Annotated in this window: 53 protein-coding genes and 1 pseudogene (2 of these 54 cut by a window edge); 31 read left to right on the top strand and 23 right to left on the bottom strand. The window is 70.7% G+C overall.

Annotation, left to right across the window (positions count from 1 at the left end):
* Together ACIBVL_RS24420 and ACIBVL_RS24425 are read right to left on the bottom strand one after the other, a co-directional pair.
* Nucleotides 1–926: the start of an N-acetylmuramoyl-L-alanine amidase gene (locus ACIBVL_RS24420; protein ID WP_399099712.1), read on the bottom strand. Its footprint begins 1,027 nt before the window's first position; 926 of the gene's 1,953 nt are visible here — the first part of the coding sequence; its start codon is at nt 924–926; the stop codon falls past the left edge of the window.
* 178 nt (nt 927–1,104) lie between these two features.
* The gene (locus ACIBVL_RS24425; RefSeq protein ID WP_399099714.1) at nt 1,105–2,244 is read right to left on the bottom strand and encodes an aminoglycoside phosphotransferase family protein; all 1,140 of its coding nucleotides are present in this window, start codon (nt 2,242–2,244) and stop codon (nt 1,105–1,107) included.
* A 230-nt stretch (nt 2,245–2,474) separates the two neighbouring features.
* Between ACIBVL_RS24425 and ACIBVL_RS24430 the strand changes: the two genes are divergently transcribed.
* Nucleotides 2,475–3,977: a hypothetical protein gene (locus ACIBVL_RS24430; RefSeq protein WP_399099716.1), complete on the top strand. Its 1,503-nt coding sequence runs from the start codon at nt 2,475–2,477 to the stop codon at nt 3,975–3,977.
* 39 nt (nt 3,978–4,016) lie between these two features.
* Here ACIBVL_RS24430 and ACIBVL_RS24435 read toward each other — a convergent pair whose 3' ends face one another.
* Nucleotides 4,017–5,417 carry a PP2C family protein-serine/threonine phosphatase gene (locus ACIBVL_RS24435; RefSeq protein WP_399099718.1) on the bottom strand — a complete coding sequence of 467 codons (1,401 nt, stop codon included), beginning with the start codon at nt 5,415–5,417 and terminating at the stop codon, nt 4,017–4,019.
* Nucleotides 5,418–5,767: 350 nt separating this feature from the next.
* Between ACIBVL_RS24435 and ACIBVL_RS24440 the strand changes: the two genes are divergently transcribed.
* Nucleotides 5,768–6,181, top strand: a complete 414-nt coding sequence (locus ACIBVL_RS24440) for an SsgA family sporulation/cell division regulator (RefSeq protein WP_399099720.1) — start codon at nt 5,768–5,770, stop codon at nt 6,179–6,181.
* Nucleotides 6,182–6,271: 90 nt separating this feature from the next.
* Here the strand turns inward: ACIBVL_RS24440 and ACIBVL_RS24445 are convergent, their stop codons facing one another.
* Both ACIBVL_RS24445 and ACIBVL_RS24450 read right to left on the bottom strand, forming a co-directional pair.
* Nucleotides 6,272–7,294: a Gfo/Idh/MocA family protein gene (locus ACIBVL_RS24445; RefSeq protein ID WP_399099722.1), complete on the bottom strand. Its 1,023-nt coding sequence runs from the start codon at nt 7,292–7,294 to the stop codon at nt 6,272–6,274.
* 69 nt (nt 7,295–7,363) lie between these two features.
* Nucleotides 7,364–8,458, bottom strand: coding sequence for a chemotaxis protein (locus ACIBVL_RS24450; protein ID WP_399099724.1), 1,095 nt, complete (start codon nt 8,456–8,458; stop codon nt 7,364–7,366).
* Between the two features lie 188 nt (nt 8,459–8,646).
* On the opposite strand from ACIBVL_RS24450, the gene ACIBVL_RS24455 reads away from it, so the two are divergent.
* A complete protein-coding gene (locus ACIBVL_RS24455) occupies nt 8,647–9,417 on the top strand; it encodes an alpha/beta fold hydrolase (protein ID WP_399099726.1) in 771 nt (256 codons plus the stop codon).
* 3 nt (nt 9,418–9,420) lie between these two features.
* On the opposite strand, the gene ACIBVL_RS24460 is transcribed toward ACIBVL_RS24455, so the two are convergent.
* Both ACIBVL_RS24460 and ACIBVL_RS24465 read right to left on the bottom strand, forming a co-directional pair.
* The gene (locus ACIBVL_RS24460) at nt 9,421–10,884 is read right to left on the bottom strand and encodes a glutamate synthase-related protein (RefSeq protein WP_399099728.1); all 1,464 of its coding nucleotides are present in this window, start codon (nt 10,882–10,884) and stop codon (nt 9,421–9,423) included.
* On the bottom strand, nt 10,885–12,483 hold the full coding sequence (locus ACIBVL_RS24465; RefSeq protein WP_399099731.1) for an alpha/beta hydrolase: 1,599 nt from the start codon (nt 12,481–12,483) through the stop codon (nt 10,885–10,887).
* Nucleotides 12,484–12,730: 247 nt separating this feature from the next.
* Between ACIBVL_RS24465 and ACIBVL_RS24470 the strand changes: the two genes are divergently transcribed.
* Both ACIBVL_RS24470 and ACIBVL_RS24475 read left to right on the top strand, forming a co-directional pair.
* Nucleotides 12,731–13,456: a chaplin gene (locus tag ACIBVL_RS24470; RefSeq protein ID WP_399099733.1), complete on the top strand. Its 726-nt coding sequence runs from the start codon at nt 12,731–12,733 to the stop codon at nt 13,454–13,456.
* Between the two features lie 163 nt (nt 13,457–13,619).
* Nucleotides 13,620–14,396 (top strand): GNAT family N-acetyltransferase, encoded by a 777-nt coding sequence (locus tag ACIBVL_RS24475; RefSeq protein WP_399099735.1) that lies wholly within the window; start codon nt 13,620–13,622, stop codon nt 14,394–14,396.
* Between the two features lie 149 nt (nt 14,397–14,545).
* Here ACIBVL_RS24475 and ACIBVL_RS24480 read toward each other — a convergent pair whose 3' ends face one another.
* Entirely contained in the window at nt 14,546–14,809 is a 264-nt protein-coding gene (locus ACIBVL_RS24480; protein WP_399099737.1) for a GlsB/YeaQ/YmgE family stress response membrane protein, read from the bottom strand.
* Nucleotides 14,810–15,075: 266 nt separating this feature from the next.
* Here ACIBVL_RS24480 and ACIBVL_RS24485 point away from each other — a divergent pair, with 266 nt between their 5' ends.
* Nucleotides 15,076–16,524 carry a hydrolase gene (locus tag ACIBVL_RS24485; RefSeq protein WP_399100390.1) on the top strand — a complete coding sequence of 483 codons (1,449 nt, stop codon included), beginning with the start codon at nt 15,076–15,078 and terminating at the stop codon, nt 16,522–16,524.
* 21 nt (nt 16,525–16,545) lie between these two features.
* Here the strand turns inward: ACIBVL_RS24485 and ACIBVL_RS24490 are convergent, their stop codons facing one another.
* From ACIBVL_RS24490 to ACIBVL_RS24505, 4 genes are all read right to left on the bottom strand, one after another.
* Nucleotides 16,546–17,082: a hypothetical protein gene (locus ACIBVL_RS24490; RefSeq protein WP_399099739.1), complete on the bottom strand. Its 537-nt coding sequence runs from the start codon at nt 17,080–17,082 to the stop codon at nt 16,546–16,548.
* A 120-nt stretch (nt 17,083–17,202) separates the two neighbouring features.
* Nucleotides 17,203–17,646, bottom strand: coding sequence for an SPW repeat protein (locus tag ACIBVL_RS24495; RefSeq protein WP_399099741.1), 444 nt, complete (start codon nt 17,644–17,646; stop codon nt 17,203–17,205).
* A 382-nt stretch (nt 17,647–18,028) separates the two neighbouring features.
* Complete coding sequence (locus tag ACIBVL_RS24500) at nt 18,029–19,402, bottom strand: cryptochrome/photolyase family protein (protein ID WP_399099743.1); 1,374 nt, start codon at nt 19,400–19,402, stop codon at nt 18,029–18,031.
* Nucleotides 19,403–19,487: 85 nt separating this feature from the next.
* Complete coding sequence (locus ACIBVL_RS24505) at nt 19,488–21,026, bottom strand: SDR family oxidoreductase (RefSeq protein WP_399099745.1); 1,539 nt, start codon at nt 21,024–21,026, stop codon at nt 19,488–19,490.
* Between the two features lie 192 nt (nt 21,027–21,218).
* On the opposite strand from ACIBVL_RS24505, the gene ACIBVL_RS24510 reads away from it, so the two are divergent.
* The 4 genes from ACIBVL_RS24510 (at nt 21,219) to ACIBVL_RS24525 (ending at nt 23,467) form a co-directional block, all read left to right on the top strand.
* Nucleotides 21,219–21,386: a hypothetical protein gene (locus ACIBVL_RS24510; protein ID WP_399099747.1), complete on the top strand. Its 168-nt coding sequence runs from the start codon at nt 21,219–21,221 to the stop codon at nt 21,384–21,386.
* 82 nt (nt 21,387–21,468) lie between these two features.
* Entirely contained in the window at nt 21,469–21,546 is a 78-nt protein-coding gene (locus ACIBVL_RS24515) for a putative leader peptide (protein WP_350786652.1), read from the top strand.
* Nucleotides 21,547–21,705: 159 nt separating this feature from the next.
* Nucleotides 21,706–22,260, top strand: coding sequence for an NADPH-dependent FMN reductase (ssuE, locus tag ACIBVL_RS24520; protein WP_399099749.1), 555 nt, complete (start codon nt 21,706–21,708; stop codon nt 22,258–22,260).
* A 67-nt stretch (nt 22,261–22,327) separates the two neighbouring features.
* Nucleotides 22,328–23,467 carry an LLM class flavin-dependent oxidoreductase gene (locus ACIBVL_RS24525; RefSeq protein WP_399099751.1) on the top strand — a complete coding sequence of 380 codons (1,140 nt, stop codon included), beginning with the start codon at nt 22,328–22,330 and terminating at the stop codon, nt 23,465–23,467.
* Nucleotides 23,468–23,551: 84 nt separating this feature from the next.
* Here the strand turns inward: ACIBVL_RS24525 and ACIBVL_RS24530 are convergent, their stop codons facing one another.
* The gene (locus ACIBVL_RS24530; protein WP_399099753.1) at nt 23,552–24,577 is read right to left on the bottom strand and encodes an acyl-CoA dehydrogenase family protein; all 1,026 of its coding nucleotides are present in this window, start codon (nt 24,575–24,577) and stop codon (nt 23,552–23,554) included.
* A gap of 99 nt (nt 24,578–24,676) precedes the next feature.
* Here ACIBVL_RS24530 and ACIBVL_RS24535 point away from each other — a divergent pair, with 99 nt between their 5' ends.
* Together ACIBVL_RS24535 and ACIBVL_RS24540 are read left to right on the top strand one after the other, a co-directional pair.
* Nucleotides 24,677–25,027 carry a YciI family protein gene (locus ACIBVL_RS24535; protein WP_399099756.1) on the top strand — a complete coding sequence of 117 codons (351 nt, stop codon included), beginning with the start codon at nt 24,677–24,679 and terminating at the stop codon, nt 25,025–25,027.
* A gap of 3 nt (nt 25,028–25,030) precedes the next feature.
* Nucleotides 25,031–26,224 carry an RNA polymerase sigma factor gene (locus ACIBVL_RS24540; RefSeq protein WP_399099759.1) on the top strand — a complete coding sequence of 398 codons (1,194 nt, stop codon included), beginning with the start codon at nt 25,031–25,033 and terminating at the stop codon, nt 26,222–26,224.
* Here the strand turns inward: ACIBVL_RS24540 and urtE are convergent.
* The 6 genes from urtE to ACIBVL_RS24570 all read right to left on the bottom strand — a co-directional run bounded on the left by urtE (nt 26,214) and on the right by ACIBVL_RS24570 (nt 32,325).
* Nucleotides 26,214–26,906 (bottom strand): urea ABC transporter ATP-binding subunit UrtE, encoded by a 693-nt coding sequence (gene urtE / locus ACIBVL_RS24545; RefSeq protein ID WP_399099761.1) that lies wholly within the window; start codon nt 26,904–26,906, stop codon nt 26,214–26,216. The two genes, ACIBVL_RS24540 and urtE, sit on opposite strands and share 11 nt — an antisense overlap.
* The gene (gene urtD, locus ACIBVL_RS24550) at nt 26,906–27,676 is read right to left on the bottom strand and encodes an urea ABC transporter ATP-binding protein UrtD (protein WP_399099763.1); all 771 of its coding nucleotides are present in this window, start codon (nt 27,674–27,676) and stop codon (nt 26,906–26,908) included. The genes urtE and urtD overlap by 1 nt, the downstream gene beginning before the upstream one ends.
* A complete protein-coding gene (urtC, locus tag ACIBVL_RS24555; RefSeq protein ID WP_399099766.1) occupies nt 27,673–28,761 on the bottom strand; it encodes an urea ABC transporter permease subunit UrtC in 1,089 nt (362 codons plus the stop codon). Before urtC ends, urtD begins: the two co-directional genes overlap by 4 nt.
* Nucleotides 28,758–29,654: an urea ABC transporter permease subunit UrtB gene (gene urtB, locus ACIBVL_RS24560; RefSeq protein WP_399099768.1), complete on the bottom strand. Its 897-nt coding sequence runs from the start codon at nt 29,652–29,654 to the stop codon at nt 28,758–28,760. Before urtB ends, urtC begins: the two co-directional genes overlap by 4 nt.
* 64 nt (nt 29,655–29,718) lie before the next feature.
* Nucleotides 29,719–30,978 (bottom strand): urea ABC transporter substrate-binding protein, encoded by a 1,260-nt coding sequence (urtA, locus tag ACIBVL_RS24565; RefSeq protein WP_399099770.1) that lies wholly within the window; start codon nt 30,976–30,978, stop codon nt 29,719–29,721.
* A gap of 234 nt (nt 30,979–31,212) precedes the next feature.
* Nucleotides 31,213–32,325 (bottom strand): substrate-binding domain-containing protein, encoded by a 1,113-nt coding sequence (locus tag ACIBVL_RS24570; protein ID WP_399100392.1) that lies wholly within the window; start codon nt 32,323–32,325, stop codon nt 31,213–31,215.
* Nucleotides 32,326–32,411: 86 nt separating this feature from the next.
* Here ACIBVL_RS24570 and ACIBVL_RS24575 point away from each other — a divergent pair, with 86 nt between their 5' ends.
* A complete protein-coding gene (locus tag ACIBVL_RS24575; RefSeq protein ID WP_399099772.1) occupies nt 32,412–32,849 on the top strand; it encodes a MarR family winged helix-turn-helix transcriptional regulator in 438 nt (145 codons plus the stop codon).
* 347 nt (nt 32,850–33,196) lie between these two features.
* On the top strand, nt 33,197–34,423 hold the full coding sequence (locus tag ACIBVL_RS24580) for a PP2C family protein-serine/threonine phosphatase (protein ID WP_399099774.1): 1,227 nt from the start codon (nt 33,197–33,199) through the stop codon (nt 34,421–34,423).
* On the opposite strand, the gene ACIBVL_RS24585 is transcribed toward ACIBVL_RS24580, so the two are convergent.
* Entirely contained in the window at nt 34,393–34,977 is a 585-nt protein-coding gene (locus ACIBVL_RS24585; protein WP_399099776.1) for a DUF488 family protein, read from the bottom strand. The two genes, ACIBVL_RS24580 and ACIBVL_RS24585, sit on opposite strands and share 31 nt — an antisense overlap.
* A gap of 137 nt (nt 34,978–35,114) precedes the next feature.
* Here ACIBVL_RS24585 and ACIBVL_RS24590 point away from each other — a divergent pair, with 137 nt between their 5' ends.
* From ACIBVL_RS24590 to ACIBVL_RS24650, 13 genes are all read left to right on the top strand, one after another.
* Nucleotides 35,115–37,031 (top strand): glycoside hydrolase family 5 protein, encoded by a 1,917-nt coding sequence (locus tag ACIBVL_RS24590; protein ID WP_399100394.1) that lies wholly within the window; start codon nt 35,115–35,117, stop codon nt 37,029–37,031.
* 193 nt (nt 37,032–37,224) lie between these two features.
* Nucleotides 37,225–37,935: a cysteine hydrolase family protein gene (locus ACIBVL_RS24595; RefSeq protein ID WP_399099778.1), complete on the top strand. Its 711-nt coding sequence runs from the start codon at nt 37,225–37,227 to the stop codon at nt 37,933–37,935.
* A 32-nt stretch (nt 37,936–37,967) separates the two neighbouring features.
* Complete coding sequence (locus tag ACIBVL_RS24600) at nt 37,968–38,672, top strand: cysteine hydrolase family protein (RefSeq protein ID WP_399099780.1); 705 nt, start codon at nt 37,968–37,970, stop codon at nt 38,670–38,672.
* 55 nt (nt 38,673–38,727) lie between these two features.
* Entirely contained in the window at nt 38,728–40,422 is a 1,695-nt protein-coding gene (locus tag ACIBVL_RS24605) for a regulator (protein ID WP_399099782.1), read from the top strand.
* Nucleotides 40,423–40,427: 5 nt separating this feature from the next.
* A complete protein-coding gene (locus tag ACIBVL_RS24610) occupies nt 40,428–40,835 on the top strand; it encodes an AtzH-like domain-containing protein (RefSeq protein WP_399099784.1) in 408 nt (135 codons plus the stop codon).
* A gap of 511 nt (nt 40,836–41,346) precedes the next feature.
* Nucleotides 41,347–42,315, top strand: a complete 969-nt coding sequence (locus ACIBVL_RS24615; protein ID WP_399099786.1) for a cytochrome c oxidase subunit II — start codon at nt 41,347–41,349, stop codon at nt 42,313–42,315.
* Between the two features lie 130 nt (nt 42,316–42,445).
* Complete coding sequence (locus tag ACIBVL_RS24620; protein WP_399099788.1) at nt 42,446–42,736, top strand: hypothetical protein; 291 nt, start codon at nt 42,446–42,448, stop codon at nt 42,734–42,736.
* Between the two features lie 455 nt (nt 42,737–43,191).
* Nucleotides 43,192–43,692, top strand: a complete 501-nt coding sequence (locus tag ACIBVL_RS24625; RefSeq protein ID WP_399099790.1) for a lamin tail domain-containing protein — start codon at nt 43,192–43,194, stop codon at nt 43,690–43,692.
* 331 nt (nt 43,693–44,023) lie between these two features.
* Complete coding sequence (locus tag ACIBVL_RS24630) at nt 44,024–45,718, top strand: IPT/TIG domain-containing protein (protein WP_399099792.1); 1,695 nt, start codon at nt 44,024–44,026, stop codon at nt 45,716–45,718.
* Between the two features lie 104 nt (nt 45,719–45,822).
* Nucleotides 45,823–46,416, top strand: a complete 594-nt coding sequence (locus ACIBVL_RS24635; RefSeq protein ID WP_399099794.1) for a TetR/AcrR family transcriptional regulator — start codon at nt 45,823–45,825, stop codon at nt 46,414–46,416.
* Nucleotides 46,413–47,267 carry an alpha/beta fold hydrolase gene (locus ACIBVL_RS24640; RefSeq protein ID WP_399099796.1) on the top strand — a complete coding sequence of 285 codons (855 nt, stop codon included), beginning with the start codon at nt 46,413–46,415 and terminating at the stop codon, nt 47,265–47,267. The genes ACIBVL_RS24635 and ACIBVL_RS24640 overlap by 4 nt, the downstream gene beginning before the upstream one ends.
* Before the next feature lie 143 nt (nt 47,268–47,410).
* Complete coding sequence (locus ACIBVL_RS24645; RefSeq protein WP_399099799.1) at nt 47,411–48,361, top strand: SDR family NAD(P)-dependent oxidoreductase; 951 nt, start codon at nt 47,411–47,413, stop codon at nt 48,359–48,361.
* A 481-nt stretch (nt 48,362–48,842) separates the two neighbouring features.
* Nucleotides 48,843–49,253, top strand: a complete 411-nt coding sequence (locus ACIBVL_RS24650; RefSeq protein WP_399099801.1) for a hypothetical protein — start codon at nt 48,843–48,845, stop codon at nt 49,251–49,253.
* A gap of 323 nt (nt 49,254–49,576) precedes the next feature.
* Here the strand turns inward: ACIBVL_RS24650 and ACIBVL_RS24655 are convergent, their stop codons facing one another.
* Complete coding sequence (locus ACIBVL_RS24655) at nt 49,577–50,458, bottom strand: helix-turn-helix transcriptional regulator (RefSeq protein ID WP_399099803.1); 882 nt, start codon at nt 50,456–50,458, stop codon at nt 49,577–49,579.
* Between the two features lie 184 nt (nt 50,459–50,642).
* Here ACIBVL_RS24655 and ACIBVL_RS24660 point away from each other — a divergent pair, with 184 nt between their 5' ends.
* Together ACIBVL_RS24660 and ACIBVL_RS24665 are read left to right on the top strand one after the other, a co-directional pair.
* Complete coding sequence (locus tag ACIBVL_RS24660) at nt 50,643–51,077, top strand: nuclear transport factor 2 family protein (protein ID WP_399099805.1); 435 nt, start codon at nt 50,643–50,645, stop codon at nt 51,075–51,077.
* Nucleotides 51,078–51,562: 485 nt separating this feature from the next.
* Complete coding sequence (locus tag ACIBVL_RS24665; protein WP_399099807.1) at nt 51,563–52,156, top strand: TMEM175 family protein; 594 nt, start codon at nt 51,563–51,565, stop codon at nt 52,154–52,156.
* A 67-nt stretch (nt 52,157–52,223) separates the two neighbouring features.
* Here the strand turns inward: ACIBVL_RS24665 and ACIBVL_RS24670 are convergent.
* Nucleotides 52,224–52,571, bottom strand: a pseudogene (locus ACIBVL_RS24670) (acyl-CoA thioesterase).
* Here ACIBVL_RS24670 and ACIBVL_RS24675 point away from each other — a divergent pair.
* Nucleotides 52,548–53,015 (top strand): hypothetical protein, encoded by a 468-nt coding sequence (locus ACIBVL_RS24675; protein ID WP_399099809.1) that lies wholly within the window; start codon nt 52,548–52,550, stop codon nt 53,013–53,015. The pseudogene ACIBVL_RS24670 and the gene ACIBVL_RS24675 overlap by 24 nt on opposite strands.
* 129 nt (nt 53,016–53,144) lie before the next feature.
* Here ACIBVL_RS24675 and ACIBVL_RS24680 read toward each other — a convergent pair whose 3' ends face one another.
* A complete protein-coding gene (locus ACIBVL_RS24680; RefSeq protein ID WP_399099811.1) occupies nt 53,145–53,750 on the bottom strand; it encodes a TetR/AcrR family transcriptional regulator in 606 nt (201 codons plus the stop codon).
* Nucleotides 53,751–53,907: 157 nt separating this feature from the next.
* Between ACIBVL_RS24680 and ACIBVL_RS24685 the strand changes: the two genes are divergently transcribed.
* Nucleotides 53,908–54,808 carry the 5' portion of an MFS transporter gene (locus ACIBVL_RS24685; protein WP_399099813.1) on the top strand. It continues 533 nt past the right edge of the window, so the window shows 901 of its 1,434 coding nt (coding positions 1–901); it begins with the start codon at nt 53,908–53,910; the stop codon falls past the right edge of the window.

Below are 54,808 nucleotides of genomic sequence, written 5' to 3' on the forward strand. Positions count from 1 at the left end.
TTGATGGCCCCCTCCCAGCCGCCCTCGGTGTCATGGACGACGATGTACCGGACGGTCGACGACACGGGCCGGTCTGCCTCGTCGTGGTTGCCGTAGTCACCTTGGCCGAACTGCTCGTACGGTGCCGGGATCCGCTCGCAGGACACCGTCGAGGGGCACTCGGTGCCCTCGGCGGACGCCTGCCGCAGGCCGGCCCGGTCCAGTTGGGCGATGCGGGGTGCCAGCTTCGGCTGCCCGGCCAGCGCGACCAGTTCCCCGGTGTCCGTGACCCGCCGCTCGCCGGTACGCAGCACGTCGAACACGTCGTTCGCGTACGCGCCGGCGGTCGCACTGTCGTCCGCGCCCGAGAACCGGGCCACCGCGCCGTACCAGTCCGCCGGATCCTCGCTCGGCGGCTCGCCCAGGTCCTTCTGGGCGGCGGCGAGCAGGGCCGCGCCGCCCAGCACATTGGCCGCGGGGTCCGTGCGCAGTTTCCCGGCGCTCAGTCCGGTCAGTTTCGCCGCTCTGGGGAGCGTCCTCAGACGGGCCGGGATCTCGTCGGGGGACGGCGGCCGCGCCACCGGGTGCCGGGCCGGGCGGGAGGTGTCGCCGCGGGGGTCCTCCGTGCCCTCGCTGTGGTGCGGGGCCTTGGCCAGGGCGGCCTGGGCATCCGTGAGGTGCATCGGACCGTAGCCGCCCGTCACGCTCGGCGCCCAGCCGTGCGCGTCCCAGCGGGACTGGAGGTAGGAGACGCCGAGCAGCACGCTCTGCGGCACGTGGTACTTGGCGGCCGCGGCGGCGAAGGCCTGCTGAAGGCCGCTCGACTCGGCCTCCGCGGCGGAGGGCGCGGCGCCGAGCAGCGGCAGCAGCAGAGCCGCCGAGGCGACGGCGCCGGCGGCTCTGCGGGTATGGCTGTGCGGTCCGGGGTGCGTGACAGGTCCTCGCAATGCGGCCTCCTCGGTGTGCCGATAACCCGTCAATAATGCCCACATAAGCGGCATTTGCCGTGGTAGGGCGGGTTCCGGCGAGTCCCTGGAAGTGCGAAGGTCCGTGACGTACGAGGTCCGTGACGTACGAAGGTCCGCGGTGCGCCGCCGTTCGGGCGCACCGCGGACCTTCGTCCCCTCAGCGAGTGCCGACCGCCGCGCGCACGGCCCGACGGGCCAGCTGGCAGTCGTCGTGCAGCCGCCGCAGCAGCAGCCGCTGCTCCTCGCCGGACGGCGCGGTACCCGGCTGGGCCGCCGCCGGGGCCGTCGGGGCGGAGTCGTGCATCGAACGCTGCACGGCCGTCTCGTAGGTCCGGATCTCCCGGGTCAGGACCAGCATCAGGTTCACCAGGAACGCGTCCCGGGACGCCGGTCCCGCCGACTGGGCGATCTGGCTGATCTGGCGGCGTGCCACCGGCGCGTCGCCCAGGACCGACCACAGGGTCGCCAGGTCGTAGCCCGGCAGGTACCAGCCCGCGTGCTCCCAGTCCACCAGCACTGGACCGGCCGGTGACAGAAGGATGTTCGACAGGAGGGCGTCGCCGTGGCAGAACTGGCCCATGCCCTGTCGGCCCGCGGTGGCCGCGATGCCGTGCAGCAGCTTCTGGAGGTCGCCCATGTCCCGGTCGGTGAGCAGACCCAGCTCGTGGTAGCGGGCGATCCGGGCGGCGTAGTCCAGCGGCGCGTCGAAGGTGCCCGCCGGCGGCCGCCAGGCGTTCAGCCGGCAGACCGCGCCGAGCGCCGCCCTGATGTCCGCGCGTGGCGGGGCCTCGGCCGGATGCCGCTGCAGGGCCGCCACCCGGCCCGGCATCCGCTCGATCACCAGCGTGCAGTTGTCCGGGTCCGCCGCGATCAGTCTCGGCACCCGCACCGGAGGGCGCTGCCGGACGAACGTGCGGTACGCCGCTATTTCGTGCCGGATCCGTTCGGACCACACGGGTGAGTGGTCCAGTAAGCACTTCGCGACGGCCGTGCTGCGCCCCGTCGTACCGACCAGGAGGACGGAGCGTCCGCTGCGGCGCAGCACCTGCACCGGGGCGAACTCGGGGCAGATCCGGTGCACCGAGGCGATCACCGTGCGCAGCTGGGCGCCCTGGGGGCCGGACAAGTCGAGTCTCCCGCTGAGCGGTTGGGTGCCGAGCCCCGCGGGACGGCGGACACCGCCCGCGCCGAGCACGGGGGCCGCCGTTCGCGCGGGGGCGAGGTAGGGGCCGCCACCGCCCGGGCGGAGGTGCGGCGACCGGGGCGGGGCGGACACGGAGGACGATGCTGCGTACATGGGCGAAACAGATCCCTTCGTGTGCCTGACGTCAAAACGCTGCCCCGACCGGACCACCCGGGTGCACCCTGGGGAATGTCCTCGGCGACCGGGTCGGGGTGGCGCGTTCCTACCTGACACCCATGTCCCAGTGGCACACCATCTGGCGGACCCTGGCGAACCCTGGCGAATAGTCGCCCGGCAACTTTCACCGGGCTACTGTCAACTCAGCCGAGAACCTGGGGGCTTACGTGAGCGGACGACCCAACACCCGCCTGGCGGACCTGTTCGGCCTGGCCGGCTGGTCCAAGGGTGAACTCGCGAGGCTGGTCAACCGGCAGGCGGCGGCCATGGGCCACCCCCAGCTGTCGACCGACACCTCGCGGGTGCGGCGGTGGATCGACATGGGAGAGATCCCGCGCGATCCGGTGCCGCGGGTGCTGGCGGCTCTGTTCACCGAGCGTCTCGGCCGTGTCGTGACCATCGAGGACCTCGGTCTGGTCCGGCACGGGCGTACAGGGAAACGGCCGGGCGGCGGGAGCGTGGAGCATCCCGACGGTGTGCCGTGGGCGCCCGAACGGACTGCCGCGGTCCTCACCGAATTCACGGGAATGGACCTCATGCTCAACCGACGCGGCTTGGTGGGCGCGGGTGTCGCGCTCACGGCGGGATCCGCACTCAGCAGCGCCATGTACGACTGGCTGCACACCGATCCTACTCTCTCCGCCGACGCTCCCGTCATCGACAACCCCCTCCTTCACCATGCCGACCCCGCTGGGTTCGACCGCTACGAGGCCGCCCCCATCGGGACGGAGGAGATCGAGGAACTGGAGCGCTCGGTCGAGGTGTTCCGTGCCTGGGACGCGGCCCGCGGGGGCGGGCTGCAACGCAAGGCCGTCGTGGGACAGCTCAACGAGGTGGGCGGCATGCTCGCCTACCACCACCCTGCCCATCTCCAGCGGCGCCTGTGGGGCGTCGCCGCCAACCTCGCCGTCCTCGCCGGCTGGATGTCGCACGACGTCGGCCTCGAGCCCACCGCCCAGAAGTACTTCATCATCGCGGCCCATGCCGCCAGAGAGGGCGGTGACCGCCCGCGGGCCGGTGAGGCGCTGTCCCGGGCGGCCCGTCAGATGGTCCACCTCGGCCGGCCCGACGAGGCCCTGGACCTGATGAAACTCGCCCAGGCAGGAGCCGGTGACAACGTTCTGCCCCGTACCCGGGCGATGTTCCACACCATCGAGGCCTGGGCACAGGCGTCGATGGGCAAGGGCCAGGCCATGCGCCGCACCCTCGGTCAGGCGGAGGACCTCTTCGTCTCCGACAAGGCCGACGAGAAGCCCCCGCCGTGGATGCAGACCTTCAAGGACGAGGATCTGTACGGCATGCAGGCCCTGGCCTACCGCACCCTGGCCGAGTTCGAGCCGCAGGCGGCCGTGCACGCCCAGTACTACGCCGAGAAGGCCCTGGCGCTGCGGGTCGACGGACGGGAGCGCTCGAAGATCTTCGACCATCTGTCCATGGCCTCCGCCTGCTTCATCGCGGACGACCCCGAACAGGCGGACCGGTACGCCCGGCTGGCCCTGGTGTCGATGGGCTCGAACTCCTCCCGCCGCACCTGGGACCGGCTGCGCGAGATGTACCGGCTCACCGCGGAGTACGCGAGTTACCCGAGCATCAGCGAGCTGCGCGAGCAGATCAGGCTGGCGCTGCCGAAGCCGAAGGGGGGACGGGGCGGCAACGCCGCGCAGGCGTGACTGAGTTGGCGGTCGAAGTCAGCTAACCAACCTGGTTGATCACGGGGTGACCCGGGCGACCAGCACACAGGCGTCGTCGTCACGCTCGGTCCCGCCGAACTCCTCCACGAGTGTCCGTACGCAGCCCTGTGCGGTGCGCGCCTCGTGGAAGCGGGGGGCGAGGTCGAGGAGTCGGTGCGCGCTGTCGCCGGGCACCAGCCCGTTCGTGTGCAGCAGGAGCAGGTCGCCTTCTGCGAGGGTCTCCTCGGCCTGTCCGTAGCCGGCGCCGGAGGTGGCGCCCAGGAGCACACCGCCGGGCGTGTCGAGCCGGCGCCCCGTCCCGTCGCGGAACAGCAGCGGGGCGGGGTGTCCGGCCTGTGCCCAGGTGAGGGTGCGGGTGTCGGGCCGGTAGTGACAGCACAGGGCGCTGGCCAGGGCCGGCTGGACGGTGGCCTCGAGTAACTGGTTGAGCCAGGACATGAGTTGAGCCGGCCGGGTGCCGGCCATCCCCATGCCACGCAGGGCACCCAGGATCATCGCCGTGTTCGAGCTGACGGCCGCTCCGTGTCCGGTGAGGTCGCCGACGCTCAGGAGGGTCTGGCCGTCGGGGAGCTCGAGCGCGTCGTACCAGTCTCCGCCGATGAGCGAGCTCGTCGCGGCGGGCAGGTAGTGGGCGGCGAGTTCGAGGGAGCGGGCACCCTGGCGCGGGAGCCGCAGGGCGCCGCGCCAGGGCGGCAGCACGGCTTCCTGCAGCTCGACCGCGAGCCGGCGCTCGGTCTGCGCGCGGTACCGGTGGCGCTGCAGCGAGTCACGGGTCTCGCGGACCTCGCTCTGGCTCCTGCGCAGTTGGCTGACGTCCCGCAGCACGGCCCACATCGAGGCGGTGCCGCCGTCGGCGTCGAGCACGGGCTCGCCCATCATGTGGACCGTCCGCACCTCGCCGTCCGGCCTGCGGACGCGGAATCCGCCGTCGATGGGCCGCGCGTCCACCAGGCAGTCCGTGACCATCGCCGTGAGCTTCGGCCGGTCCTCGTCGAGGACGAGGGACGGCAGTTCGTCGAGGGTGAGCGGGGGAGTGGCCGGGTCGCGGCCGAGGATGGCGTAGAGCTCCTCGGACCAGACGGCCTCGTCCGTGAGCAGGTTCCACTCGGCGCTGCCGACCCGGCTGAGCAGCGAGCCCCGCCGGGCGGTGGCCGGTGCGGCGCCCGGCACGGCGGGGGCCGCGGGTGGGCCGTCCCGCAGCTGGGCCAAGTGGGTGTCCAGGTCGTTGAGTTGGTGGAGCGCCAGGTCGTACAGCGCGCGCTGCCAGCGCTCCTGCGGATCCGCCGTGTCGGCCTGCGCGTCCCTGCGTACGGCGTCCACATCGCCCTTGAGCCGTCGTGTCTGCGTGATCAGCGCGTCGACCGAGCCGCGCCCCGGCGGCTGGGCGGCGGGGTGGTCCGCAGAGCGAGGGGACGACATGACGCACTCCGATGCGGGGGACGGTACGACGAGGGGGGATGGAAGGGCCGTTACGACTGTGGCACAGCCCGCGACACCGTGTAAGGGATTTGGCAACACACGATTCGGTGGTGTCTCCGGCATATGCCAGCGTCCCCATGGAGGCGTCGCGAGGGGGCTGGTCGTATGCCGGAGAGAAGGGCAAGTCGTAGGTGACGTACGTGACTTGGGGGACCGGAGGGACCTGCGGGATGACCGTCAGTCGTATGTTCGACGGCAATCCGTTCTGCTCAGCGGGGTCGTGATGCAGATCACATCAATTCACGCCCGCTTTTGCGTAATGCGATCGGCACATCCGAAGTCCTACAAGCATGGACCTCACCCTCGAACAGCCCGTCCACGCCCGCCTGATCACCGCCGAGGACCAGGAGCTGCCCGTCCCCGCGACGCTCCGCTACGCCGCCGCGGACCCCTTCGCCGTGCACGTCGACTTCCCGGCGGAGGTCTCCCTCGCCGGCGAGGGAGCCACCTGGACCTTCGGCCGCGCCCTCCTTGAGGAGGGGCTCGGCGGTCCGGCGGGAACCGGTGACGTGCACATCTGGCCGTGCGGCCGCGCGCGTACGGTGGTGGAGCTGCACTCGCCGTTCGGGATGGCACTGCTCCAGTTCGACACCCTCGCCCTGCGCCGCTTCCTGCTGCGTACCTATGCCGTGGTCGCGGCGGGAGGGGAGGACGTCGCGGCCGCGGTCGACGAGGGGCTCCAGGCCCTGCTCGGCAATGTCTGAGGCCCTCCGGCGCCGGGCCGCGGCCCCGGCGATGTCCGAGGCATTCAGGGGCCGGCGTCCGGGCCCGACGACGTCCGGGCCGTCCTCGCGTCAGTCGCGTCCGGCGTACAGGTCCGGGCGCGGGGCCAGTTCGATGAGGACACGCTCGCCGCTCTCCAGGGCCCGGACGCCGGCCTCGGCGACGGCGGAGGCCGCGTAGCCGTCCCAGGCGGTCGGGCCGGTGACCCGCCCGCGCCGGGTGGCGTCGACCCAGGTCTGCACCTCGCGGTCGTAGGCCGTCACGAAACGCACCAGATAGTCCTGCGGCACCTCCGCCGCGGCGCTGCCCCGCGCGGTCACCAGCAACCCGCGGTCGTCGCCGACGCGCGCGCTGCCCGCCTCGCACACGGCCTCGCAGCGCACCTGGTAGCCGAAGCCGCAGTTGACGAAGACCTCCACGTCGACCAGGGCTCCCCCCTCGGTCTCGAACAGCACGAACTGCGGGTCCAGCAGCCCCTCAGGGGCACCGGACGAGGGGCGCGGGCGCATCACGGTGACCGCGGTGAGCTCCTGTCCGAGCAGCCAGCGCGCCGCGTCGATCTCGTGCGACACGGAACTGTCGATCAGCATCGCACTGGTGAAGTCCGGGGGCGAGGAGACGTTGCGGTGCACACAGTGCAGCATCAACGGCCGCCCCAGGCCCCCGTCGTCCAGCAGCGCCTTGAGTCGGCGGTACTCGGCGTCGAAGCGCCGCATGAAGCCGACCTGCGTGAACCGCCGGCCGAGGCGGGCCTCCGCTTCGGCCACGCGCAGCGCCCCCGCGGAGTCGGGCACCATCGGCTTCTCGCACAGTACCGGCAGCCCCCGGGCGAGGGCCCCGAGCAGGGCCTCCTCGTGCGCGGGACCAGGTGAGGCGATCAGTACGGCGTCGACGCCGGGGGCGTCCAGCGCGGCCTCCGTCTCGGTGTGGATGGATACCCCGTCGAGGCCGGCGACGGCCTCCCTCGCCCGCGCCGCCTCCGGATCGGCCACGGCGGCGACCCTGGCTCCGCTCACCACGCGGTCGAGACGCCGTATGTGGTCGGCCCCCATGTGCCCGGCCCCCAGCACCGCCACACCCAGCAGGTCACCCACGTGCGCACTCCCTCCCGCCGACGATCACGCCGTAGCGTACGCCGGGCGGGAGGGGGTTCGGAGGGAGCTTCAGTATCGCAGCACGCCCGCGATCCCGGCCGCGTCGCCCAGGGTGCCGTCCGGGACGAAGCGCACCTCGGCGCCCGTCTCCAGGCACTGCTCGACGATCTCGTCCACGATGTCCTCGCGCGCATCGAGATCGCCGCTGGCGGCCGGGACCAGATGGTCGCCGTCGTCCCGCACCGTCACCCGGTAGTTCTCCTCCACGGCCAGCAGCCGGACCCGGCCCTCCCGGGCGCTCTGCCACACCTCGTCGACGCCGGCCGCGAACTCCTTGCGGCCGAGGGCCGATTCGAGCTCCCGGCCGACCGTGTCCACGCTCCGGCGGGCCTCGGCGGCGACCACCGGGCGCACCGCCTGCCACACCGCGTCCGGGGTGCTGTGCGACAGTCCGCCGTGCGGGATGTGCACCGCCTCCCTGGTGACGGTGCCGATCTCGTCGAGGGCCGACAGCGCCGCCTGCTCGCCGGTGACGTACAGCGGCCGCGGATCCGTGCGCAGCAGCCGGCCCATCGCGGTGTCGGCGTCCCGCAGGAAGTGCCGGGTGCCCTCGTCGCGGAACGTGCTCGGGATGTCGCCGATCTGCTCCTGCCGTTCGGCGTCGAAGTTCTCCTGCCGCCTGACCAGCGGGAAACCGCCGGCGTGGAACGGGGCGACCTGGTCGGTCCCGCCGTCCCACAGGGTGACGCGGTCGGCCGAGACGGACAGCACCCAGTACGGCCGTTCCGCGGCCTGTGCCGAGACCAGGTTGCGGGTGAGGAAGGTGTCCGAGAGTACGACCCGCTCCGGCACCGGACGGGCCAGTGACCACACCTGGTGCTCGCCCGGTGCGGCGAAGATCACCAGGCCGTCCTCGGTGTGCGCGAGGTCGATCTCGGCCAGGGCGCGGTCGAGCTGCTCGGCGACGTCGGCGCGCCGCTCGCGGGTGACCGCCGGGTCGGATTCCAGCTGTTTCTTCGCCTCGGCCACGACATTGCGCAGCCGGACCCGGTCCTGGGCGTTCAAGGGGTCCCGGCGGTGCGTCGGGGTCAGCACGGACACCGCGGGATAGGGGCGCGGACGGCGCAGTTCGGTGAGAGTCGCGGGGCTGAGTGCGTGCTCCATACGAGCACCATAGGACCGATTCGCTTGTCAGGCATTCGGGGTAACGGGGATAAAAGGGTCAAGTGGCTGCACTGTTGGGTACTTCTCGCGTCCGCGACTCTCGATTTCCTGAGGGGCGACGGTGACGGCGGCCCCGGCTCCCGGTTACCGTACGCGTCAGTAACCGGGACGTACCGCAGGAGGCCCCCATGCCGCAGCTCGAAGTCGACGGCGCAACTCTGACGTACGACGACGAGGGTCCGCGCGACGGCGGCGGGGTGCCTCTGGTGTTCGTGCACGGCTGGACGGCGAACCGGCACCGCTGGGACCACCAGGTCGCCCACTTCTCCGAGAAGCGCCGGGTGGTCCGGTTCGACCTGCGCGGCCACGGCGAGAGCGGCGGGGCGGGTGTGCAGACGGTCGAGGAACTGGCGAAGGACCTGATCGCCCTGCTCGACCACCTCAAGATCGAGCGGTTCGTGCTGGTCGGCCACTCGATGGGCGGGATGATCTCGCAGACGATCGCCCTCTCGCACCCCGAGCGGGTCGAGCGCCTGGTCCTGGTGAACTCCATCGCCCGCATGACCTTCAGCCGGGGCCGGGGCCTGTTGATGGCCGCCTCCACCCTCGTGCCCTTCAAGCTCTTCGTGGCCACCAACATCCAGCGCGCCTTCGCCCCCGGCTACCCACGCGACGAGATCCGCGCGTACATCAAGTCCTCGGCCGACACCCCGCGCGAGGTCGTCATGACGCTGTACGGCGCCATGCGGGCCTTCGACGTCCTGGACCGGGTCGGCGAGATCCAGGCCCCCACCCTGATGATCCACGGCTACCACGACATCCAGTTGCCCGTGCAGCAGATGCTGCGGATGGCGAAGGCGTACCCGGACGCCACCGTCCGCATCCTGGACGCCGGTCATGAACTGCCCGTGGAGAAGCCGGCCGAGCTGACGGCGGCGATCGACGCCTTCGTGGGCTGAGCGTCAGCCGAAGCTGTCCGGGTCCGCCGCCGCCCAGTCCGCCGCCCAGGAGGCGGGCGGCCCGGCCGGCAGCACGCCCGGCTCCAGCCATTCGTACAGCTCGGCGTAGGAGCGGACCGTCGTCGCGTCCGTACGGCGCAACAGGTGCCCGGGGGTGAGCCCGCTCGGCTCCGGTACGCCCATCGCCGCCATGATCCGGACGGCGCCGCGCACCGTCGCCCGCTGGTAGCGGTGGACGCGCTGTGCCTTGTCGCCCACGTTCAGCGCCCAGGTCCGACGCGGGTCCTGGGTGGCGACGCCGACCGGGCAGGTGTCGGTGTGGCAGCGGTGGGCGCGGACGCAGCCGAGGGCGGACATCATCGCGCGGGCCGCGTTGGTGTAGTCGGCGCCCTGGACGAGCCGTTTGACGATGTCCGATCCGGTGGCCACCCCGCCGCTCGCGCCGATCCGGATCCGATCCCTGAGGCCCGCGCCGACGAGCGCGTTGTGCACGGTGATCAGCCCCTCGGTGAGCGGCATGCCCAGCCGGTCCGCGAACCGCGGCGGCCCGGATCCAGTCCCGCCCTCCGACCCGTCCACCACGACGAAGTCGGGCGTCACGCCCTCCGCGAGCATGGCCTTGCACACCGCGAGGAACTGCCGCCGCGAGCCCACGCACAGCTTGAAACCGGTCGGCTTGCCTCCCGCCAGCTCCCGCAGCCGGGCCAGGAACAGCACCAGCTCACGCGGTGTCGAGAACACCCGGTGGTTCGGCGGCGAGATCACCGGCTCACCCTCCGGAACGCCCCGCGACCGCGCCACCTCCGCGCTCACCTTGGCCCCCGGCAGCACGGCGCCGCCTCCCGGACCGGCCCCCTGCGAGATCTTCAGCGACACACACTTCACCTCGGGCAGCGCCGCCTTGTCCGCGAACTCCCGCGCCTCGAAGCCCCCGTCGGACGTGCGGCAGCCGAAGTACCCGGAGCCGATCTCCCAGATGAGGTCGCCGCCGCCGCGCAGATGGTGATCCGACAGCCCGCCCTCCCCGGTGTCCTGCGCGAAACGGCCCAGCGCCGCACCGCGGCCGAGCGCGAGCACCGCGCGCGAGGACAGCGCCCCGAAACTCATCGCGGACACGTTCAGCAGGGCCATGTCATACGGCAGCCTGCAGTCGGGCCCGCCGACGCGCACTCTCGGCTCCTCCTCGGGCGGCGGGAGCGGGCTCATCGACGGCACGAGGAACTCGTACCCCTCGCGCTCGGTGCGCGGCGGGGTCTCCGGCTCCCGCACCGGAAATCCCAGCCGGCCGACCAGCGGGTGGTTGCGCAGCAGCGCGCGCCGGCGCTGCGCCATGTCGAACCCGCCCAGGACGGTCAGGGCGAGCAGCGGCCCAGCCGCAGCCCACCACCGGGCAGACACGGCGTACGACGCGGTCAGCGCCCCGGCCGCACACAGGGCGACGAGCAGCAACGGCGCGTACCGGCGCACTCAGCCGGCGTCCTCGTCGGGCCCGCAGGAACTGCCGCTGGGCGGCAGGGAGCCGTACAGCAGGAAGTCGTCGACCTTGCGGTGCACACACTTGGACGAGCCGTATCCGGTGTGGCCCTCGCCCCTGTTGTCGAGCACCACGGCCGAGTCCCCCAGCCGCTCGGCCGTCTCCACGGTCCAGCGGTACGGCGTCGCCGGGTCGCCCCGGGTCCCGACGAGAAGCATCTTCGGCGTGTCGAGATCCTTCACCTCGTCGCGGATGAAGTCGGTGCCCCTGGGGCGGCCGTAGCACAGCAGGACCTCGGTGAGCCGGTACTGTCCGAATACCGGTGACGCCTCGTCGTAGGCGGCGCGCAGGCGCTGGAGGTCGGAGGTGATCCGCTCGGCGGTGGGGCGGTCGGGGTCGTCGGCGCAGTTGATCGCCATCAGCGCCGCCGCGAGGTTGTCGAGGGGGACGTCTTCTTCGCCGACCAGGGGACTGGGTGAGGGCTCGGTCTCGCCCGGGGCGCGGAACGGGAAGGACAGGCCGCCGGAGGCGAAGGCCATGATCGCCCCGGCGTCGCCGTCCTCCACCAGCTGGGCGAGCGCCCGCTCCAGCGAGGGCCACAGCTCCTTGCTGTACAGGCCCTGCCCCAGGGCGCCCACCAGGTCCTGCCCGGTGAAGTCGGCACCGAAGTCCGTCGGCAACGGATCCTCGTCGAGCGAGCGGACCAGTGCGACCATCTTCTCGCGGGCCATCCGCGCATCCTGGCCGAACGGGCAGGCGATGTCCGTCACGCACCAGCCGACGAAGTCCTCCAGCGCCACCTGCTGCCCCCGGGCGCCGGCGATTCCCTGCTCCGCGAGCGGTTCGGTGAGGGTGTCGACCCCGTCGAGGACCACCCGGCCCACCTTGTGCGGGAACTGGGCCGCGTACACGGCGCCGAGCCGGGTGCCGTAGGAGAAGCCGAGGTAGTTGAGTTTCTTGTCGCCCAGGGCCTGGCGGATCACGTCCATGTCCCGAGCGGCGTCGACCGTGCCGATGTGCGGCAGGACCGGCCCGGAGTTCCTGGCGCAGGCGGCGGCCGCCTTCTTCAGCTTCGCCAGCAGCGCCCTCGGATCCTCGAGCGCGGAGCCGTCCTCCAGGGCGCCGAGGCCCTCGTCCCCTTCCGTGTCACCGCAGCTGACGGGCGAGGAACGGCCGACGCCCCGGGGGTCGAAGGACACCACGTCGTAGCCGTTCGTGAGGTCCAGGAAGTCCTTGCCGCCGTAAGCGAGTTCGGGAACACCCGCACCGCCGGGCCCGCCGAAGTTCAGCACGACCGAGCCCCGCTTGTCGCCGGTGGCCCGGTAGCGGGCGAGGGCCAGGTCGAGCGCGCCCGCTCCGGGGTGCGCGTAGTCGAGCGGGACGGTCACCTTGCCGCACTGGAGGTCCTCGGGCGCGCCGTCGAGATCGCACGCCTTCCAGACGACCTTCTGATCGTAGAACCGGGACAGGCCGGACGGGTCGTCCCCGGCCGCGGCTGCCGTCGGCAGCCCCGAGCCCAGCAGGATCAGTGCGGCGCCCGTGGCGAGCGCGCAGCGGCGCGCACTGGGCCGCGTCGACAGCTTGGCCAGCATCAGTGCCTCCAGGGACGCCTTGCAGCGGACCGGGGAACGGCGCCTCGGATCACGATAAGCGGCCTCCGGACGGCTCGCCTCCGGGCGGGCGGGAGCGCCCGGGCGGGCGCTCTCGCGGGTGTGCGGCCGTTCGAAGCGGGGACGTCCGATGGGGTGAATGACGGATTGGGCATAACTCGGCCGGTTCGCCCGCGTTTTATCCGGTGCGGGTGAGTGCCCGCGACATGTCTGGAAGGGCAGGGAACCCATGAGACGGGCCACCCGAAACGGTGTGATCGCTGTAGCAGCCGCCTCCGGCGCGATGGCCGCCGTGACGATGCCGGCGTTCGCCGACTCCACCGCCGCCGATGCCGCGGCCGGCTCGCCCGGCGCGATCTCCGGCAACGGCCTTCAGGTGCCGGTGCACATCCCGGTCAACCTGTGCGGCAACACCGTGGACGCGGTGGGTGCGCTGAACCCCGTCTTCGGCAACAAGTGTGCGAACGAGGGCGCCGCCCCGAAGGGCGCACCGGCCGGGGCCACCGCGCGGGGCGCGGCGGTCGGCTCGCCCGGCGTCGTCTCCGGCAACGCGGGACAACTGCCGGTCGACCTCCCGGTCAACGTCGGCGGGAACAGCGTGAACGCCGTCGGGATCCTGAACCCGGCCTTCGGCAACAAGTCCGCCAACACCCCCGGTGACGGCCCCGCGCGCACCCATGGCGACGAACCCGCCCACCCGGCCGCACCCCAACCCCCGGCGCGCCAGCCCTCCGCCCCCGAGCCCGAGCCCGAGCCCCAGCAGCCTGGCCCCGGACAGGGTCCGAAGACCGTCCCGCACGCCGCCGCGCCCCAGGCGCCGGCGGCATCCGGCACGCACTCCTCACTCGCCCACACGGGCGCCGACGCGACCCTGCCCGCCGTGGCGGGCAGCGCGGCGCTGGCGCTCGCCGGAGCGATCCTCTACCGCCGGTTCCGCCCGGAGGGGAAGGGCTGAGGCCCGCCCCCCATGTGCACGGGGCCCCGGCACAAGGCGCGGGCCCCGTGTACATGGGGGGCGCCACGGGGAGCGCGGTACCCCCTTGCGCCCGGGAACGCGCCCGGCGGCAGGGCGCCCTAATTCGGTTGTGGGGGCGGTGCCGGGGTGCTGGAGTGGCCGTATGGATCATGCCGCGGTACTCGCCCTGTACGACCGGGACATGCGTGAAGGCGCCCGCCCCGAGAGCTCCGACGCGCGCGTCGAACGGATCGGTGGTGTAGTCCGCCACGTGGGCGGCGAGGGCGGGTGGAACGGCGTGCTGTGGTCGGGCCTCGACGCCGCTGGGGCCGACGCGGCGATCGCCGAGCAGGTCGGCTACTTCACCGGGCTCGGCCGGGAGTTCGAGTGGAAGCACCACGGGCACGACCGGCCCGCCGACCTGGGACGACGGCTGACGGAAGCCGGGTTCGAGGCCGAGCCGGAGGAGACCCTGATGATCGGTGAGACGAGCGAGCAACTCGTCGACGCCGCACCGCCTGAGGGCGTGCGCATCCTGCCCGTGACCGACCGGGCGGGTGTCGACCTCATGGTTCGGGCGAACGAGAAGGCCTTCGGCCACGACGGGTCATGGCTGGGCGATCTCGTGCGCGCCCGGCTCGCCGCCGACCCGGACACGATCGTCGCCCTGGTCGCTCTGGCCGGGGACGAACCGGTGAGCTCGGCTCGGATGGAGTTGGTGCCCGGCACGAGCTTCGCCGGTCTGTGGGGCGGCGGCACCGTCCCCGCCTGGCGCGGCCGGGGTATCTACCGGGCCCTGATCGCCCACCGTGCCCGCATCGCCGCCGAACGCGGCTACCGCTACCTCCAGGTCGACGCCTCCGACCAGAGCAGGCCCATCCTGGAACGCCTCGGCTTCGCGGCGCTGACCACGACGACGCCCTTCCTCTACGCGCCGTAGCGCCTCACGGCCGGCTCCGGTTCGGCTCCCTCGAGGGCGGGCGGTCGGCTGCTCGCCGGGTGTCGGGCCGGTGGCCGGCGGGACGCACCGTCCCGGACGGCCGGGATGAAGGCCGTCCGGGACTTCGGGGCACCATCGGTGCGGCGCGTTCAGCGCCGTGCCTTGGCGCGGTCCAGCGCCGTCACACCGAGTGCGGCGAGAGCGATCTGGATGAGCCACTCGACCCAGTCGACGCCCTTGGTGTCGGCCACGCCCAGGCCCGCGGCGATCGCCGAACCGATCAGCGCGGCCACGACGCCGACCAGGATCGTCCACAGCACGCCGATGCGCTGGCGGCCCGGGACGACGAGCCGGCCCAGAACGCCGATAATGATGCCTATGAAGATGGCACTGATGATGCCGTCGACTTCCATCTCCGCCCCTCCTCTGCGAGACCACCTTTGCTGTCCTTGTGCCCCCTGCGGGGTGGGGCAGTCCGCTCCGGTTCCCGCGCGGGGCGATTGCCGATGTAATCGCCCAAGTCATTGCCCACATCATTGCCCGCGTTTGATGTTCACGGCGTGGCCATGCCATGTACCTTTCAATCGTTCAACGCGTGTAGAACCCTTCGATGCCGGGTCTACGCGCGCAGATCGGCGCCCGCACCCTCGTCTCCCCACCGTTCACGGAGGTTCGCCGGATGCTCGGATCACAGAGATCCCGCCGCAAGGTCACCACCCTCCTGGCCGGTTTCGGTCTGCTCGTCACCGGAGCCGCCCTCGAGGCCAGCGCCACCGCCACCCCCGCTCACGCGGCCACCCCCCACCGCATCCTGTTCGACGACGGCCACGCCGAGGAGGCGGGCAACGCGGACTGGATCATCTCCACCAGCAAGCCCGACCCCCTGTCCCAGGACTCCTCCCCGTCCTCCGAGACGGACTGGACCGGCGCCCTGTCGTCGTGGGGCGTCGCCCTGCAGAAGACCGGCGACTACAGCCTCAAGACCGCCACCAGCGCCCTCACCTACGGCGGCTCGTCGTCCACCGACCTGTCGAACTTCGACACGCTGGTCCTGCCGGAACCCAACACGCTGTTCACCACCGCCGAGAAGACGGCGATCATGAACTTCGTGAAGAACGGCGGCGGCCTGTTCATGATCTCCGACCACACCGGCGCCGACCGCAACAACGACGGCGAGGACGCGGTCGAGGTCCTCAACGACCTGATGACCAACAACAGCGTCGACTCCACCGACCCGTTCGGCTTCTCCATCGACTCCCTCAGCATCAGCTCCGGCTACCCGGCCGCCATCAGCGACAGCACCGACCCGGTGCTGCACGGCTCCTTCGGGACCGTCACCAAGAGCCTCATCGCCAGTGGCACCACGGCCACCCTCAAGCCCTCGGACAACTCCAGCGTCAAGGGCCTGCTCTACCGCAGCGGTTACTCCGGCAACACCGGCGCCTTCTTCGCCACCAGCACCTTCGGCAGCGGCCGCGTCGCGTTCTGGGGCGACAGCTCGCCCGTCGACGACGGCACCGGCCAGTCCGGCAACACGCTCTACGACGGCTGGAACGACACCGGTGCCACCAACGCCGCCCTCGCACTGAACGCCACCGAGTGGCTCGCCGGCGCGAGCGGCAGCGGCGGCGGGGACGGCGGCGGCTCGGGCTCCTGCACCGCCGCCCAGCTCCTCGGCAACAACGGCTTCGAGTCCGGCGCCACCATCTGGAGCGCCTCGAGCGGTGTGATCACCAACTCCTCCAGCCAGTCGGCCCGTACGGGCTCGTACTACGCCTGGCTCGACGGCTACGGCACCGCCACCACCGACACGCTCTCCCAGTCGGTGACCATCCCGTCCGCCTGCACCACCGCCGCCCTCGGCTTCTCTCTGCACATCGACACGGCGGAGACCTCCACCAGCACGGCGTACGACACCCTCAAGGTCCAGGTGCTCAACAGCTCCGGAACCGTCCTGAGCACCTTGGCGACCTACTCCAACCTCAACGCGGCCGGCGGCTACACCCAGCGCAGCTTCAGCCTGGCGAGCTACGCCGGGCAGACCGTCACCCTCAAGTTCACCGGCACCGAGGGCTCCACACTGCAGACGTCCTTCGTCATCGACGACACGGCACTCAACGTCAGCTGACGCGGAGCCGGTTGGGTCGTCCTACGGGGCGGCCCAACCGGTGTGGGCCACCACCTCACGGGCGATGTCCGGCACCGACCGACCCTCGGTCGTCACCCGGTGGGTGTCCGCGGGCGCCCGATCGTCGAGCAGTCGCGCCTTGCGGACGCTCTTCGTCAGTTCGCTCTCGAGCTCGGATCCCAGCTCCCTCCCGGTGAGCCGCCGGGCGGCGGTCTCGTCGGTGGCGGTGAGCAGGACCCGGTGGAGCCGGACGTCGTCCCCCATGGCCCGGCGGAAGGAACCCGCCGCCTCCTCGAGGACGCACACCGTGTTCGTGTAGACGAGCCGCCGGTAGCCGAGCTCGGCGTAGTTGCCCCAGACGGCGGTCAGGTTGCGCTCCACGACGACGGCCCGGGTGGGATCACCCTGCGGCGCCGGGTGCACCTGCCCCATGAAGTCCCCGTCGATCACCGCGTGCGGGACGCCTGCCGCCCGCAGCCGCGCCGACACCTCCCAGCCCACCGTCGTCTTGCCGACGCCGGCGCGCCCCCCGATGAGCAGCACTTCCGCATGATGCATTCGGGCAGCCTGGCAGCCGTGGGACAGTGCCCGCCAACGGATTTCCGGGCGGACGGCGCGGGCCGGCCGACCCGTGGTGCGGGCCGGCCGGACCGTGTTCCTGGTTTCGGGAGCGACAGGCTATGGCCGCGGGGTGCTCCTCGCCGCCGTGAAGGCGCACATCATGCCCAGGATCACCGCCAGGGCGCCGATGATGATGTTGTTGACCGCGACGCCGGCGTCGGGGCTGTCACCGACGACCCACGGTGCGATGATCATCCAGACGCCGAGCGCGCACATGGCCCAGCTCAGGCCGTACATACGGTCCGGAGCGGCGGTGAAACCGAGAGCCAGGAGGCCGATGGCGATGCCGACGATCAGGTTGTGGGTCATGAGGGCGGGCTGACTGGTGGTGTAGTGGAGGATCCACGGGGACACCGCGCAGTACAGACCGAGCAGGAACACGGGTCCGTCCACGAGCGCCACATCACGGCCGCCGAGCATGCGGTCGTAGCGGGCCCGCATCTCGGATGCGTCGGGGTGGGTCGATATGTCATTTCTGCTGCCTGGCGAGACGTTGGCCATCACTCGTCTCCTTCGACTTGCTGGCCGACCGCGTGTGTGCGGTGTGCGGTAAGCGCCGCGTAAGGGACATTTTGCGCTTATCTGGCCTTTATGTGTAGAGGTCGGACCGGGTGCTGAGGCAGCCGACCCGAAGGCTGCGCCCCTTCGGCCGGCCGTGCGGCGTCTCTGCGTCGCAAGGCATCAGGCGTCCGTCTCCGCCGCCCTGTGTCAGGCCCCCCGGCCCGCCGTACCGGGAGACCCGGCCGGCGGGCCGGGACCGGTCGTGCTGGTCCGCGTACCGGGCGAGCAGCACACGCTGCCGCTGGAGGCGCTCAACGCCGGACTCAGCCGACTCGACGTGCCCGCGCGAATCTTCGGCGCTGCCGTGCCCGCACCCCGGCTCTCAGGCCCCTCCGCGTGCCCGTCTGAAGCGGTCCAGTCCGTCGGAAAGACCGACGATCGGTTCGGGATACAGGAGCGCCGCCCGGTCCGGCCCCGTCAGCTTCCACGGCTCGTGCGCGGCCGCTCCCGCCACACCCTCCAGCTCCGGCACCCAGCGCCGTACGTACGCCCCCTCCGGGTCGTACCGCCTCGCCTGGGTGACGGGGTTGAGGACCCGGTTGGGCCGGGAGTCGGTGCCGGTGCCGGCCATCCACTGCCAGTTGAGCTGGTTGTTGGCCACGTCCCCGTCGACCAGCAGCTCCAGGAAGTGCCGGGCGCCGATCCGCCAGTCGACGTACAGCGTCTTGGTGAGGAAACTCGCCGTCAGCAGCCGGCCCCGGTTGTGCATCCAGCCCTCCTCGCGCAGTTGCCGCATCGCCGCGTCCACCACCGGATAGCCGGTACGGCCCTCCCGCCAGGCCTCGATGTCCGCACCGGCCGTCCGCTCCGAACGCCAGCGGTCGTGCCTGGTGCGGTAGTCGGCGGCCGCCGCTTCCGGCCGGGCCGCCAGCACCTGGCGGTGGAAGTCACGCCAGGCGACCTGCCGTACGAACGCCTCCGCACCCGGCCCGCCCGCCGCGCGCGCCCGGTGCACGAGCTCGACGGGGGAGAGCGTGCCGAAGTGCAGGTGCGGCGAGAGCCGGGAGGTCGCGTCGCCGGCCAGATCGTCATGCCGGTCCGCGTACGCGGCGATGCCCGAGCGCAGCCAGACGGCCAGCCGCTCCCGGCCCTCCGTCTCGCCACCCGGGGCCGACCGCGGCGACAGTCCCGGCAGTCCCTTGCGCCCGGGCAGCTCCTCCGAACCGATCCCGTCCGGCACCCGCACGGCACGGGGCGCCGCGAGCGGGTCGCGCAGCCGGTACTGCGACCAGCGCCGGAAGTAGGGCGTGAAGACCGCGAAGTGGTCCGAGGACGCCGGGGCCACCGCACCGGGATCCACCGCCGTCGTCACCGTGCCGTGGACATGCAGGCGCACGCCCTCCGCCTCCAGCGCGCGCCGCAGCCGCTCCTCACGGCGCTGTGCGTGCGCGCTCACGTCCGCCGCCAGATGGACCTCGTCGGCCTCCGCCTCGGCTGCCACCCGGCACACCTCCTCCACCAGGTTCCCGGACCGCACCACCAGCCGGCCACCCCGCTCCCGCAGGCCCGTGTCGAGATCGCGCAGACAGTCGGCGAGGAACGCCAGCCGGTTGGGCGCGGCGAAGCCGGCGCCGTCCACGGCACGGTCGCGTACGAACAGCGGGACCACCTGACGGGCGCCGTCGAGGGCCGCGCGGAGCGGGGGGTGGTCGTGCAGCCGCAGGTCGGAGGTGAACAGGACGACCGAGACGTTCATGGGCGGGGCTCCGGGGGAGTGAATGACCGATTGAACCTCTTTTCCGGGCGGCGGGCTCCGACGGATGCGCCGGCGCCACCCCGCCTCATCGGCTCGCAGGCTGCTGCGCCTGCTCCTGCGCCCGGGACGCCGCGTCCGCCAGGGCCGCCCGGGCGATGTTGCGGGCCATGCCACCGAACACGATCGCGTGGAACGGCGAGACGCCCCACCAGTACGCGTGGCCGAGCAGCCCGTGCGGATGGAACAGGGCGCGTTGGCGGAACCGGGTGCGCCCGGCGTCGTCCGTCTCCGCGTACATCTCCAGCCACGCCGTACCCGGCAACCGCATCTCCGCGCGCAGTCTGAGCAGCCGCCCCGGTTCGATCTCCTCGACCCGCCAGAAGTCCAGCGAGTCGCCCACCCGCAGCCGCGTGGGGTCCCGGCGCCCCCGGCGCAGGCCGGCCCCGCCCGCCAGCCGGTCCAGCCACCCCCGTACCGCCCAGGCGAGCGGGAAGGAGTACCAGCCGTTGTCCCCGCCGATGCCCTCGATCACCCGCCACAGGGAGGTGCGCGGTGCGTCCACCCTCAGCTCTCGGTGGTCGGTGTAGAGGCTGCCGCCGGCCCAGTCCGGGTCGGTCCGCAGCGGATCGCTGGGGGCCCCGGGCAGCGAGGCCGAGGACCAGCGGGTGGCGACGTCCGCGTCGCGCACCCGGCGCAGGGCGAGCCGGACCGCCTCGTCGAAGCCGACCGGATGACCGGGCGGATCCGGCACGTACCGGGCGATGTCGTGCTCGCGGCAGACCACCTCGTGCCGCAGCGACTCGGTGAGCGGCCGAGCGATCGACGCCGGGACGGGTGTCACCAGTCCGACCCACTGACTGGACAGGCCCGGGGTGAGCACCGGCACGGGCAGGATCACCCGGCGCGGCAGGCCCGCGACGGCGGCGTACCGGAGCATCATCTCCCGATACGTCAGGATGTCCGGGCCGCCGATGTCGAAGGCCCGGCTGACGTCGTCCGGCAGCCTGGCGCTGCCCACCAGGGCGCGCAGCACGTCCCTGACGGAGACCGGCTGGATCCGGGTGTGCACCCAGCTCGGGGTGATCATCAGCGGCAGCCGTTCGGTGAGGTAGCGGAGCATCTCGAAGGAGGCCGAACCCGAGCCGATGACGACCGCCGCCCGCAGCACGGCCGTGGGCACACCGCAGTCCAGCAGGATGCGGCCCACCTCGGCACGCGAGCGCAGATGCGGCGACAGCTCCCGCTCCGGAACGCCGTACGGGGTGAGCCCGCCCAGGTAGACGAGGCGGCGTACGTTCGCGGCCCGTGCCGACTCCCCGAAGATCCGCGCGGCCCGCCGGTCGGTCTCCTCGAACCCCTTGCCGGTGCCCAGCGCGTGCACCAGGTAGTACGCGACGTCGACACCCCGCATCGCCGCCGCGACGGACTCCGCGTCCGTGACGTCCCCGCGGACCACCTCCGCCCGGCCGGCCCACGGATGGTCGCGCAGCCGGTCCGGGGAGCGGGCCAGACAGCGCACCCGCAGGCCCGCCGCCAGCAGCTCCGGGACGAGCCGGCCGCCGATGTACCCCGTCGCGCCGGTCACCAGGCACAACGGTGCGGTGTCGCGGCCCTCTTCTGTCATGAGCGGTCGATCCCTCGTGTCGGTGACCTTCCCCCGATCACTTCCCCCGATCACTTCCCCCGTCGCTTCCCTTCGATCACTTCCCCTCGAAGACAGGCCCCGGATGCACCCCACATGCTCGCGGCGATCCGGGGCAGACGAACGGTACGCGAGTCGTCCGATACGAATACGAAGGGTGAGGTGTCTGCCGCTATGCGCGCGAAGGTGTTGGAACGCTTCTCTGCGGGAGCTCCGCGCGGATCGTGGCCGGCGGAGGAATGCGCGGCGCGCCTACGCGCCGAGGGCCGGCCCGCAACCGTCGTCATGGACCTGAAGTCCGACGCCTTCCTCGTTGTCGTCGCCGTCAACGACGAGGACTGAGAGCGGGTAATCCGCAATACGAGACCGGTCGGGTTTTCCTTGACTGGCGTCGCCGGCGACTGTCACGATCTACGGCATGAACATGCGACTGGACCTCACGCGGCGACGCCATGTCGACCTCGCGCGCGTCTCCAGCGCCTCCTGTTGCGCCGCGGCCTGATCCTCCCTTCGCCGAGATCCGCCGCGCTTTTCCTTTCCTCGCTTTCCTCTCATTGACTCACCGCGCCTGTGAATTCGGCGTGCCCGAAAGCATTTCGCCACAGGAGTTCCGCGTGCCCGTCGCGGCCGTGAAATTCGCCCTGCCTTCGAAAGAGGACCCATGGCCACCGTCCTGTCCGTCTCCGGCAGCCCTTCCGCCTCCTCCCGCACCGGCCGGCTGCTGCGTCACCTCGACCAGCGGCTGACCGCCCAGGGCCATCAGGTGATTCCCCTCGACGTCCGGACGATCCCGGCCGAGGCCCTGCTCGGCGCGGACTTCCGCCACCCGGCGATCGTGGCGGCCACCGAACTGTTCGCGGCGGCCGACGGTGTCGTCGTGGGCACGCCGGTATACAAGGCGTCCTACTCCGGTGTCCTCAAGGCGCTCCTCGACCTGCTGCCGCAGTACGCGCTCACCGGTAAGACCGTGCTGCCCCTGGCCACCGGCGGCTCCACCGCCCATGTCCTGGCCATCGACTACGCCCTGCGGCCGGTACTGAACTCCATGGGCGCCGCCCACATCGTGCAGGGCTGGTTCACCCTCGACAAGGACATCACCGCCCACGAGGACGGCACGGTCACCGTCGCCCCGGCCACCGCCGAGGCGCTCGGCCAGGTCCTCGACCAGTTCTCGGCGGCCCTCGGACGCACCGCGTACCTGGCCGCGGCGAGCTGACGACGAGCGCGCGCCGTGTCGGCCGTACGCGTGGCCTCTTCCAGCGACACCCTCGATCGGAGCCCCCATGCCCCTCGCCTTCCACTGGTTCCTCCCCACCAACGGCGACAGCCGCCACGTCGTCGGTGGTGGCCACGGCACCCCGGCCACCGCCTCCGGACGGGACCGGCCGCCGACGGTCGCCTATCTGAGCCAGATCGCCCGCGCCGCCGAGGACCTCGGCTTCGTGGGCGCGCTCACCCCGACCGGGGCCTGGTGCGAGGACGCGTGGCTGACCACCGCCATGGTCAGCCAGCACACCGAGCGGCTGAAGTTCCTCGTCGCCTTCCGGCCCGGCTCCGTCTCACCGACACTCGCCGCGCAGATGGCGTCCACCTTCCAGCGCCAGACCGGCGGACGGCTGCTCCTCAACGTGGTCACCGGGGGCGAGAGCCATGAGCAGCGGGCCTACGGCGACTTCCTCGACAAGGACGACCGTTACCGTCGTACCGGTGAATTCCTTGAAATCGTACGGGGGTTGTGGGACGGCAAGACCGTCGGCCTGAAGGGCGAGCACCTCCGGGTCGAGGACGCGACGCTGGCTCGGGTGCCGGATCCGGTCCCCGAGGTGTATTTCGGGGGATCCTCGCCGATCGCCGGAGAGATCGCCGCGCAGTACGCCGACGTCTACCTCACCTGGGGTGAGCCGCCGGCCCAGGTCGCGGAGAAGATCGCCTGGATCAGGGGACTCGCGGCGAAGCGCGGGCGGACGCTGCGGTTCGGCATCCGGCTGCACGTCATCACCCGCGACACGGCCGCGGAAGCCTGGGCCGAGGCGAACCGGCTGCTCGACGGGTTCGACCCCGGCACCGTCGAGTCCGTACAGGCCGGGTTGGCGCGCAGTGAGTCCGAGGGGCAGCGGCGGATGCTCGCGCTGCACGGTGGGAGCCGGGACGGGCTGGAGATCCGTCCCAATCTGTGGGCGGGGATCGGACTGGTGCGCGGTGGCGCGGGGACCGCGCTGGTGGGCAGCCACGACGAGGTCGCCGAGCGGATCAAGGAGTATGCGGCACTCGGTATCGAGGAGTTCGTGCTGTCCGGGTATCCGCATCTCGAGGAGGCGTACTGGTTCGGGGAAGGGGTGCTGCCACGACTGGCCGAGGAGGGGGTGTGGCAGCACCCGGCGGGGCAGCGGGTGACGGCTGCGCAGGTGCCGTTCGCCGTCTGAGAGTGGGGTCTCGGTGCGGGTCGGCGGGTGCGGGTCGTCTGGGGCCTGTCGCGCCCGCGCGGCGGAGCCGCACGGGGACGGACCCTAACCAACCAGCGAATCCACATGCGCCTTGCGTGACTCCCGCGTCTGGCCCTGGACGAGCAGGAACAAGGCCTCCCTCGCCAAACGCTGGGCCCTGTTCGTCAGGAGCATCGAGCGGCCGCCGCCCGTGACCACGGCCGCGGTGGCCGCCGCCTGCATCAGCTGGTAGGCCTGGGTCTTCAGGGTCAGGCGTTCCTCCAGGTGTTCGTGGGGCCCGGCGGTGTCGATGAGGGCGTAGGCCCGCTCGCGGATCTCCGAAAGGCGGATGCGCAGGGGCGCCGCCTCCTCGGCGACCAGAGCCAGCGCCGCCTCCGTGATGCCGAAGACCGCCGGACTGGCGTTCAGCGTCTTCAGGCGGTCCGTGGCCGCCCATCGGTCGAACGGGGTGCGCAGGGCCACCGCGTCCTCCGGGAGCCACAGGCCGTCCAGCTCGAGGGAGACCGTGCGGGCCGCCGTCATGGCCGCCAGACGCATCGGCGCCGAGGCCCGCAGCCCCGGCTGCTCCCGCGCCTCCGCGAAGGCGAACAGGGCCTCGGCCGCGTCCGTCACGCCCGCGAGCAGCATCACGTCGTTCCGTCCCCAGCCCGTGTACCAGGGCACCGTCCCGTCGAAGCGCCAGCCGCCCCGCTCCCGGGTGACCCGGACGGCGACGCGCGGGTACGACCGCAGGTGGGCGTACGCCACCCCGGACAACAGTTCACCGCTCGCCAGCCGGCCCAGCAGGCGCTCGCGCAGCGGGCCCTCGCTCCTCGCCAGGGTCAGCACCGGTGTGTGGTGCTGTGTCTGCACGAACCAGGTCGAGCAGCAGGCGCCGGCCAGGATCTCGGCCGTCTCGCGCACCACCGCGCCGGGTGCCTCGGCACCGCCGTACGCCCTGGGCGCGTTGAGCCCGAGCAGGCCCGAGCGCCTGATCTCCGTGAGGTGGCCGACCGGGACCTCCCCCTGGTCGACCTCTTCGGCGTGCGGGGCGAGGAGGTCGTCGGCGAGGCGGCGGGCGCGGGTGACGAGGGGGTGCGGTGCGGTCATGGGCAGGATTCTTCCTCGTGGTCAGGTGTGGGGTGTCGATCCAGGGGGCTGCCGTTCGTGTAGGAGGTGAGAGAACGGCACGACGCCAAGGAGGACGTCATGAAGCACTACCTGCTCAGCGTGGTCCAGCCGACCGGCGGTGAGCCGCCACCGCCAGACGAGCTGGCCGAGATCATGCGCCGCGTGGAGGCGTACAACGACGAGCTGCGCGCCGCCGGGGCCTGGGTCTTCGCGGGCGGGCTGCACGGGCCGGAGACGGCCACCGTGCTGCGCCCGCAGGACGGCGACGTGCTCGTCACCGACGGGCCGTACGCCGAGGGCAAGGAGTACCTCGGGGGGCTGTGCCTGATCAGGGCCGCCGACCTGGACGAGGCCCTGGAGTGGGGCCGGAAGGCCGCCCTGGCGACCACCCTCCCCATCGAGGTGCGCCCCTTCGTGGACACCCACTGACCGATGCCGGACACCACGGACGTCGAGGCCGTCTTCCGCGCGGAGTACGGCCGGGCCGTCGCCGTCCTCGTCCGCTTCCTCGGTGACATCGACCTCGCCGAGGAGGCGGTCCAGGACGCCTTCACCACGGCCGTACGGCGCTGGCCCGCAACCGGTGTGCCGCCGAGCCCGGCCGGGTGGATCATCACCACGGCCCGCAACCGGGCCGTCGACCGGCTGCGCCGCGAGGCCACCCGGGACGCCCGCCAGGCCGAGGCCACCCGGCTGTACGCCCCCGACCCGCCCGCGGAGGAGGGCCCCGTGCGCGACGACCGGCTCCGCCTGATCTTCACCTGCTGCCACCCCGCGCTCGCCCCGCAGGCGCGGGTCGCCCTCACTCTGCGGCTCCTCGGCGGACTCACCACCGCCCAGATCGCCCGCGCCTTCCTCGTCCCCGAGCCGACCATGGCCCAGCGGCTGGTCCGCGCCAAGGCGAAGATCCGCGACGCCCGCATTCCGTACCGGGTGCCCCGCGACGCCGACCTGCCCGACCGGCTGAAGGGCGTGCTCGCCGTCGTCTACCTGATCTACAACCAGGGGTACGAGGGTGATCCGGGCCTCTGCGCGGAGGCCGTACGGCTGGGCCGGTTGCTCGCCGACCTGATGCCGGACGAGCCCGAGGTCACCGGACTGCTGGCCCTGATGCTGCTGATCGAGTCCCGCCGCGCCGCCCGGGAGGACGCCGAGGGGGCGCTCGTACCGCTGCCCGAACAGGACCGCGGACGCTGGGACCGCGAACTGATCGTGGAGGGGCAGTCGCTGGTACGGAGCTGTCTGCGCCGGAACCGGCCCGGGCCGTACCAGATCCAGGCCGCCGTCCAGGCCGTCCACAGCGACGCCCCGACCGCCGAGGCCACCGACTGGGGGCAGATCCTGCGCCTGTACGACCAGCTCATGGCCGTCGCCCCGAGTCCGGTCGTCGCCCTGAACCGCGCCGTGGTGGTCGCCGAGGTGGAGGGACCCCGCCCGGCCCTCGACCTGCTCGGCACGCTCGGCCTCGACGGCTACCACGTCTTCCACGCGGTCCGCGCGGACCTGCTGCGCCGCCTGGACCGCCGCGCCGAGGCCGTACGGGCCTACGACGCCGCCCTGGCCCTCACCGAGAGCGCGGCCGAGCGGGCCCACCTGGAAAGGCGTCGGCGCGAACTCACACGCTGAGCGCGGCCCGCACCGACCGCTCCGCGTCGCGGCCGCCCGCACCGGACGACGTGACCCGCCCGGCCTCCAGGACGCAGTACCGCTGCGCCGCCCGCATCGCGAAGCCCACGTGCTGCTCCACCAGCAGGACGGACAGCCCGCCGCGCGCGGCGAGGGCCAGGATCGTCTCCTCGATCTCGGTGACAACCGAGGGCTGGATGCCCTCCGTCGGCTCGTCCAGGAGCAGGATCCTCGGCTCCGTCACCAGGGCACGGGCGATGGCGAGCTGCTGCCGCTGACCGCCGGAGAGCAGGCCCGCCCGCCGCCCGGAGAGGGTCCTGAGCGCCGGGAACAGGTCCAGCGCCTCGGCGACCGCCTCCTTGCCCCGCTTGCGTCCGTCGGCGACCAGTTGGAGGTTCTCCGCTGTCGTGAGGTGCGGGAACGCCTGCTGGCCCTGCGGGACATACGCCATTCCGCGCGCCACCCGCTCGTGCGGCCGGCGCCGCGTGATGTCCTCGCCGTCGAGACGGATCGTGCCGCCGGTGGGGGTGAGCAGGCCCACGGCCGCGCGCAGGAGTGTGCTCTTGCCGGCGCCGTTGTGTCCCAGCACCGCGGCGACCCCGTCGGCGGGCACCTCCACGGAGACGCCGTGCAGGACGGTGCTGCGGTGGTAGCCGACCCGGACGTCCTCGATCTGCAGCATCACGCCTCCCGCACGGCCGGGTCGGAGGAGACGGCGTCCTCGGCTGCCGCGTGCCCGAGGTACACCTCCTGCACCTTCGGATCGGCCTGCACCTCGGCCACCGTTCCCTCGCTGAGCACCCTGCCGGCGTGCAGCACGCTGACGCTGCGCGCGAAGGACCGCATGAAGTCCATGTCGTGCTCGATGACGACGACCGTCCGCTCCTCGCTGATGCGCCGCAGCAGCTCGCCGGTGGCCTGCCGTTCGTCGTGGCTCATGCCGGCCACCGGCTCGTCGAGCAGCAGCAGTCGTACGTCCTGGACGAGCAGCATGCCGATCTCCAGCCACTGCTTCTGCCCGTGCGCGAGCGTCCCGGCGGGGGAGTCGGCCGACTCGGTCAGCCCGACCGTCTCCAGGGCCTTCGCCACCGGCTCCGGAACGCCCCTGCGGCGGCGCAGCAGGGTCCAGGCGCCCCGGCCCGCGCCCGCCGCGATGTCCAGATTCTGCAGGACCGTCAACTCCTCGAAGACGGTGGCCGTCTGGAACGTGCGCCCGATTCCGGAGCGCGCGATCCGGTGCACACTGCGCCCCAGCAGTTCCTCGCCGCCGAAGCGCACCGAGCCCTGCGCCTTCACCAGCCCGGTGACGGCGTCGACGAGGGTCGTCTTGCCGGCGCCGTTGGGTCCGATGAGGAACCGCAGATCACCGGCGCGCACCTCGAGGTCGACCCCGTCCACGGCGGTGAACCCGTCGAAGGACACCCGCAGCCCGCGTATCTCCAGCCCGCTCACGCTGCCTCCCCCACGGGAATGACGGCCGTCTTCTCCGCCGGGGTGGCCCCGCGCCGCCGGACTGCCTTCGTCAGCGAGGCCAGCCCGCCCGGCAGGAAGGCCAGCGCCACGATGAAGAGCAGCCCCTGGAAGTAGGTCCAGGCCGCCGGGAACTCCTCCGACAGCGCCGTCTTCGCCCAGGCGACCGCGATCGCCCCGAGCACGGCCCCCACCAGGCTGGCCCGTCCGCCGACCGCCGCGCCGATCACGAACTCGATCGACGGCACGATCCCGATCAGAGCGGGGGAGATGATGCCGACCGCCGGCACGAACAGCGCGCCCGCGAGGCCCGCCATGCCGGCGGCGACGACGTACGCGACGAGCTTGACGTTGGCCGGGTCGTACCCGAGGAAGCGCACCCGCTCCTCCGAGTCCCGTACGGCGACGAGGAGTTCGCCGTAGCGGCTGTTGACGAGCTGACGGGCGACGGCGATCAGGAGCAGCAGGGCGGCGGCGATGACGAAGTACACCATCCGCTGGTTGACCGGGTCGTCGAGGGAGTAACCGAAGAAGCCCTGGATGTCCGTGAGCCCGTTGGTGCCGCCGGTGGTGGCCTGCTGGCCGACGAGCCAGATCGCGAAGGCCGAGGCGAGTGCCTGGCTGAGGATCGCGAAGTAGGCGCCCTTGACCCGGCGGCGGAAGACGAACAGTCCGAGCAGCGCGGCCACGGCCATCGGCAGCAGCACGGTCGCCGCCAGGGCGAACACCGGGTTCCCGAACGGCTTCCACCACCAGGGGAGTTCGGTGGCGGTGCCGTACAACTGCATGAAGTCGGGCAGATTCCCTGGACCGGCGTCGGCGATCTTCAGGTGCATCGCCATGGCGTAGCCGCCGAGCCCGAAGAACACACCCTGCCCGAGCGTCAGCAGCCCGCCGCGGCCCCAGGCCAGGCAGATGCCGACGGCGACCATGGCCATGCACAGGTATTTGGCGAGCAGGCCCAGCCGGAAGTCGGACAGGACGACGGGGGCGACGGCGAACAGCACGACGGCCGCACCGGTGAAACCGGCCCAGGCGCGGGCGGACCGCCCCTTGAGCACGTTCATACGAGACTCCTCGTCCGCAGCGTGTACAGCCCCTGGGGCCGCCACTGGAGGAATGCGACGATGGCGACCAGGACCAGCACCTTGGCGACGGAGACGGTGGTGGAGTACTCCAGCACCGACTGCAGCACACCCAGCACGAAGGCGACGATCACACTGCCCTTGAGCTGGCCGATGCCGCCGACCACGATCACCAGGAAGGCATCGATGATCACGTTGGTGCCCATCGTCGGGCCGATCGGACCGACCAGGGTGAGCGCCACACCGGCGACGCCCGCGAGCCCCGAGCCGATGAAGAAGGCGGTGCGGTCGACGCGGGAGGTGGAGATGCCCGAGACCTCCGCCAGGTCGCGGTTCTGGACCACCGCCCGGATCCGGCGGCCCAGCGGCGTCAGCCGAAGCGTCAGCGACAGCGCGACCACGGCCGCGATCGCGAGACCCAGGATGAACAGGCGGCTGGTGGCGAAGGTGAGCGGATCGCCGCCGCCGACGACGGTGATGTTCCCCGTGAGCGCGTCCGGTGCGCGCGTCTGTACATTCGGTGCGCCGAAGATGTCCCGGGCGAGCTGTTGGAGCATCAAGGAGACGCCCCAGGTGACGAGAAGCGTGTCCAGGGGACGGAGATACAGACGGCGGATCAGGAGCCATTCCAGCAGTGCGCCGAGCGCCCCCGAGACGAGAAAGGCGACGGGAAGAGCGACGAGCAGGGAGATTCCCGCGCTCGAAATGGACTTCTGCAGGACGTACGTGGTGTAGGCACCCGCCATGATGAACTCGCCGTGGGCCATGTTGATGACATTCATCTGACCGAAGGTGAGCGACAGGCCGAGCGCGATGAGCAGCAGGACGGCACCGATCGAGATACCGGTGAAGGTCTGACCGAGGACCACGGTCATACGGCGGCTCCGAGGGGGGAGGCGGGGGACCCGGTTCACCCGGGCCCCCGGCGGAGACGGGCGGTCAGGACAGGCCGGAGGCCCAGGAGTAGCCCTTGAGGAACGGGTCCGGCTTGATGGGTTCGCCGGAGTTCCACACCTCGGTGATCAGTCCGTCGGTGCCGATCTTCCCGATGCGCGCGGTCTTGTAGATGTGCTGCGAGGCGCCGTCCACCGTGACCTTGCCCTCGGGCGCGCCGAAGGTGATGCCGTCGGAGGCCGCCTTCACCTTCTCCGGGTCGAAGGAGTTCGCCTTCTCGACCATCGCCTTCCACAGGTAGACGGAGGTGTAGGCGGCCTCCATCGGGTCACTGGTCGGCTTGCCCTGGCCGTACTTGGCCTTGTACGCCTTCACGAACTTGGTGTTCGCCGCGCCCGGGGTGGTCTGGTAGTAGTTCCACGCCGTCAACTGGCCCGCGAGGTACTGCGATCCGATCGACTTGACCTCCTCCTCGGCGATCGACACCGAGACGACCGGCATGGTCTTGGCGGTCAGGCCGGCGGACTTGTACTCCTTGAAGAAGGCCACGTTGGAGTCGCCGTTGAGGGTGTTGAAGACCGCGTCCGCCTTCGACGCCTTCACCTTGTTGGCGATCGTGCTGAACTCCGTGGAACCCAGCGGCGCGTAGTCCTCGCCGAGGATCGTCATCCCGTTGGCCTTCGCGTACGCCTTGATCTCCTTGTTGGCGGTCCGCGGGAAGACGTAGTCGCTGCCCACCAGGTACAGCTTCTTCTTGCCCTGGCTCTTGAGGTAGTCGAGCGCCGGGATGATCTGCTGGTTGGTGGTCGCGCCCGTGTAGAAGATGTACGGCGACTCCTCCAGCCCCTCGTACTGCACCGGGTAGAACAGCAGCGACTTGTTCTTCTCGAAGACCGGCTTGACGGCCTTGCGACTGGCGGAGGTCCAGCAGCCGAAGGTGGCCGCGACCTGGTCCTCCTTGATGAGCTTGGTCGCCTTCTCGGCGAACGTCGGCCAGTCGGAGGCGCCGTCCTCGCTGATCGGCTTGATCTTCTTGCCGAGCACCCCGCCGGAGGCGTTGATCTCGTCGATGGCCAGCAGCAGCGAGTTGCGTACGGTCACCTCGCTGATCGCCATGGTGCCGGAGAGCGAGTTGAGCAGACCGACCTTGACCGTGTCGCCGCTGACGTCGATCTTCGCGGCCTTGTCGGTGGACGAGCCGGCCGCGTCGGTCTTGGCGCCGCACGCGGACAGCAGGGTGACGGCCGCGAGCACGGCGCCGCCGGTCAGGAAACGACGGCGGAGAATGGGTGAACCGCTGGACAAGACAACCCCCTCGGGTGTGGAGGAGACAACCTCCTGAAGTGCGGTCCACAGCCTCAAGTCGCCCTGTTTCCGGAGTGTTTCACTTGACTTTCCCGGAGGGAACAAAAAACGCCCCGCAGCGTTGTGACATGCATTCAGAGTGCGTCAGCATCCCTTGAATGGCCTGAATTCACAATTCGCCCGGGGCATTCTAGTTACTTTCTGTGGGAAGTATCTTGACGGCCTCGAGGACTGTCAAGGGCCAGTGATGTGAAGATCGAGCTCCGTGAGCACGTCGAAGTCCAGCCCGTCCGCGCGGGCCAGATAGATGCGCTGGCGGACATGACCGCCCCGCAACCGCAGCAGCCCGCGCGGACCCTCGTACGACACCGAGTCCGCCGCCGCCGAGACGGCCGCCACGTCCGGCGTGCCGGCCTGCCGAAGCAGCGCCGCGAGCAGCAGGACGCCCTCGTAGCAGGACTCGCCGAGACTGCCCGGGGCGGGCGCCTCGACGCCGAAGCGGCGGGCGTAGCGGCCGTGGAAGTCCAGTGTGTCGGCGTTGGCCAGCGAGGCGAAGAAGCCGGCGGCGCTGTACAGGTCCACGGTGGCCGAGGGGCCGCTCGCCATCAGCATGTTCTCGTCCATGAGCGTGCTGAGCCGCAGGCAGCGCGCGTCCAGCCCGTGGGCGGCGAACGCCCGGTTGAAGCGCACCGCGTCGCTGCCGACCAGCAGCAGGAGCACCGCGTCCGCGTCGGAGCGCTCGATGCGTCGCAGCACCGGCTCGAAGTCGTGCGTGCCCAGCGGCAGGTACACCTCGCCGCCGATCCTGCCGCCCGCCTCCCGGGCGTACCCGTGCGCCGCACGGGCCGTTCGCCGGGGCCACACGTAGTCGTTGCCGACCACGAACCACCGGCGCACCCGCCGCTCGTGCGCCAACAGCACCATCGCGGGCCGGAGTTGGTCACGCGGCGTCTCGCTCGTCAGGAACACCCCGGCGGTGTGCTCGCCGCCCTCGTACAACGCGGTGTAGACGTAGGGCACACGGTGGGCGATCCTCGGCGCCAGCGCCTGCCGCACCGAGGAGATGTGCCACCCCGTGACCCCCTGGACGACCCCCAGGTCGACCAGCGTCCCGACCTGGTCGGCGACCTCGCGCGGCGGCGCACCCCCGTCCACGGGGACCAGCCGCAGCTCCCGTCCGAGCACGCCGCCCGCCCGGTTGACCTCCTCCACCGCCAGCCGCGCGCACAGCTCACAGGCCGCCCCGAAGATCCCGGCCGGCCCCTGCAGGGGGAACACCAGGGCCACGCCGAGCACCGAGCCGTCGGCCGTGAACCACTCGGAGGCGGGGGAGTCGCGCCGGAACATGACCGTCATGCTTGCGGGTCCGCCCGGCGAACTCCAGTCCGTCTCCTACGATGTACGCACCCCGTTATCTAGGAGCGGATGCCCGGATGCCCAGCACGTCTCCGCGCAGGCCCCACGACCTCATGCAGATCCTCACCCGCGTCGAGCGGCTGGCCGCGCGCCGACTGCAGGCCGTCCTGGAGGAGGAGGGCTGCTCGCTGGACGCCTGGCGGGTGCTCGCGCTGCTCTCCGACGGCGCCGGCCACCACATGACGGCGATCGCCGAGGCCGCGTTCCTGCCGCCGCCCACGCTGACCAAGCTGGTCGACCAGCTTGTCGACCAGAACCACGTGCACCGCCGCGTCGACCCCCTCGACCGGCGCCGCATCCTGGCCTACCTCACCCCGCGCGGGCAGGACCACTGGCGGCGCGTCGACCGGGCCGTACGGACCGCCTGGCCCGCCGAGGGCGAGAGCGACGGGGAACTCCTGCGCGCCCTGCTGGGGCGGCTCGCCGACGCCCTGGACGACTCCAGCCGCGTGTGACAGGCGGTCCCGCGGAAGCCGCCGGCCCAGGTGTGCCGACCGGACGGGGCGCTCGGCGTTCATCGCGCCTTTTCACGGCTCCGACGGGTCCGCTCACACCGCTCGTACGGCGTTCACCACCGGTCACCGGGCCGGACGTCGCATGCACCCCGGCGACCAGCGGATTCGCCGGGGGCACGCGATCAGTTGTCCGGCGGTACGCTGGTCGTGACATTCGTTCGGGCTTCTCGTCCTCGTCTGCCGAGCACCGTCCCGTGGCCGTCTCGCCTGGCGAGGCCGACGGGCGGAGGCGGGCCGTCCCCTTGCGACGGGTGACTGGTATGGCTTCGCTCGAGGACTGTGGCCGCATGCTTCGCGCTCTGCTGCGGGCGAGCCATCTCTCCGCGTTCGAGGACCTGCCGAGCCTGGTGGCACGGCACGCGGGCGAGGCCGGATTGCACGGAGCCCGCATCTACGTGGTCGACATTCAGGAGCTGGTGCTCCGGGAAGCGACCGGGCAGGGCCTGGACGCCGGGACCGGCGGGCAGGAGCTGCGCGTCGACGCCACACTGGCGGGCCGGGTCTTCCGCAGCGCGCAGTCGCACTCCGCGGTCGTCGACGGTCGTACGCAGCACTGGCTGCCCGTTCTGGACGGTACCTCGCGCCTGGGGGTCCTGCGGGTGGAAACCGAGCATGAGCCCGATGACCAGACGCGGGCGACGATGGAGGATCTGGCGTCGCTGCTGGGCATGCTGCTGGTCGCCAAGGGCCACAACAGTGACTCCTACGCCCGCCTCACCCGGGTCAGCCCCATGACGGTGTCCGCGGAGATGCAGTGGACGCTGATGCCGCCGCGGACGTTCGCCAACAAGCGGGTGACCATCGCCGCCGCGATGGAGCCGGCCTACGCCACCGCGGGCGACGCCTTCGACTACGCGCTGGCCGACGACACCGCCCACCTGGCGGTCTTCGACGCCATGGGCCACGACACCTCAGCGGGACTGACCGCCAACCTCGCCATGGCTACCTGCCGTAACCAGCGACGCCAGGGCAACAGCCTCACCGAGGCCCGCGACGCCATCGAAGCCACGCTCCTCGAGCAGTTCGCCAGGTCGCGGTACACCACCGCGGTGCTGGCCGACCTCGGCCTGGAGTCCGGCATGCTGACCTGGCTCAACTGCGGCCACCACCCCCCGGTTCTCATCCGCGGCAGACGCTGGACCACCCACCTCACCTGCCGGCCGACCCACCCGATGGGTACCGACCTGGGCCTTCCCGCCACGCTGTGCCGAGAGCAGCTGGAGCCCGGAGACCAGTTGTTGCTGTACACCGACGGCATCATCGAGGCCCGCGACGCCACAGGACACGAGTTCGGCCGCGACCGCTTCGTCGACTTCGTGATCCGCCACCAGGCCGACGGCCTGGCCGCGCCCGAAACGCTGCGCCGACTCGTCCGCGCCGTACTCGACCATCACGACGGCCACCTCAACGACGACGCGACCGTCCTTCTGTGTGAATGGCACGGCGGCACCCAGGCGGCCTCCCCCCTCACAGGCGTGTCACCTCACCGTGCCGCTGGGGGACCGGCGTCGTAGACGAGAAGGCCGTCACCGCGAAGGCGCACGCCTGGCGTCGGAGTGTGCGCCGTGAGTCGTCCGTCGTGCATCAGGTGGAGAACGAGCGCGCCGCGGGCCAGGACGGCGAAGTCGGCGATCAAGCGTCGGTGGCATCGCCACCACACCGCCTCACTGCACATCACCGCGGTGCGCTCCTCATCCGCCTGCCGCATGACGGCATCCATCGCGGTGACGAACTCCGGGCTGCGGGTGTGAGCGGCGTAACCGCGGAAGGACTCGTTGCGCCAGACGGTGTCGGGTGAGTCATGCGCAGGTCTGCGGAACCCGCCCAGCCGCCGCTCCCACCGGTAGGCGATGTGCTCGTCGGGCATCCACTGGGCCAGCCGCTGCCGCGACAGGTCCGGATCCCGGCGACTGCCGGGCGCTGTCCTGACGTCCACGACGGCGGTGACACCGGCTCCCCGCAGCAGGCGTGACAGCGTTGCCCGGTCGGCAGTGCTGTGACCGAAGGTGATCAGCTCCGGGCGCGGCTTCGCGATGCCGTCCACAGGGTCGGTGCGGTCATGGCCCATATACCGAGTGCACCAGTTCTCGGCCGGCGCGGCACCCTCGCCACCGGCGCGAACCGGACGGGCATGGGCGTGATACTCCGTGTGCGCGTGGGTGTGAACGGCGCCTCACTGACTGTAATGTGCATGCCATGCCCGCCATGGTGAGCAGGTCCCTGATCTGCTCTGCTCTGACCGCCGTCGTCATCCTTCTCGCGCCCACGGCACAGCAGCCGCAGGCCGCCGAGCGGCCCGCCCCCGCCCCTGCCGCCGCCCAACCGGCCGCCGCGTGGACTCCGCCGCTGAGCACCAGGGGACGCTACATCGTCGACGCGACCGGCAACCGTTTCAAGCTGAAGTCAGGTAACTGGCACGGGGCCAGTGGCACTTGGAACGGATCGGGGAATGCCGACGACAACGCGTCCCACCACGCGGGCGAGAACTCGGGCCGGATGCCCCTCGGCCTGGACCGTGCTCCGATCGCCGACATCGTCTCCGGCTTCCGGGAGCTCGGCGTCAACAGCGTCAGACTGCCCTTCTCCAACGAGATGGTGCACGATGCCCGACCGGTCACGGACGCCTCGGTGGCGGCCAACCCCGGCCTGCGGGGCCGTACTCCGCTGCAGGTCTACGACGCGGTTGTCGCGGCGCTCACCGATGCCGGACTCGCCGTCATCCTCAACAACCACACCAACACGACGCGTTGGTGCTGCGCCGTGGACGGCAACGAACGGTGGAACGCCTCCCAAACCACCGCGGTGTGGGAGAACGACTGGCTGTTCATGGCACGTCGCTACAAGGACAACAGGCGCGTGGTCGGCGCCGACCTCTACAACGAGGTCCGCCGCAACGTCCTGGACGACCCCAACTGGGGCCTCGGCGACGACCACGACTGGTTCGCGGCGTCCCAGCACCTGGGGGACCGCATCCTCCAGGAGGCCAACGCGGACCTGCTGATCATCGTCGAGGGCATCAACTGGACCGGGATCCCCGTCGACGGACTTCCGCACGCCCGCCCCACCCTGGAGCCGGTGCAACGGCTCTCCCACACGCTGGTGAGGTCCGGCAAGCTGGTCTACTCAGCGCACTTCTACGACTACACGGGCCCCCACCACAGCGGCGCGACCGGCACCGGCGAGACCAGCGACCCCCGCTACCGCGACTTCACCCCCGCCGAACTGCGTGACGTGCTCTACCAACAGGCGTTCTACGTCGCCGACCAGCGGGATCAGCACTTCACCGCGCCCGTGTGGATCAGTGAGTTCGGCATCGGTGGCCGGGACGAGACCGGAGCGAGACAGCGGGCCTGGTTCGAGAACTTCATCGACCAACTCATCGCGACCGACGCGGACTTCGCCTACTGGCCACTGGTCGGCTGGCACGAGAACCGCAAGGGCAACGGATGGGCCCTCCTCAGCTGGGACGCGGCGGGCCACCGCATGGGTCTGTACGACGGCGACGACTGGCGGGCCGCGGCCTGGACGCGGCTCGTCACCGCGGCCGGCCGGACCGGCCCCGTCGCGCCGACGAGTCACTGGTCGATGCTCAGTCCCGACCACGCGGACTTCGACCAGTCACTGCGGATGCGCGCGCTCCCCGACTGGGACCCCGGCGCCCGCAAGGCGGTCTGCCCGGACGGCGAGCGGCTGATCGGCCTCGGCCACACGGGCAACCGGGGCCTGTGCACCGACACCACAGCGGGGGACCTCTGGGGCGCTTCCGCTGCCCACGAGGTGGTCTTCGACGACCGTCACGTCACCGCGAACAACGACTGGGCCTCGGGATACAGCAAGCTCCAGTGCCCGCCGAACGCCTTCCTGATCGGCTACAGCGTTCGCGGCGCCGCCGTCTCCCGGGCCCTGTGCGCCGCCTCGGCCACGCCCCTGGGCACGACCGGCCGCACGGTGTGGTTCGACCGGGGCGACAACCGGCCGACCGCCGCCAAGGGAGGCGACTTCGCCTACGGCCGGTACAAAGGACAGTGCGCGGACCGCGAGTACGCCGCCGGCATCGCGTACACCGGCCGGGTCGGATCGTCCCGGACGCCGGACGCCCTGTACTGCCGCACACTGCGCTGACCACCACCGCCGCCGCAACCGCGAAGAACCGTCCCGCGTGCCGAGTGGGGAAGGCCGGCTGTGCGCGGCGTGTCATGGCGTCGTAACCCACGGACCGTCCGGCTGAAATCTACCGCTCAATAATGCGATGTACGGATTCACGCAGTACATGCCTCACTTTCGCATTCCCCGCTTTCACTTCCTTGGGGGAGCAATGGCTGTCACACCCTCCGTCATAGGTCCGGTCAACGCGAAACCGTATGCATGGCCCTACGACACCTCCGTCCCCGCCGAGCGGGTGGCCCTCCTGTGCATCGACTGGCAGACGGACTTCTGCGGTCCCGGCGGCTATGTGGACACGATGGGCTACGACATCTCACTGACCCGCGCGGGGCTGCCCGCCACACAGAAGCTGCTCGCGCACGCCCGCAGCACCGGCATGCTCGTCGTGCACACCCGCGAGGGACACGATCCCGACCTGACGGACCTGCCCGCCAACAAGCGCTGGCGATCCGCGCGTATCGGCGCGGAGATCGGTTCGGCGGGCCCCTGCGGACGCATCCTGATCAAGGGCGAGCCCGGCTGGGAGATCGTCCCAGAGGTCGCCCCGGCACCCGGCGAAGTGGTCGTGGACAAGCCCGGCAAGGGCGCGTTCTACGCCACCGGCCTGGACCTGGTCCTGCGTACCCGCGGCATCACCCATCTCGTACTCACCGGCATCACCACCGACGTCTGCGTGCACACGACCATGCGCGAGGCCAACGACCGCGGATACGAATGCCTGATCCTGTCGGACTGCACCGGCGCGACCGACGCGTCGAACCACGAGGCCGCCCTCCACATGGTGACCATGCAGGGCGGCGTCTTCGGCTGCGTCTCCACCTCCGAGGAACTCATCGCCGCCACCACGCCGGCCGCCACCTGACGCACCCTCCCTCGACGAAGGCAGGTACCGCCATGGACCTCCGCCAACCGCTCACGGTCGGGGCGGCCCCCTACCCGTTCTCCTTCGACCCCGCCGAAACGGCCCTCGTCGTCATCGACATGCAGCGTGACTTCCTGGAACCCGGCGGTTTCGGGGAGAGTCTCGGCAACGACGTCGGACAGCTGCGCAAGGTCATCGATCCCTTGCGCGCCGTCCTGGCCGCCTGCCGTGTGGCGGGCATGACGGTCATCCACACCCGTGAGGGCCACCTCCCGGACCTCTCCGACTGCCCGCCGGCCAAACTGCTGCGCGGCAGTCCCCGCGCCCGTATCGGCGACCCGGGGCCCAAGGGGCGGATCCTGGTACGCGGGGAAGACGGCCACGACATCATCGAGGAGCTCTACCCCGCGCCGGGCGAACCCGTGATCGACAAACCGGGCAAGGGCGCCTTCTACGCCACCGACTTCGGCGACCTCCTCGTCTCCCACGGCATACGCAAACTGGTGGTCACCGGTGTCACCACCGAGGTGTGCGTGCACACCACGGTCCGGGAGGCCAACGACCGCGGCTACGAGTGCCTGGTGCTGTCGGACTGCGTCGGCTCCTACTTCCCCGAGTTCCAGCGGGCCGGCCTCGAGATGATCGCCGCCCAGGGAGGCATCTTCGGCTGGACCGCACCGTCCGAGGCATTCCTCGCCGCGCTGGCCGGTACGTCGGCGGCGTCACAGCCGCGCTGAACCCCCTTCCCCCCAGCCCCATCCACCGCTCCGCCCGACGAAGGGTGATCCCGCCATGCCTCCGTTCCGCCGTACCACGGCAACCGAGACGCAATCCATCCCTCTGCCCCTGTGGGTTCGGGGCGACACCAACGCCTTCTTCGGACTGGGCGTCAACGTGCTGGTGAATGTCCTCACCCTGACCGGTCTGTGCATCGGAGTGGTCAAGATCCCCGGGGACGACGTCTTCCACACGATCCTGCCGGCGCTGGGCATCGCCCTGATCGTGGGCAACGTCTACTACGCCTACCTCGGCCGCAGACTCGCCCGCAGAGAGAGACGTCCGGACGTCACCGCGATGCCGTACGGCCCCAGCGTGCCGCACATGTTCATCGTCGTGTTCGTCATCATGCTCCCGGTCTACCTCAAGACCAAAGACCCCTTGCTGGCCTGGAAGGCGGGCATCGCCTGGGCGTTCATCATCGGCCTCATCGTGCTCGTCGGCGCCTTCGTCGGGCCGTACATCCGCCGCTACGCCCCGCGCGCCGCGCTCCTGGGCACGCTCGCCGGCATCTCCGTCTCCTTCATCTCCATGCGGCCCGCGGGGCAGATGTGGGACAAGCTGTGGATCGCCCTCCCCGTCTTCCTGCTGCTCCTGGTCGGGCTGATGACCGACATCAAGCTGCCCGGCAACATCCCCATCGGCCTCGCCGCCCTGCTGGCGGGCACCGCGATCGGATGGGCCGGCGGAGCGATGTCCGGGTCGGCGCTCTCGGCTGCGGCCGACGACATCACCTTCGCGCTTCCGGGACTCCACCTGGGCACCCTGTTCTCGGGCCTGTCCGACGTGGCGCCACTGCTCGCGACCGCCATCCCGCTGGGCGTCTACAACTTCACCGAGGGCATGAGCAACGTCGAGAGCGCCGCTGCCGCGGGTGACTCCTACAACCTGAGGTCGGTGCTGCTCGCGGACGGTGCGGGTGCCGTCATCGGTGCCGCGCTCGGCTCGCCCTTCCCGCCCGCGGTCTACGTCGGCCACCCGGGGTGGAAGAAGGCCGGCGGGCGCACCGGCTACTCGTTCGCCACGGGAGCGGTCATCGCGCTCATGTGCTTCCTGGGGATGTTCGGTCTGCTCCAGGCGGTCTTCCCGGTCGCGGCGATCGTGCCCATCCTGCTCTACATCGGTCTGCTCATCGGTGCCCAGGCGTTCCAGTTCTCGCCGAAGGCGCACGCGGCGGCGGTGGTCGCCGCGCTCGTCCCGAACCTGGCGTCCTGGGCCGTCGGCCAGATCGACAACGCCCTCGCCGCGGCGGGCACCAACGCGGCGAAGGTCGGCGAGAGCAGCCTGGAATCGTCGGGCGTCGTCTACCACGGCCTGATGGTCCTCGGCCAGGGCGCGATCCTGGCGGGCCTGATCCTGGGCGCGTTCGTCGCCTTCGTCATCGACAAACGGTTCATCCCGGCGGCCGTGGTGTGCCTGTCCGGCGCGCTGCTCTCCTTCGTCGGCCTCATCCACGCACCCCAGGTCGGCTGGAACGAGAACGGCGAAGTCTCCCTCGGCTATCTCATGACGGCCGTACTCTGCGGCGCCTTCGCCCTGACCCGGCCCGCACCCCGGGTTCCGGACCCGGAGGAAGTGGCCCTCGACCGCCTGCACGGCGGTCCCACCCCCGCCGCGACAGCGGGACCGGCACCGGAGCCCGGGCCGGCCGACCCCACCGGACCGGGCGGGCCCGACGAGGCCGCGCCCGAGCCGGCGGCCACGGCCTGACGGGGATGGACGCACAGCGGATGCAGGTCGACCTTCCCCAGGTGATCGCCGAAGTGACGGCGGCCTTCAGCGGCTACGAGGAAGCCCTGGTCTCCGATGACCGCGAGGGCATCCTCGGCTACTTCCGGGACTCTCCCGACACGGTCCGCTTCGGGATCGCCGACCAGCAGACCGGCGTGGCGGAAATCAGCCACTGGCGGGAGCGGCAACCCCCGCTGCCCCCGGGCCGCAAGCTCCTGGACACCAGGATCAGCACCTTCGGAACCGACTTCGCCACGGTCACCACGCGGTTCGTCTACCCGGGGCGGAGTCTCGTCGGCCGTCAGACCCAGGCGTGGGTGCGCTTCCCCGCCGGCTGGCGGATCGTCAGTGCCCATGTCTCGGAGATACCGGAGGCCACGGAAGGGGAGTGAGAGGTCCTCTCCTCCCCAAGGGCGGCTGGCCGACCGCGGACCGACCGGCGTTTCGCCGGCGCAGCCGTATCTCAGTTCAGTGCGTCACCGACGAGGGCGAGGTTCTCCGCGGTGCACACCATCACGACCTATGACCGACCGTAGGCGGTTACCGCGGAAACGACCACACATACGCACACGTCATCCCCGCCGCCCAGTTGCCGGCCGGAGCCAACACCCTGCGCATCGACGTGGCCGGCGGCGGGGGCCACCTCGGCCCCGGCCGCGTTCGACGCGCTCGACCTGCTCTGAGTGAGCAGACCCGTCCCGGGCCGGGGGTGAGGGCCGGCAGGAGACATCTCGGGGTGCAGCCAGGCGTCGGCGGCGCGTTGGACCCTCTCCCGGCGTGGGCCGTAATAGGGTCTGGTCCCGATAAAGTTCCTCAATTCGGGCCCTGCGTCGGGGTGGCGACCGACCGGCGAGACGGCCGTAGCCGACTTCCGACCTGGGCCGAGACTCTCCGGAAGGCGCTGTGAGTCCAAAAGGCTGTGACCGCTCGCTGCGGTGTCCGATGCGGCGGAGGCTGCGGCCGGCGCTGACCGCGAGCCTCGTTCTGGTGGCCGCTTCTGGGTGCACATGGCGGGACCTCCCGCGCCTGGGGATGCCCACGCCCGCCACGGAAGAGGCGCCGCGGATCCTCCACCTGTGGCAGGGCTCGTGGGCGGCCGCGCTCGCCGTGGGCGTGCTGGTGTGGGGGCTGATCCTCTGGGCGGTCATCTTCCACCGGCGTAGCAGGACCAAGGTCGAGATTCCCCCGCAGACCCGGTACAACATGCCCATCGAGGCGCTGTACACCCTGGTCCCGGTGATCATCGTCTCGGTGCTCTTCTACTTCACGGCCCGTGACGAGGCCAAGCTCCTCGAGCTCTCCGCGGAGCCCGCCCACACCATCGGCGTGGTCGGCTTCCAGTGGGGCTGGGGCTTCAACTACATCGAGAACGTGGACGGCAGAGCCGGCACAGGTGACGCGAAAGCCGACCCGGACATGGCGATCGTGCCGGACCGGTACGGCAGGGCCTTCCCCAGGGGTGCCGAGGGCGTCTACGACGTCGGCACTCCCAGCACCCGCAACCCGCAGAACGGCGATCCCGGGCCGACGCTGTGGCTGCCCCAGGGCGAGAAGGTCCGCTTCATCCTCACCTCCCGAGACGTCATCCATTCGTTCTGGGTCCTGCCGTTCCTCATGAAGCAGGATGTCTTCCCCGGCCACAACGTCAACGTCTTCGAGGTGACGCCCAGCCGGGAGGGCACCTTCCGGGGCAAGTGCGCCGAACTCTGCGGGGTCGACCACGCCCGGATGCTGTTCAACGCCAAGGTCGTCTCCCCGGAGCGCTACCGGCAGCACCTGAAGGAACTGGCCGACGAGGGGCAGCGCGGCTACATCCCGGCCGGCATCGAGATCACCGACCCGGCCAGAAACGCCGAGCCGCGCAAGCTGTGAGCGCCGTCCGTGAGGGGGACCACGCCATGCCGACGGGCGTTGGGGGCGTCACGGGCGATATGAACGTCCATACCCGGCAGGGAAGTTATCGATTTCATGGGTGTGCGCCCGGCCGATTATGATCTTGGTCATGTCTGTGCAGAACTCTGACAAGGCCCTTTCCCGTAAACAGAGACTTCAGGAGAAGCAGCGACGCCAGTTGGCCGTGGTCGACACCGTGGACAAGGCCGAGGCCAAGGTCCGCAAGGCGGAGGTCGAGCTTGCCGTGGCTGTCGCCGAGGCAGTCCAGGTCTTCGGCGACGAGCAGTCCGCGTCCGAGGGGCTCGATATGCCGGTCGAAGCGATCCGGCGCTTCCTCGGCATGGCGGAGCGCGAAGCGGAAAGCGTCGGCAACGCCGTCGAGGTCGCCGGCTCCTCCTGAACCTGGCGCCCGGGGCGAGCCGGGGTACGAAATCGTCGTCGGGCGACCTGTGTTGCCGCACAAGCGCGAGCCGGAGCGGATCGGCCGCTGATTCGACAGGCCCACCCCCGGGGGGAGACCGGACAGCCACGGGCCGCGCGGCGGGCGAAGAAGCGGGCTAGGCCGCGTGCGCTTGAGGCCTCATCCCGGTCGGGCGGCGCGTGCTCGCGGCTCGGCCGGCGACGCCGACACAGTGAGGGCCGCCCACCTGCGTGACGCTGTCGGGCGGCTTGTCGCGGGGGCCAGTGGAAGTGCGGATGTCGAACCTCGTCGTCGGGGGCGGGGAACAGCGCTGGACGGCCTGCCAAAGGCCCACCCACACCCGTCTTCACGATAAAGACACACCAGGCGCACACAACATCCATGTTCGATATGCTCCAGGCGCTCCAATCGCATCATTGAGGGGGGAATTCCTCATGCCCACGCGCATATCCCGCGCCCTGCTGGCGTCTGCCGCAGCCGGCATGCTCGCCGTGCTGACCGCCGCTCCGGCTCAGGCCACCGAGTACTCGTCCGCGCTCAAGGTCAAGGGTGTCCAGTACGACGCCCCGGGCCCGGACTCCAACCGGTGCTCCGGCGGCAACACCAAGGACGAGTTCCTGACGATCAAGAACTACTCGCGCACCGCGACGGTGAACCTCAAGGGCTACGTCGTCAAGGACGCCGCGGGCAACAAGTTCACCTTTTCCGCCAGCCACAAGCTCGAGCCCGGCGACTACGTGAAGCTGCGCGGCGGCCGCGGCACGGACTCCGACGCCGGCAATGTCGTGTACCGCCAGAACTGCAACTTCATCTGGAACAACGACAAGGACACCATCTACCTCATCAAGTCCAACGGTTCACGGGCTGACGTGCACTCCTACACCAAGCGTGCCAACGACGCGGACGGCAACGGCTACATCAACTACCACGGCTGACCGCGCGGGCAGACCAGGCCGCCCCAGCCGGTGACGGCCCATACGGGCTCATCGCCTTACGACAGGTGGTGGGCCCGTTTCGTGTTGTCGCCGGTCCTCCGCCACGGTTCGAGCAGCACCCCAACTCGAGGAAGAAGGAGGACCATTGGGGGATTGTCGGAAAATCTGACATATTCGACAAAAGTTAAGAGGGTCCCTGTAAGGGTATTTCGCATGTAAGCGTGTGCAACTCGCCGCCCGGTCCGGCCGGGCATCTGCTCGCGGTTGGCCCATCCGGTGGAGCAGACATTTCCGTGTGGGAGGAATCCTCCCGCCTACCTCAGGGAGTGTCATGGTCACCTCGACGTCGCCATCTCCGCAGCCTGCAAAGGCGCGTGGGTTCGCATTCGGTGCCGCCGCGTTCGCGCCCGGAGCCACGATTCCGGTGGGGGCCGAGCCCCAAGGCATCGCTCTCACACCGGATGGGACCCGCGCGTACGTGGCCAACCGGGCCTCGAACACGGTGAGTGTGATCGACACCGCCACCGACACCGTCACCCACACCATCCCCACCGGTGCCGGCCCGACCTTCGTCGCGACCAGCCCGGACGGCACACGGGCGTACGTGACCGTCAACACCGACGGTCTCCTCAGTGTGATCGACACCTCCTCGAACTCCATCGTCGCGGACGTTCCCGTCGGTGCGGGGGCCTCGGTGGTAGGAGTCACCCCGGACGGCACCCACGCCTATGTGTCCGTGCAGAACGCGGACATGGTGAGCGTGATCGACACCGCCACCAACACCGTCACCGGCACGGTCCCGGTCGCGGGCGCACCGATCGGCCTCACCGTCACCCCGGCCGGGACACACGTCTACGTCGCGTCCCTCTTCTCGAACACGGTGAGCGTGATCGACACCGCCACCGACACCGTCACCGTCACCGTCCCGGTCGGCCTCAGCCCCATCCTGATGACCAGCGCACCCAACGGAGCCCACGTCTACGTCACGAACGTCGGCGACTCCACGGTGAGCGTGATCGACACCGCCACCAACACCGTGACCGCGAACGTCGGCGTCAGCTCCCAGCCACGCCTCGTGGCGGTGAGCCCCGACAACGCCCACGCGTTCGTGGCGAACCATGAGCCGGACACGGTGAGTGTGATCGACACCGCCACCCACACCGTCGTGGAGAACATCGACTTCGGAGACGGCCCCACCTGTATCGCGGTCGCCCCTGGCGGGACACACGCCTACGTGACCAACAACGCTTCGGGCAGCGTGGGTGTCATGGCGACGACCGTGATCCCCGACCAGGGGTCCACGGCCGGCGGCACCGGCGTGACGATCACGGGCCGCCACCTGGCCAACGCGAGCGCCGTGCGCTTCGGCACCGCTCGGGCCGCCGTCACCGCCAACACGGACACATCGCTGACCGTCACCGCCCCCGCCGGAAGCGGTACCGTCCCCGTGACGGTCACCACCCCGGGCGGCACCGGCACCCTCGGAAACTTCTCCTACCGGCCCGTCCCCGCCCTCACCGGCATCAGCCCCGCCTCAGGCCCCGTCGCCGGCAGTGATCAGGACATCGTCATCACCGGCCGCAACCTGGCCGGAACCATCGATGTCCGCTTCGGACCCACCCGGGCCGTCATTCAAAGGGTCTCCGACACGCAGCTCACCGTCAGGACTCCGGCCGGCGTCGGGACCCCCGTGCCGGGCGGAGTCCCCATCACCGTGATCACCCCCGGCGGGCGCGCCGAGGGTCTGCTCTACACCTACCTCAGTACGCCCACCGTCACCGGCGTCAGCCCCGGCACGGGACCCACGGGCGGCGGCACCGAGGTGAACATCACCGGTACCGGCTTGGCCGCCACCGACCAGGTCACGTTCAACGGTGCTGTCGCAGCCTTCACCGTCATCTCCGACACCACGCTGACCGCCACCGCCCCGCCCAGCGGCCAGGAAGGCACCTTCGACGTCACCGTCACCACACCCGGCGGCACCGCCGCCGGATCCTTCACCTACGTCTCCGAACCCGCCCTCTGACCCGGACCGGGTCCAGCGCCGGTGCGACAGCGCGTGCGCCCCTGCTTGGCAGACCTAGGGCTCCTAGGCTATACCTAGGAGCCCTAGGACCTTGAGGAGGGCGCATGGCGCGGGCCGGACTGACGGTGGAGCGGGTGACGATCGTGGGTGCCGAGCTGGCGGACGAGGTCGGGCTCGAGCGGGTCACCATGTCGCAGGTGGCGCGGCGACTCGGCGTGAAAGATGCGAGCCTCTACACGCACGTCCGCAGCCTGGAGGACTTGCGAGGACGGATCGCGCTGCTGGCGGCGGACGAGAAGACCATCCGCATCGCGGAGGCGACCGCCGGGCGGTCGGGCAAGGACGCGCTGGTCGCCTTTGCCGATGCCTGGCGGGAGTACGCCCACGAGTATCCGGGCCGCTACATGGCGACGCAGACCCCGATCCGCATCGACCCCGAGCTGGCCGCACAGGCGTCCGGACCTCGGCGCGCGGTCGAGCTGACCTACGGCATGCTGCGTGGCTACGGACTGGCCGAGCCCGACCTGACCGACGCCGTCCGGTTGCTGCGCAGCACGTTCCACGGGTTCGTCGCCTTGGAGGCGGCGGGCGGGTTCGCACACGAGCGTGCGCCGCAGGACTCCTGGGTCCGCGCCCTCGACGCCCTGCACACCCTCTTGGCGCACTGGCCCCCGTCCCGAGAAGGAGACTCTTCATGACCACCCCGACCATCGGCTGCCTGCGCGTGAACGGCGCGACCCTGCACTACGAAGTGCGCGGCCAGGGCCCTCTCCTGCTGCTGATCCCCGGAGGGACGGGCGGCGCCGCCTCGTTCGACCGCATCGCCGACGACCTGGCCGCCGAATACACAGTCGCGACCTACGACCCGCGCGGCATGTCCCGAAGCACCCTGGATGACCCCGAGGCCGGGCAGCGCGTGACCGAGCACGCCGACGACGCGTTCCAGATGCTGGAACTGCTGTCGCCCGATGAGCCCGCCCGGGTGTTCGGGGCCAGCTCGGGTGCGATCACCGCCCTGCATCTGCTCACCACCCACCCCGAACGTGTCCAACGCGTCGTGGTGCACGAGCCGCCGGTGGTGGAGGTTCTGCCGGACGCACCGGAACACCGCGCGCTTCTCGCGCGCGTGCAGGAGACGCTTCAGACCCAGGGGCTCATGCCCGCGATGGCCGTGTTCGCCGCGGGCCTGAAGAAGGACAGCGACACCACCGGGCCGAAGGCCGAGATCAGACTTCCGCCGCAAGCAGCGGTGCGGGCCGAGCAGACGATGGCCGACCTGCCGTACTTCGTCGGGCGCATCGTGCCCGGCTTCATGTCCTACGCCCCGGACATCGACCGGCTGGAGGCGCTGTCGGACCGGCTCGTGCTCGCCTGCGGCCAGGACTCACGCGGTGAGCTGCTCTACCGACCCGCTGCTCACCTGGCCGAGCGTCTCGGCACGGAACTCCAGCACTATCCAGGCGGGCACACCGGCCTGACCACACACCCCGCCGAGTTCGGGGAACTCCTTCGGAAGGCCTTCCGAGCCCAGGGCCTGTCTCTCGTGTGATCAAGGTAGTTCTCCAGAGGGGTGTCGGACGTCTGTCGGTGGTGTCCGTGATCTGTCGGCGGTATGTCGGTGGAGGTTGCGACCTTGGGCGGGTTCGTGCTCCTCATGAGCACGCTGCCCCAGAGAGCTAGGAGCCTGTCATCGTGTCTTCCGTATCCCAGAGCCGACCGTGGGACGTTCACCGGCTGCCGTCTGCCCAGGGCAGGATCTTCCTGGTCACCGGGGGTAACGCCGGGATCGGCTACTTCGTCGCTGAGCAGCTCGCCGCCACCGGCGCCGTCGTCGTACTCGGCAGCCGGGACGCCGCGAAGGCCGACGCCGCCATGGCCTCGATCCGCTCGCGCGTCTCCGGCGCGCATGTGCGGCACCTTCCACTGGACCTCGCCGATCTGTCGTCCCTGAAGACCGCCGTGGACAGGCTGGACCTCGATCATCTCGACGCGGTGGTCTACAACGCAGGAGTCGCGCTCGACGACCCGCCGCGTCGAGAGACCCGGGACGGCCACGAGCTGATGTTCGGCACCAACCACCTCGGCCACTTCGCGCTCACCCAGTGGCTGGCCCCCCTGCTGTCCGCGGCGTCGGCGGGCCGCATCGTGACGGTGGGAAGCTTCGCGGCGCGGTCCGAGCGACTTGACCTGGGCGATCTGCAGTCGACCCAGGACTACCGGCCCAAGCGCACCTACGGCCGATCGAAGCTGGCGCAGATGTGCTTCGGCTTCGAACTCGATCGCCGTCTGCGTGCCGTCGGCAGCACAGTACTCAGTGTGGTGGCCCATCCCGGTGGCGCACTGGACTCCCTCACCCCGTCCCGCCCGCTGGTGCGCGTGACCACCCCCGGTGAGCGGCTGCGAGCCTTGCCCGCCGGGCTCTTGGTGCAGGGCAAGGATGCCGGAGCATGGCCCGTCGTCCGTGCCGTCATAGACTCGCAGGTGCAGGGCGGGCAGCTTTGGGGGCCGAGGGCCTTCGGCCTTCGTGGCATACCACGGCGTGAGCCCGTCCCCTCTCACATGGCCGACCCGGCCGTCGCCGCTCGCCTTTGGGCCGCGAGCGGTGAGCTGGCCGGCACGGATCCGCACCTCGGCTTTCGGTAGGCCGGAGCCGCACCCGGGGCGGCCAGCCGGTGGCCAACTGCCCTGTTCCGCCCGGCCACCCCGGACGCTCAGTCACAACCAGGCGCCTGCAGAGGATCGTTGATCTGGAACATCAAGGCGCGGAGGTGAAGGCCGGCAGGTAGCTCGCGGGCGTCTGCCTGGTCGCCGGCGCCGATCAGTCTCCGGCTCGCACCGTGAGCCCGGGATCGAATCCGCGTCAGCGAAAGTCAGTTCCTCGACGAAGTAGTGCTCCCGGTGGTCGAGGTCGCACTCAGAGGTCGGTCCGAACTCGTCTCCGCAGAGACACCGGGCGTGCTCCGTCACGGTGCTGTGCATGTCCGGAGCCTATGACACCTTGATCCGCGGGAAGCAACCTTGGGCCTGTCCCGGCGATCACCTGGAGGGTGGCCCCGGTGGTAGTTTGACCGGAAATCGCGGGGGGGGTAAGCGGGTGGACAGAGACCGGCGGCATGCAGTTGTCGTGGCACTCCGCGAGCTCGGGCGAAGCCACGACTACCGTGACCGGGCGGATGCCGGTCACGGCCTGGCAGGCTTCGCCGAGATGGAGGAGGCCCTCGGGCCACTGCTGGAGCTCGTGCTCGACTCGGGTGACACCTTCGTCACGCGGGTGACCGCGGAAGCCGCGCTTCGGCGAAAGGACAGATTCGGGTTGGCGGTAGTCGCCTCCGCCTTGGCAGTCGCCGACTCGAATCACAGTGACTGGATCCACACCGCAATCCTCGATGTGTTCAGCGTCTCCTCCGAGGACCGGGACGACGCGATGCAGCTGTGCGAGGAGATGGTGCGGGACGATGACGACCGCGTTGCCCTGGGAGCTCGGCAGCTGCATGAAATCCTGGCCGAGATCGATCCTGTTCTTCGCCCCGTGTAGCACGGGGTGGACACTGTTGTGAGAGCACAGGTGCTCGCATCTGCATCCGGCCATCCTGCCGGGCCCAGCTCCATGAGTGGACAGGCATTTCGCTGGCTGTCGCGTCGGCGCCCAGTGTTCGGGCTCGACGCTGGTTCGTCCGGCGTCGCCGCGGAAGTCGGGCATGCCGACGTGAACGGTGGACGGTTGCGCTGCGCGATCGCGGATGGCCTCGAGCTTCTGGGCGGCGGCTGCCGTCGTGGTCTCGATGGCGCCAACCTCGCCCCGCGCCACCCCTGGTCCTTGGCCGCCTGAGGCGGTTGCTGAGGTTGGCGTGAATCTCCTCAAGGCGAGGTGGATTGCGCGTCCTGCTCCTGTCCGGTCGTGGCGGACCAGCTGGCGAGCAGCTTCAGGCCGTCCTCCGCGGCGGTTTTGGGGGGCGCGCTGTAGACGACAACACTCAGGCCGCTTTCGTCCGGCAGGCTCATGGTCTCCTGATCGAGTTCCAGTTCGCCGACGAGCGGATGGTTGAGGCGTTTGGTGCTCTCGCGGAAGACATGCACGTCGTGCGAGCCCCACATCGCGCGGAAGGCGTCGCTGCGGGTGGACAGTTCACCGATCAGGTTCGACAGCTCCCGGTCGTAGGGGTTTTTCCCCGCCTCGATGCGCAGCGCGCCCACGGCGAAGCGGGCCATGCGCTCCCAGTCGGTGTAGAACCGCCTGGCTGCGGAGCTGAAGAACGCGAACCGGGCGACGTTCGCCCCGCATGTCGGGTCGGCGTACATCTCCGAGTACAGGGCCCGGCCCAACGGGTTGGCGGCCAGCACGTCGAGGCGGTTGTTCATCACGTACGCCGGCAGCTCCGGCATGCCATCGACGATCCGCGCCACACTCGGCCGCACCGTCGGTCGGCTTTCCCGCTGCGGTGCCCGCGTTCGCGGCGCCGGTCCGGCAGCGCGGGCGAGGTCGTACAGGTACATGCGCTCGGTGTCGTCGAGCCGCAGGGCGCGGGCGAGGGCGTCGAGCACACCGTCGGAGACCCCTTGGAGGTTGCCGCGCTCCAGGCGCGTGTAGTACTCGACGCTCACGCCGGCGAGTGCGGCGACCTCGCCCCTGCGCAGTCCGGGCACCCGGCGCTGACCGTACGTCGCCAGCCCGGCCTGCCCTGGGGTGATCTTGTCGCGTCGGGAGCGGAGGAATGCGCTGACTGCGTCCCGGTTGTCCATGAGGCCAGGGTAGGCAGGCTGCGCGACAGGTGAGGGGCCCTGCCAGTACCCCTCACAGCAAGGACTCCCGAGTCACGGCCCCCTCGCGTTGCATGGTGCGTGCCCCGATCCCCCCGGGGCCTGGCCGGTGCGAGGACGCACGCGTCCCGGTCGGCAGCACCTGAACACTGAAAGGACACACCAGATGAGCAACCAGATCGAGACGGTGACGGAGAGCCCCGCGGATGTCGTGCGAGGGCTGTATGACGCGTTGAGCAAGGGCGATGTGCCGGGTGTCCTGGCAAGGCTCGCCCCCGAGGTGATCGTCGATGAGCCGAACCAGCTCCCCTACGGCGGCGTGCACCAGGGCCGCGAGGTGTTCGTGCAGTCGATCCTCGGCGCGATGATGGGCTACGCCAACGTCGCCATTACCGATGCCGAGGTGTTCGAGGGCCCGGCCGGAGTCATCGGAACGCTCACCGGAACGCTCACAGCGCACACCACCGGTGAGAGGTTCCCGCTGACCATGGTGGAGATCCACCAGGTCGAGGACGGCACGGTCCGCAAGATCGACGTCTACGCCAAGAACCCCCACGAACTCGCCGCGTTCTACACGCGCGCCGAGGCGGGCACCCGCTGACCACGACGCTCGTCGGGTCTTCCAGTGGTGCACGCGGAGACCCGCTTCGCTGAGGTCATCGGGTGCTCGGCAGCCATTCGCACCAGTCGTACGCTGCAGGCATGTGCAGGGACGGAGTGCCCCGGCTACGGCTGGTCGTGACCACGGACGTCGACTCGGGGCCGCGTTCGTGTCGCGGGTGCGATGGTCCGCTGATGCCTTCGGCGAAGGCTACGGCGGTGTTCTGTTAGGCCGGGTGGTCGGGAAGATGGGCGCCGTCCAGAATCGCGTTCTGCCGCCGGACGTACTCGGACAGTCGCAGCGAAGGGCGGCGCACATCCGAGCGAAGCCCCAGACGTCGGCGCCGTCCTGACGAGTCACATACCCCTGTTCACCGGAGGCGCAGCGCCTGGCGCGGCTCGCGGCGCGGTGATTCCGGCTGCCGTACTGTGGGCGCGGCAGTGGGGGGTACCCCCGTGTCCGATGGTGCACGCTGTGTGGCATGAATGAGTCCAGCCGCGTCGAGACGTTCAGCGACGGCGTTCGCCATCACCCTGCTGATCCTGGAGATCAAGGTCCCCGAGGTCGGGACACACGGCGACCTGTGGGGCGCGCTGGGGGCGCAGTGGCCCTCGTACGCCGCCTATGTGGTGAGCTTCCTGGTCATCGGCATCGTGTGGATCAACCACCACCAGGTCTTCGGCTACGTCGCGCTCGTCGACCGCACGCTGATGTTCCTGAACCTGTTGCTCCTGCTGGTGGTGGCCGCGGTGCCCTGGCCGACGGCGATGCTCGCGGAATACCTGCGCGAGGACGAGGCGTCGCATGTGGCGGCCGCCGTCTACAGCCTCCTCATGGTGGTGGTGGCCCTCACCTTCCAGGCCCTGTGGTGGCATCTGACGCGAACGGGCCACCTCTTCGACCCCCGCGTCGACATCCCCGCCGCCCGCGCGACCCGGCTGCGCTTCGCGCTCGGCTCCCTGGCATACCCGGTCACTGTCGGCCTGGCCTTCGTCTCGGCACCCCTGACCTTGGCGGCACACGGCCTGATCGCCGTGTACTACGCCTTCAACCAAGTGCCGGTGCCGACCCGGGACTGACGCCGGTGCCCCGGGCATCGCCGGGTCGAGCGCGGCCGGCCACGAGAACGAGACGGAGTCGGTGCGACTACAGCCCGAACAGCCCCGGATCCGTGGCCAGTTCCCTGAAGTAGTCCTGGGGATTGGCCACCATCTTCCGCTTCTCCAGGTCCAGCAGCCCGCCGACCGCCGTGAGTTCCGCCGCCACCGTGCCGTCCGTCTTGCGGATGATCTGTTCGATGCTGAACGTCTTGCCACCGCCTCACTGGAAAACGCAGGTCACGTCGACCTCGTCACCGGCGAGGAGCTCTTTCTTGTAGCGAATGGTGGTCTCCAGGGCGACCGGCCCGATGCCCTTCGCGACCAGACCGTTCTGGCTGATACCGGCGGCCTGGAGGAGCGACCAGCGGGCGTGCTCGCCGTAGTTGATGCACACCCCGAGCGGCCTGACGCGCGGTCACCGGCCCGTCGACCCCGCCGCCGGCCGGCCAGCGGCGGCGGCTCGCGCAGCGCCGACCGGCCCGCGACCTGCGTCACCGCGACTGCGTACGGGTGGGCCGACTCCGAGACCGGCGACAGCACCAGCCAGTCCGACATCGGCCGCCTGGTCGGCACCCCCACCAACTACCCGTGGAAGCGCAACCCGCAGCGCGCCCGCGGACTTGGCAAGCGCGAACTCGCCCAGCAGGCGGCGGACGCGGTCTGCCCGATGGTGTCCGCCGCGATTTTCGGCCGCATCCTCGGAGACGCTGACTGGGAGACCAAGGTCCGCGCGTACGTGCACGAGCTGTACGGCATCGACACCGGCACGAGCTCCGCCGACCCCGAGCAGCTGCACCTGTTCGCGGAGGCGTCCGCAACGACGCCCGAAGCGGCATAGCCGGAGCCCCGGCGGACCGCACAAGAAGCGGTTCGCCGGGGCTACCGGCAGCCCGTGACCTGCGGGGTTGTCGCTCACCACCCTCTTACCGCTGAATCCATTCCCATCGATATCGGAGGCCCTGACGAGTCACATACCCCTGTTCACCCGTGAGGGTGAAGTGCAGAGAAGCACCAAGGGAAGGAAGACCGTGTCGACGATCTCTTCGAGGACGTGGTCGGGCACGGGGGTGAAGGTCGTGAGGATTTCGTGGCGCAGCAGGTCGAAGGGGAGGGACTTGATGCGTTCGGTGAGGGCTTCCGGTTTCATCTCGCCGCGGGCCACGGCGCGGTCGAAGAGGACGTCGAGGGCCTCCCTGCGCCCCGTGGTGAGGGGGTCGCGCAGGTCGCCGGGGCTGGTTCCGGTCTTCGCGTAGTAGTCGGCCAGGTGCACGCTCATGACGGTGATGAGCTGGACACGGGTGGCGTTGATCTCCCGCATGAGGCCCAGGATGTCCTCCCGCAGGCTTCCCGTGTCGGGAATGTCGAGGCGGTACTCCTTCAGGATGTGGACGATGGCCGCCCTGACGAGTGCGTCGCGGTCGGACCAGCGGCGGTACAGAACGGGAGGGCTGGTGCCCGCGCGCTGTACGACGGCGTCCATGGTGAACCTCGCGTAGCCGTTGTCCGTGAGTTCTTCCCAGGCCGCATCGAGGAGCGCCTTCTCCAGTGCCGCTCCGCGGCGCCGCTCCGGCATCCGTACCTCCCGTAGATAGATTTGCCTTTCTTATTCTAGCGCCCTACCCTGACCGTCGTAAGATAGAATTCTGTATCTTAGGTGGCTGTTCATGAGCACTCCCCATAGGACACGGCCCGCGCCCGCGAGGGTTCGGTCCGCTGACTCGCCCCGGTCGTTGCGCGAGGCCTGGGTGGCCCTGGCCGGACTGTCGGCGGTGTTTCTCTTCGAGATGCTGGACAACTCGATCCTGAACGTCGCGTTGCCCACGATCGGACGCGAGTTGCACGCTTCGACCATCGCGCTGCAGTGGGCGACGGGCGCGTACACGGTCGCGTTCGGCGGGTTGATGCTGGTCTTCGGCGCGACGGCCGACCGGTTCGGCCGACGGCGGATCATGCTCATCGGTCTGGTGCTGCTGGGCGCCGCGAGCCTGGCGACGGCTGTCGTCACCACTGCGGAGCAACTCATCGCCGTCCGCGCGGTGATGGGCGTCGCGGCAGCGATGACGACGCCAGGGGCGATGGCGCTGGCCTTCCGGCTGTTCGCCGAGGACAGCCTGCGCGTCCGTGCCACGACCCTCATCTCCACCGTGGGGCTGGTCGGTCTGGCGATCGGCCCGACGGTGGGTGGCTTCGTGCTCGCGATCGCTCCGTGGCAGGTCCTGCTGCTGGTGAACGTGCCGATCGCCGTGCTCGCGATCAGCGGCGTGCGGACAGGCATCGCTGAGGACGAGGCGGCTGATCTCCACCGCGACCCGGTGGACGTCCTCGGCGCGGTGCTGGGCACGGCGACGATCGTGCTGGCGCTCGTCGCACCCACACTCTTCGTCAACGAAGGCACCGGTTCGTGGGCGCCGTGGACGGCCACCGCTGCTGCCGCCGTAGGGGCGGTTCTCTTCCTCCTCCGCGAGCGCTCGGCGCGCCATCCGCTGCTCGACCTCAAGCTCGTCGCCGACCCCCTCGTTTCGAGCGGCCTGGCCTACAAGGCCGCGGCCGGGCTGGCGACCGCCGGGCTCGGTTACATGGTGACGCTGCAACTGCAGTTGGCCTGGGGCTGGACGCCCGGTCTTGCCGCGA

Source organism: Streptomyces sp. NPDC049687 (genome assembly GCF_044465285.1).
In the GTDB taxonomy this organism is placed as follows: Bacteria; Actinomycetota; Actinomycetes; order Streptomycetales; family Streptomycetaceae; genus Streptomyces.

What these genes read in the sequence shown, in the direction of transcription:
- ACIBVL_RS24425 (WP_399099714.1), bottom strand. Translation starts at nt 2,244, where the DNA reads ATGTACGCAGCATCGTCCTCCGTGTCCGCCCCGCCCCGGTCGCCGCAC.
- ACIBVL_RS24435 (WP_399099718.1), bottom strand. Translation starts at nt 5,417, where the DNA reads ATGTCGTCCCCTCGCTCTGCGGACCACCCCGCCGCCCAGCCGCCGGGG.
- ACIBVL_RS24440 (WP_399099720.1), top strand. Translation starts at nt 5,768, where the DNA reads ATGGACCTCACCCTCGAACAGCCCGTCCACGCCCGCCTGATCACCGCC.
- ACIBVL_RS24450 (WP_399099724.1), bottom strand. Translation starts at nt 8,458, where the DNA reads ATGGAGCACGCACTCAGCCCCGCGACTCTCACCGAACTGCGCCGTCCG.
- ACIBVL_RS24455 (WP_399099726.1), top strand. Translation starts at nt 8,647, where the DNA reads ATGCCGCAGCTCGAAGTCGACGGCGCAACTCTGACGTACGACGACGAG.
- ACIBVL_RS24465 (WP_399099731.1), bottom strand. Translation starts at nt 12,483, where the DNA reads ATGCTGGCCAAGCTGTCGACGCGGCCCAGTGCGCGCCGCTGCGCGCTC.
- ACIBVL_RS24470 (WP_399099733.1), top strand. Translation starts at nt 12,731, where the DNA reads ATGAGACGGGCCACCCGAAACGGTGTGATCGCTGTAGCAGCCGCCTCC.
- ACIBVL_RS24475 (WP_399099735.1), top strand. Translation starts at nt 13,620, where the DNA reads ATGGATCATGCCGCGGTACTCGCCCTGTACGACCGGGACATGCGTGAA.
- ACIBVL_RS24480 (WP_399099737.1), bottom strand. Translation starts at nt 14,809, where the DNA reads ATGGAAGTCGACGGCATCATCAGTGCCATCTTCATAGGCATCATTATC.
- ACIBVL_RS24485 (WP_399100390.1), top strand. Translation starts at nt 15,076, where the DNA reads ATGCTCGGATCACAGAGATCCCGCCGCAAGGTCACCACCCTCCTGGCC.
- ACIBVL_RS24490 (WP_399099739.1), bottom strand. Translation starts at nt 17,082, where the DNA reads ATGCATCATGCGGAAGTGCTGCTCATCGGGGGGCGCGCCGGCGTCGGC.
- ACIBVL_RS24495 (WP_399099741.1), bottom strand. Translation starts at nt 17,646, where the DNA reads ATGGCCAACGTCTCGCCAGGCAGCAGAAATGACATATCGACCCACCCC.
- ACIBVL_RS24500 (WP_399099743.1), bottom strand. Translation starts at nt 19,402, where the DNA reads ATGAACGTCTCGGTCGTCCTGTTCACCTCCGACCTGCGGCTGCACGAC.
- ACIBVL_RS24505 (WP_399099745.1), bottom strand. Translation starts at nt 21,026, where the DNA reads ATGACAGAAGAGGGCCGCGACACCGCACCGTTGTGCCTGGTGACCGGC.
- ACIBVL_RS24510 (WP_399099747.1), top strand. Translation starts at nt 21,219, where the DNA reads ATGCGCGCGAAGGTGTTGGAACGCTTCTCTGCGGGAGCTCCGCGCGGA.
- ACIBVL_RS24515 (WP_350786652.1), top strand. Translation starts at nt 21,469, where the DNA reads ATGCGACTGGACCTCACGCGGCGACGCCATGTCGACCTCGCGCGCGTC.
- ssuE (WP_399099749.1), top strand. Translation starts at nt 21,706, where the DNA reads ATGGCCACCGTCCTGTCCGTCTCCGGCAGCCCTTCCGCCTCCTCCCGC.
- ACIBVL_RS24525 (WP_399099751.1), top strand. Translation starts at nt 22,328, where the DNA reads ATGCCCCTCGCCTTCCACTGGTTCCTCCCCACCAACGGCGACAGCCGC.
- ACIBVL_RS24530 (WP_399099753.1), bottom strand. Translation starts at nt 24,577, where the DNA reads ATGACCGCACCGCACCCCCTCGTCACCCGCGCCCGCCGCCTCGCCGAC.
- ACIBVL_RS24535 (WP_399099756.1), top strand. Translation starts at nt 24,677, where the DNA reads ATGAAGCACTACCTGCTCAGCGTGGTCCAGCCGACCGGCGGTGAGCCG.
- ACIBVL_RS24540 (WP_399099759.1), top strand. Translation starts at nt 25,031, where the DNA reads ATGCCGGACACCACGGACGTCGAGGCCGTCTTCCGCGCGGAGTACGGC.
- urtE (WP_399099761.1), bottom strand. Translation starts at nt 26,906, where the DNA reads ATGCTGCAGATCGAGGACGTCCGGGTCGGCTACCACCGCAGCACCGTC.
- urtC (WP_399099766.1), bottom strand. Translation starts at nt 28,761, where the DNA reads ATGAACGTGCTCAAGGGGCGGTCCGCCCGCGCCTGGGCCGGTTTCACC.
- urtB (WP_399099768.1), bottom strand. Translation starts at nt 29,654, where the DNA reads ATGACCGTGGTCCTCGGTCAGACCTTCACCGGTATCTCGATCGGTGCC.
- ACIBVL_RS24570 (WP_399100392.1), bottom strand. Translation starts at nt 32,325, where the DNA reads ATGTTCCGGCGCGACTCCCCCGCCTCCGAGTGGTTCACGGCCGACGGC.
- ACIBVL_RS24575 (WP_399099772.1), top strand. Translation starts at nt 32,412, where the DNA reads ATGCCCAGCACGTCTCCGCGCAGGCCCCACGACCTCATGCAGATCCTC.
- ACIBVL_RS24580 (WP_399099774.1), top strand. Translation starts at nt 33,197, where the DNA reads ATGCTTCGCGCTCTGCTGCGGGCGAGCCATCTCTCCGCGTTCGAGGAC.
- ACIBVL_RS24585 (WP_399099776.1), bottom strand. Translation starts at nt 34,977, where the DNA reads ATGGGCCATGACCGCACCGACCCTGTGGACGGCATCGCGAAGCCGCGC.
- ACIBVL_RS24590 (WP_399100394.1), top strand. Translation starts at nt 35,115, where the DNA reads ATGGTGAGCAGGTCCCTGATCTGCTCTGCTCTGACCGCCGTCGTCATC.
- ACIBVL_RS24595 (WP_399099778.1), top strand. Translation starts at nt 37,225, where the DNA reads ATGGCTGTCACACCCTCCGTCATAGGTCCGGTCAACGCGAAACCGTAT.
- ACIBVL_RS24600 (WP_399099780.1), top strand. Translation starts at nt 37,968, where the DNA reads ATGGACCTCCGCCAACCGCTCACGGTCGGGGCGGCCCCCTACCCGTTC.
- ACIBVL_RS24605 (WP_399099782.1), top strand. Translation starts at nt 38,728, where the DNA reads ATGCCTCCGTTCCGCCGTACCACGGCAACCGAGACGCAATCCATCCCT.
- ACIBVL_RS24610 (WP_399099784.1), top strand. Translation starts at nt 40,428, where the DNA reads ATGGACGCACAGCGGATGCAGGTCGACCTTCCCCAGGTGATCGCCGAA.
- ACIBVL_RS24620 (WP_399099788.1), top strand. Translation starts at nt 42,446, where the DNA reads ATGTCTGTGCAGAACTCTGACAAGGCCCTTTCCCGTAAACAGAGACTT.
- ACIBVL_RS24625 (WP_399099790.1), top strand. Translation starts at nt 43,192, where the DNA reads ATGCCCACGCGCATATCCCGCGCCCTGCTGGCGTCTGCCGCAGCCGGC.
- ACIBVL_RS24630 (WP_399099792.1), top strand. Translation starts at nt 44,024, where the DNA reads ATGGTCACCTCGACGTCGCCATCTCCGCAGCCTGCAAAGGCGCGTGGG.
- ACIBVL_RS24635 (WP_399099794.1), top strand. Translation starts at nt 45,823, where the DNA reads ATGGCGCGGGCCGGACTGACGGTGGAGCGGGTGACGATCGTGGGTGCC.
- ACIBVL_RS24640 (WP_399099796.1), top strand. Translation starts at nt 46,413, where the DNA reads ATGACCACCCCGACCATCGGCTGCCTGCGCGTGAACGGCGCGACCCTG.
- ACIBVL_RS24655 (WP_399099803.1), bottom strand. Translation starts at nt 50,458, where the DNA reads ATGGACAACCGGGACGCAGTCAGCGCATTCCTCCGCTCCCGACGCGAC.
- ACIBVL_RS24660 (WP_399099805.1), top strand. Translation starts at nt 50,643, where the DNA reads ATGAGCAACCAGATCGAGACGGTGACGGAGAGCCCCGCGGATGTCGTG.
- ACIBVL_RS24665 (WP_399099807.1), top strand. Translation starts at nt 51,563, where the DNA reads ATGAGTCCAGCCGCGTCGAGACGTTCAGCGACGGCGTTCGCCATCACC.
- ACIBVL_RS24680 (WP_399099811.1), bottom strand. Translation starts at nt 53,750, where the DNA reads ATGCCGGAGCGGCGCCGCGGAGCGGCACTGGAGAAGGCGCTCCTCGAT.